The following is a 42,705-nucleotide window of genomic DNA, read 5'->3' as shown; positions in this document are numbered from 1 at the left end:
GCATGAGTCACCGAGGCCAGTGCTGGGATAACGCCGTCATGGAGCGCTTCTTCGGTGCATTGAAGTCTGAGTGGATGCCAGCAGAAGGTTACGAAACCGAAGCGCAAGCACAGTTAGACATCCAGGCTTATCTGATGCGTTACAACCTTAAGCGTCTCCACAGCTACAACGGCTATGAAACCCCGGTAGCCATGGAGAAAAAGCTCAAGGTTGCGGCATGAACCTAAACCGGTGTCCAAAATCTGTTGACCAGTTCAGCTTGCCCGCGATCGGGCGCGCAGCGCTCGTAATTCAGGCAACACCTGGTGTGCTGGCTGTACCGGCCTCATCGCTGGCAAGCCAGATCCCACAGGGTCGGTGCGTACAGTTCCATTGTGGGAGCGGGCTTGCCCGCGATCGAGCGCGAAGCGCTCGTAATTCAGGCAACACCTGGTGTGCTGGCTGTACCGGCCTCATCGCTGGCAAGCCAGCTCCCACAGGGTCGGTGCGTACAGTTCCATTGTGGGAGCGGGCTTGCCCGCGATCGAGCGCGCAGCGCTCGTAATTCAGGCAACACCTGGTGTGCTGGCTGTACCGGCCTCATCGCTGGCAAGCCAGCTCCCACAGGGTCGGTGTGTACAGTTCCATTGTGGGAGCGGGCTTGCCCCGCGATCGGGCGCGAAGCGCTCGCAGTTCAGGCGTTACTGAACGTTGTTCAGCTTGACCACATCACCCGACACCCGGGTGGTGTAACCGGTCAGTACCCAGGCCCAGAACCAGTTTTCCTGGACCTGGGTGTTGATCATCGCGTCGCCGCCCTTGGCCTTGATCGCGGCATTTTGTGCACGGACAAAGCGGCTGTTCTGACGCACCGGGATCATGCCCAGTACCAACAGGCCGGTGGCGCTCGCTTCGCTGTGGCCGATCACCGTGTACTGGTCGGCGTTGTAGTGCTGGGTTTTCATCGGGGTGCCGGTGCAACCTGCCAGGGCCAGGACGAACAGGCCGGAGGCGACAACTTTGCTCAGGTTTTTCACTGCATAACTCCATGACAATTGGCCCGGGATCCATCTCTCGAGCGGCGCGTACTGTACCGGATCAGCCAGCATGACGCTCGTCTGCTGGCGCGCGGGCTACAGCTGCGCGGCGTAAAATAATGGGTTGCGACACGCCCCGGGAGAAGCAGCCATGAAAATCGTCGTGATCGGTGGTACCGGCCTGATCGGCACCCAGCTGTGCAACAACCTGCGCGCCAACGGCCACAAGGTGCTCGCCGCCTCGCCCAAGACCGGCGTCGATACCCTCACCGGCGAAGGCCTGGAGCAGGCGTTGCAGGGTACCGATGTAGTGGTGGATGTCGCCAACTCACCGTCTTTCGAAGACGCCGCGGTGCTCGCGTTTTTCCAGACTTCAGGGCGCAACCTGCTGGCCGCTGAACAGAAGGCCGGGGTTCGTCACCATATCGCCCTGTCGGTGGTCGGCACCGAGCGCATGCAGGACAGCGGATACTTCCGCGCCAAGCTGGCCCAGGAGCAACTGATCAGGGCCTCGGGCATGCCCTATACCATCCTGCGCGCCACGCAGTTCTTCGAGTTCATGGGCGCCATTGCCTATTCCGGCGCCGACGGCAACCGCGTGCGCCTCACCGCCGCCGCATTGCAGCCGGTGGCCTCATCCGACGTGGCCCTGACATTGGCCAACCTCGCCGAGCAAGCGCCGGCCAACCGTACCCTCGAAGTCGCCGGCCCCGATCGACTGCCGCTTGCCGATTTCGTGCGCAGCTACCTGCAGCACAATCAAGATGCCCGGGAAGTGATTGCCGACCCTGCAGCCACCTATTTCGGCGCGCCGATCGACGACCGTTCACTGACCCCGGATGCCGATGCCATCGTCGGCTCGCTGCACTTTCAGACCTGGCTGAAAACCACCGCCGTGCAACGCTGACCCCGTGCACAGGGACGTGACATGCGCCCCGCGAAAGCCAGGAGCGCATCGCCGGAGTTTTTACCCGCGCCACACCGGCCACAGGTCGCGGTTCAGCGCCCAGTGACCTTGCCCGGCCAGCACGCGCACACCACCGACCCAGCGCTCGGGGGCCTGTTGGTCAAGCCAGTTGGCCTGGCCCGCCAGCACCCGCTCGCCCAAAGGGGTGAGGCTCAAAGGTCGACGCGGCCATTCCAGCTCGGCCTGCGCTTCGATGAGCAGCGGCGTGGGCGAATCGATCAGCGGCCGCAGCAGGGCATGGAACATCATGTCACCCAGATAGGGCAGCGGCTCGCGCTTGCCCATCAGTTCGGCAAATACCCGGCCGAACGGCACCTGGCCGAACTCGCTGATGATCTGCAGCGCCAGGCGTTCGCTGAGCGACAGGCCATCCTCCACGCCCGGCAGTTCCTGCAACTGGCGCAACAGCGCAGCGGCGAGCAAGGGCAGGGCCAGGTCCTGGCGATGGGCCAACTGCGCCCAGGCGTGTGGCGACGGTGCGCTATAAGCAGCCCAGGCCTCGCGCGCCAGTTGCAGCATTGGCACATCCACTGCCCGGCGCTGCGGCCACAACCAGGCCAGCACATCGGGGGCCAATTGGCCGATGCCGATAAAGCGCTCGACCCCGGGCATGCGGTCGATCTCGATCAGTTCCAGGCGCTGCGGCGGGTTGTGCAAGCCGGCCAGCACGCGGATCAGGAACAGCTGGTCATAGGCATCCGCCTCGCACCAGAGCACCGCGCCGGGGCAGCCGTCGAGCCGGGCCAGGTCGGCGTATTCGTCCTCCATCTTGCGCTGCACCTCAGGATGCTCCAGGCCATAGGCCTGGCTGATGTAGTCGCAGCGCAGGGCGCGGTAAGGCGCTGCCGGCACATCACGCACCGGGCCCATGACCAGGGGGTCGCTGAGCATGTGAAAGGCGCCGGTGAACCCGGCCAGGCGCAAGCCGTGGCTGATGTCGTTGCCGCAGCGCCAATGCTGGGTAGCGGCTTCGTCATCGGCGATGAATTGCGGGTGGCGGGCGGCAAAGTCGATGGCGTCGATATGCGCCTTGAGCTTGGGCCAGCTGGCAAAGCCCAGGTCGCGGGCGATCAGCCACTGGGCATCGGCCAGGCGTGGTGAGGCAGGGCTGAGTTGTGCCAGCTGTGCGGGCGCGGCACCCGAGCGCAGGCGCTGGAGCAGCTCCTTGGCGCGCTTGCGTTGTTGTTCGAGGTTGATGCGCCCGTCATGGGACGGCGACGACAGTCGAGCGGACATACGAACTCCTTGTGCGAGCCTTGTCCGCTGTCAGGCCGGGAGTCGTAGACAAGAATGTGGGGTGTACAGCCTGGGCGCAGCCCTTTCCGCGGACGGGTGGCGTGGATGACGCCGGTTGCGACTATAGGCCCGGCGCCCGGCAAAAGACAATCGTCAGCTCCAGGCTGACGGCCAGCGCTCCTGTAGCAGATCGCTGAACACCTTCAGGCGCGGCGAATGCTGGCGTGACGGTGGATACACCAACGCCAGTTCACGACAGCGGCCGGCGAATGGCTCCAGCACCGGTATCAGGCGCCCGTCGGCCAGGGCCTGGCGGGCGACGAAATCCATCACCTGGACAATGCCGAAACCCTGCAACGCCGCATCGATCAGCGGGTCGCCGACATCGAACAGCATTTGCCCGCTGACCTGCAGATCGACCAGCCGACCGTGCTGCACGAACTGCCAGTCAACCCGGCGCCCGAGGTAGGGGTTATGCACCACCAGGCAGTTGTGCCGGGCCAGGTCTTCGAGGGTCTGCGGCACTCCGTGGCGGGCAAGGTAGGCGGGGGCGGCGACGGTCACCCAGTGCATCGGCGCCAGGGGCCGGGCCACCAGGCGCACATCGCTCAACGGGCCGATGCGCACGGCGGCGTCGAAGCCTTCTTCGGTCAGATCGACCAGGCGGTCGGTCATGGTCGCGTCCACCACCAGCTCGGGATGGCGCTGGGTCAGCTCACCCAGCAGCGGCAGGATGACGATGCGGCCAAAGGCCGACGGCAGGCTCAGGCGCAGGGTGCCGCTGGGTTCGCCGCGGCGGTCAAGCAGCAGTTGCTCGGCCTCCTCGAACCCGGCCAGCAACGGGGCGCAACGCTCGCGCAACAGCAGGCCGTCGGCGGTCAGGCTGACGCTGCGGGTGTTGCGGTGCAGCAGCTTGACCCCCAGTTGTTCCTCCAGGCGGCGAATCGCCCGCGACAGTCCGGACTGGGTCAAGCCGGTGCTGGCGGCCGCAGCGGTGAAGCTGCGCAGCTCGGCGACCTTGAGCAGCAGGGCAACGGTGTTCAGATCCATGATTAAAGTCATTACTGAAAGGACTGGCAGCGTATTTATCATGCCTGGCGCATGAATGACACTGGCGCCTTCTTGCCAAGGATGCCCGCATGTCGATTCCAATCCCGCGCCACCCCGCATTGATGCTGCTGTTGCTGGCCTGCGCCCAGCTGATCATTGCCCTGGACTACACCATCGTCTTCGTCGCCTTGCCGACCATTGGCGAACACCTGGCCATCGGCCCGCGCCAGCTCCAGTGGATCATCAGTGCTTTCGGCGTGGCCTTTGGCGGTTGCCTGCTGCTCGGCGGCCGCGCCGCAGACCTGCTGGGCCGGCGGCGTCTGTATCGGCTCGGCCAGGCCTTGTTCGCCATCGCCTCGCTGGCCGGCGGCCTCACCGACCAGGCTGAAGTGCTGGTTCTGGCGCGGGCGCTGCAAGGGCTGGCGGGCGCCTTGCTGTTCCCCGCCACCCTGGCGCTGATCAACAGCCAGTACGCCGAAGGGGCGCCGCGTACCCGCGCCCTGGCCATCTGGAGCGCCGCCTCGGCAGCAGGCCTGGCCCTCGGTGCCTTGCTCGGCGGGGTCCTCACCCAGTGGCTAGGCTGGCAGGCGGTGTTCCTGGTCAACGTGCCGCTGGCGGGGGCCTGTGCCTGGGCCGCCGGGTACTGGATTCCAGCCGATCCAGCACCGGCGCAAGGCCGCTCGTTCGACCTGGCCGGCGCCCTCACCATCACCCTGGGTGGCAGCCTGCTGGTGCTGGCGCTGATCGAAGGGCCGAGCTGGGGCTGGCAACGGCCACTGTTCTGGACAGTGCTGGCGGCTGCACTCATCTGCCTGGCGGTGTTCGTGGTGATCGAAACCCGCAGCCGCGATCCCTTGATGCCGCTGCGCCTGTTGCGCACCCCGGGCTTGCGCGCGGCCATGGGTTTGACCGCAGTGTTCATGGCCAGCTTCAGTGTGCAGTACTACTTCCTGGCCCTGTACTTCCAGCAGATCTACGGCTACAGCGTGCTTGCCAGTGGCCTGGCGTTTTTGCCGGCGACGCTGGTGTGCACCCTGGGCATTGGCATAGCCGAACAGGCGTTGGCCCGCCTGGGTTTGCGCAGCACTTTAATCATCGGCTTGCTGGCCGGTGGCGTGGGTATTCTCTGGCTTGGCTGGATGTTGCCCGGCGATGGCGCTTTCGTTCGCCTGTTGGCGCCGATTGCCTTGCTCAGCATCGGCCAGGGCATGACCTGGACCGCCATGTGGGTGTGCGCCGGGCAGGGCGTTGCAGCCGGCGAACAAGGCGTGGCTTCGGGCATGGCCTCCACCGTCCAGCAGATCGGTGGGGCATTGGGCCTGGCGCTGCTGGTGGGGCTGGCCAACCAGGGCCTCGATGGCTTGAGCGGGGCCGCCTGGCAGCAAGGGTATGCGCTGGGCCTGCAGCGGGCAGTACTGGTCAGCGGCGGGATCGCCCTGTTCGGCGTGCTGATTGCCCTGGCGCTGCCCGGCAAGCTGCGAGGCACCTCGGTAGTGGCTGAAACTACCGCTGGTTCGCCTCCCTGAACACACGGCACACTGGCGCTCCGACACTGCCTCACGGAACGAGCCGATGACCCTGCATATTCGCCCCGCCACGCCTGCCGACGCCACTGCCATCAGCGCGGTGATCATCCAGTCCTTGCAGCAAAGCAACGCCGCCGACTACTCGGCGGCGCTGATTGCCCAGGTCGAGCAGAGCTTTACTCCGGAACGGATATTGGCCTTGCTCGAGCAACGCCAGGTGCTGGTAGCGGTGCTCGACCAACAGGTGGTCGCCACCGCCAGCCTGCAAGGCAATGTGGTGCGCAGCGTGTTTGTGGTGCCAGGGTTGCAGGGCACCGGCGTTGGCCGTGCGCTGATGCAGGCGATTGAAGATCTGGCCCGGCAAACGGGGCAGGCGCTGTTGCGAGTGCCGTCATCGATTACCGCAGAGGCGTTCTATGCCCGGTTGGGCTATGCCAAGGTCCGCGAGGTGATGGAGGGGGAGGAGCGGGTCATTGTCATGGAACGCGTTTTCTAGGCTGCTGAATGTATGGCGCAATAGCGGTATTCGCAGCCGTTTGCACCCCTGGTGCAGCACTTCTGGCCCGTCAGTTTTGCCACAGCCCGATCGCCAGAGACATGAGCGTAAAAGCGCGAAGGGCAGTGCGCTCAACGACGCGCAGCGGCAATCTGCCTGAGGTTTGCACAGATACATTTGTGGGAGCTGGCTTGCCAGCGATGAGGCCAGTGCAGTCAGCACATGAAGTGTTGTCTGGATTACGATCGCTGCGCGCTCGATCGCGGGCAAGACCCGCTCCCACAGGATTGGCGCAGTACCTGTAGGAGCGGGCTTGCCCCGCGATGAGGCCATCCCGGACGGCATAGCACTTGACAGCCCACCCCCATCTCGTTTCCAATCCGCACCCTCAGATCCACCCCTCATTATTTAGGTGAAGCCAGTGCCCCACGCCAACCAACACGCCTGATGCCGACGACGGACGTTTAAGCCTGTTGGTGCCTGCCTGCGCACGCACTTTCACCTGCCCGCTGTCGTCGGTTTTCCCCCTTTTGGAGAAGACCCATGACACTCGATATCCGCGAGCTCGCGCAGCTCGACCTGTACAAGTACCCGCGCACCCCGCACCTGCAAAGTTCTCGCCTGCAAGCCGGCGATAGCGACCATGATCAGTTGCCCTACAGCCGTCTGAACGGTCAGTACCTGGTGGTCGAGGAAAAGCTCGACGGCGCCAATGCCGCGATCAGTTTTTCCGCCGCCGGCGAGCTGCTGTTGCAGTCGCGTGGCCATTACCTGGCCGGTGGCAGCCGCGAGCGTCAGTTCAGCCAGTTCAAGCAATGGGCGGCCTGTCACGAAGACTGGCTGCTCGAGCACCTGGAAGACCGCTACGTGCTGTTTGGCGAGGTGATGAGCAAGCGCCACAGCGTGTTCTACGACCAGTTGCCGCACCTGTTCTTCGAGTTCGATATCTGGGACCGCGCGGAGCAGGTGTTCCTCTCTACGGCGCGGCGCCAGCAGTTGCTCGCGGGTGGTCCGGTGCTGTCGGTGCCGGTGCTGTTCGAAGGCATCGCACCGCCACGGCTGAAGGACCTGCTGGCCCTGGTCGGCCATTCGCAGGCCAAGTCCCGGCGCTGGAAGGACGCCTTCGCCGAAGTCATCGCCCGTCAGCAACTGGACTTTGCCAAGGCCTGGAACCAGGGCGACCGCTCCGACCTGATGGAGGGCCTGTACCTGAAAATCGAAACCGCCGAGCACACCACCGGGCGGATCAAATGGGTGCGCCACGACTTCGTCCAGGCCATCCTCGAAGCTGATGAACACCACCTGCGCCAGCCGTACATCCCCAACCTGCTGGCCGCCGGTGTCGACCTGTATGCGCCCGAGCCCCAGGTCACCTGGGCCAGCCTGCAGGCCGCCGAACAAGGAGTTGAATGATATGGACATGAACACATTGCAAGGGCTGATGCCCAGCCCCGGCCGCGCGGTCGACTACCCGGCGCTGCTGGAGGCGATTCCGTCGCTGCGCGCCTTGGCGGCAACCCCCCAGGACCCGGTCTTCCACCAGGAAGGCGACGTCTGGACCCACACCATGATGGTGGTCGATGCCTTGCTCGCCGACCCGGTATACCAACGCGCCAACCCCGAGCAGCAGTTCGTGCTGTTCTACGCCGCAGTCCTGCACGACATCGCCAAGCCGTCGTGCACGGTGATCGATGAAATCACCGGCAAGATCGGCCAGCCCGGGCACTCACGCCGGGGAGCAGTGGATGCGCGAATCCTGCTGTGGCAGGCCGGTGTGCCGTTTGAGCTGCGCGAAACCATCTGCCGGATCATCAACGTGCACCAGTTGCCGTTCTTTGCCCTGGCCGGGGACAAGAGCGGGCGTTCGGCCGAGCAGATTCTCCATCGCCTGTCGTGGGAGGTGCCGGTGTGGATGCTCTGCGCAGTGGCCAGCGCCGACATGCAGGGCCGCGGCTTTGCCGGCAAGCAGGGGGTACTCGACGACATCGAAGTGTTCCGCCTGCTGGCCGAGGACGAGGGCTGCCTGGATCAACCCAAGGCCTTTGCCGACGACTACACCCGGCGCAGTTACTTTCGCGGGGCCTCGGTGCTGCCGCAGTACAGCCTGTACCGCGAAGTGCGGGGCTCGCAGGTGATCATGCTGGCGGGGCTGCCGGCCAGCGGCAAGGACACCTGGGTCAACGAGCATGCGCCCAAGCTTGCCGTGGTGTCGTTCGACGATGCCCGCCAGGAACTGGGCCTGAGCCACGGTGACAAGGGGCCGGTGGCGCAATACGCGATCGACAAGGCCAAGGCCTTGCTGCGCCGCCGCGAACCTTTCGTGTGGAACAGCACGCACCTGTCGCAGCAGATGCGCAAGAAGACCCTCGACCTGCTCTACAGCTATGACGCCGACGTGCAACTGGTGTACCTGGAACAAAGCGAGCGCGAGCTGATGCGTCGCAATGCCCGCCGGGACACCACGCTGCGCAACAAGGACATCGAACGCATGTATTTTCGCTGGGAAGTGCCGACGCCGGTGGAGGCGGATCGGGTCGAGTATCAGGTGTGAGGCAGCGGGCATCACTGCCCGCTGACGGTTCGGACTCAGGTGTTGTCCTTGATGGTCTTGCTGCTGCCGTTGCTCTTCACCGAAGCGATGCCCGCGTCGCGCGACTGCGTCGATGCGTACATCTGGCTAGTGCCGATGACCTGGTGATTGGCGGCCTTGAGGTTGAAGTGGAACTTGCCATTGCTGGCCTCTTTTTTCTCGTAGCGCTCGTCCACGCCACTGTTGGCCTGGACCGAGGCGATGCCGCTTTCGGCTGAGCCTTTGGCCTTGTACAACTCGCTGGTAAGAATGATTTCGCCATTACCCGCCTTGAGGACAAAGCGGTACTGACCGTCACTGCTGGTGTTCAACTCGAACCAACCTGCCATGGGAACTCCTTATTTCGCAGATAAGCCTGGGTAGGCTGCGGGCGTACTTGTCCGCAGTGACGACTCAGTATGGTGGGCTTTGTGCGCTTGTCCAACGGCGCTAAGATCAACGCCGCGCTGCCGCCGCTGTTGCAGGCCTTCAAGGCATACCGGTAACCCGCTTCAGGTACTGGACTCTGGCTTGCGTCTGCTTCAGCAGGCAATGGGTATGGATTGTAGCGAAGCCACTGCCGCCAACGGACTCGTACGTCTCTAACTCACAACTGGCATCACGAAAGGCAATCCAGGCGCGCTGGGCTTTTTTCAGCGCCAGGTCCTGGGTGGGTTGTCCGGGCGCCGAACCCTCCGCCTTGAAGCGTGCGACCAAGGCCTGATAGAGCTCATTCAATTGCCGATCGGATTTTTTCAACGACTGCTGCATGCATTCAAGCATCTGCGTTTCGGTGTTGGCGCCAGGGCACAGGTTGCTTGCCTGAACCGTGCTAGTCAGCGCCATGAATGCGCCGATGCAGGGGTAGATCAAACGATACATGGGGCGTCCTTGCTTTGATGTTTTACGGGTCACTGGTGTTGCGGCCATGAATCGCCAATCACCAGCCAGCAGGCCTTGGACTGCACATGCACATGTTTTTGTCGGGTGGGTTCGAAAGGTGTGTCCAGGGTGCCCAGCGCAACACTGATCCAGTCTGGATAATCGCCACTGGCATTGGCCCAGAACAAACTCGTCCCGCAGGCTGAACAAAAGCTGCGGCTGACGGTTGGCGATGACTTGAACACCCGCAATAGACGTTGCGGATCGCTGCAGCTCAAGGCCGAAGCAGGCACACTGCCATAGGTGGCAAAGGCTGCGCCATGGGCCTTGCGGCACTGGCTGCAATGGCAATGGGTGACGGCCTTGATCTGGGTGTCGATATGATAGCTGACGGCGCCGCACAGGCAGCTGCCGTGATAATCAATGGTCGTCAGCGCAGATTTGTCGTTGTTCATCCTTGGAGCCCGGTAGAATCTCGCCCGCGATCATAAACCAAGGACAGGAACACCACGATGCGTGAGCGAAAATCAGCCCGGCTTTTGGTCATCAGCCCCTCCCGAAGCGTATTGCTGTTTCGCTTCGTCCATCGCAATGGCGCGCTGGCCGGCGACGATTACTGGGCAACCCCGGGGGGCGGTGTGGAGGAGGGTGAAAGCTTCGAGCAAGCCGCGATTCGCGAGCTGCGCGAAGAAACCGGCATCCAGGTCGAGGCCGTGGGCGCGCACTTGAGCGAGCGCCGCTTCACCATGCAGTTGCCCAGCGGCGAGTGGGTCACGTCGGTTGAGCAGTACTACCTGATCCAGGCGCAGGACCAGCAACTGTGTCGCCAGGGATGGACGCCTTCGGAGGTCGAGGTAATGGCCGATCATCGCTGGTGGTCGGCCGAGGAACTGCGGCAAACCACCGACACGGTGTGGCCGGAGCGGCTGATTGAAACCCTCGAATCAGCCGGCGTGTTCAGCGCCGCGCCAGCGCATGGCTGACGCATTGCTCGTAGTAGGTCTGCTTGATGGCCGCAGGCTTGAGGCGTGACTGGCTGTTGTAGGTCTGTTCGGTGATGCCCATGGCGGTCATGCGCATCCACGGCTTGCTGAATTTACGCACTTGCAGGCGTTTGCGCGCGGCGTACAGGGTCACCCCGGAGAGCTTCGACTGCTGGGCGCCGGCGGCAATGTCCGAACCCCAACTGCACATGGAGCGGTCATTGTTGCCCAGGGCCTTGGCCTGGGCACCGAGCGGGAGTGCGACAAGAAAAAACGCTGCCAGGGTCAATCCATAAGCCCGCATAGCACCTACCTAACTCGCTGAAAAGAAAGCGAGTTTGCCTACGAAGCGGGTAGCAGGGGGCCAGCAATTTGCCTTATTTGCGCCTGAATTTCACAGCAGTTGTGTTTGTGATTTGCGGCCCAGCAACAGGCCTTCTGCGGCAACGGCGAAGGTGTTTCCCTGCAGCCAGAAGGCGTCGTGCACCTGGCTCATGAGGTAGCAGGCGCCCCGGCTGTCGACAAACAGCGCGCCATGGCCGTGGTGCACATCGCCGATGCACACCAGGGTGGTATTCAGTTTGTGTTGCATCGCCACGATGACTTTTTCGTCGTGCAGGCCGGGCTTGGGCCTGAACTCGATGTCGCCGGCGGCGCATTCTTCACCGGCGCCGCAGTGGCCGACGCACAGGCCATTGAACGCCCTGAGCAAGTCGTTGGCGGGGTGGCCTTTGGGCCCGATGTCCGCCTCTGGGGCAGTCACTTGGGCAGGCCAGCCGGCAGCCACGAACAGCGGGCGGATGGTTTCAGGTAGGTCTATGGGCATGTCTGCTCTCTGGTCGAATCCGTGCGAGAGGCTACATTAACACGGCAGTCGTCATTGATCCTTGAGGAGGGCGAGCCATGAGCAATGAGACTTTACCCGCTGCAGCCCACATCGCTGGCAAGCCAGCTCCCACAGGGTCGATGTACACAGGTTCATTGTGGGAGCTGGCTTGCCAGCGATCCAGCGCGCAGCGCTGGCAACATCAGGCTTGACCTCTACTTAGGTCGAGGTTTGATACTCGCCGCTCCCACCATTCGGAGCAGCACCATGACCGCAGCTTTCCACCTGTCCAACCCCGAAGGCCTCTACGACCCCAGTGCCAATGCCTACTCCCATGTCGCCGAGGTCGCCGCCAATGCCCGGCTGCTGTACATCGCCGGGCAGGGCGGGGAAGACCTCGAGGGCCGGCTGTCGAGCGATTTTGCCGAACAGGCGCGCCAGGCCCTGGCCAACCTGCAGATCGCCCTGGCGTCAAAAGGCGCAACCCTGGCCGATGTGTTCAAGCTGACCCTGCTGATCGTCGATCACGACGAAAGCAAGTTGCGCCTGTGGGGCGCCGAAGCCCAGCGCGCCTGGGGCGCCAACATGACCCCGACCTGCACGCTGATCCCGGTGCCGCGCCTGGCCCTGGATGGCATGCAGATCGAAATCGACGCGGTCGCCGCGCTGCCGGCCAGGTAACGCGTTTTAGCGATGGCATTGGCCCCGGCTTTTGTAAACAATAGCGCCCGCAAAACGCGCTGTTCGTTCACTTATCGAGATACCAATGCCGTCGATTTTTCCGCTGTATGAGGTCCTGTCATGAGCGACCTCACTGTCGAGCTCTTGCAAACCGGCCCCGAGCAGGCCGAGCTGATTCGCAACCTCTACCAGTTCTACGCCTACGAGTCTTCGGACTGGGAACAGGAAGACGTCGAGGTCGATGGCCGTTTCTATGTGCACGACGAGCACCTGCAACGCTACTGGCAAGAGCCGCAATGGAGCGCCAACCTGATCCTGGTCGACGGCTACATCGCCGGCTTTTTGCTGATCGAACGCAGCGAGCTGCCCGACCTCGATGCCCTGGAGCTGGCCGACCTGTTCATCCTCAAGCGCTACCGGCGCAAGGGCATCGGCAGCGCCCTGGCCAGCCAGGTGCTGGCGAGCGGGCAGAACCAGTGGCTGGTGCGCTATTACGACCAGGACGAAACCGCTCACGCCTTCTGGCGCACGGTGCTCGACAACCTGCCGCGCCCGGTGCGTTCGATCGAACTGGACGACGAGCCGGAGTTGGTTAACTTCCTGGTGACGCGGGCGTTGCACTGAGCTGGCACGAACGTTTCATGGCGAGATCAGACACAGCGAACGGCGCGCTCAGGCAAATCCGCCGTCAAGCAGCACAGGTAAGGTGACGCCAGCAGTCAATGCCATGCGTTCCGATCACAAGAGAATAAATATAATGATCAGCCTGGGCTCCAAGGATTCGAGCGGTCAGTTGGCGCAGGGTTTCAAGCCACGCCATGTCACCATGCTTTCCATCGCCGGCATCATTGGCGCCGGCCTGTTCGTCGGCTCCGGGCATGCAATTGCCGCCGCCGGGCCCGCGGCAATCCTGGCCTATGTGCTGTCGGGCCTGCTGGTGATCCTGGTGATGCGCATGCTCGGCGAGATGGCCGTGGCCAACCCCGACACCGGTTCGTTTTCGACCTACGCCGACCAGGCCATCGGGCCCTGGGCCGGTTTTACCATCGGCTGGATGTACTGGTGGTTCTGGGTGCTGGTGATCCCCATCGAAGCCCTGGCCGCCGGGCATGTGCTGAACACCTGGATGCCCATGGTCGATGCCTGGCTGTTTGCCCTGTTGTCGATCATCGCCCTGGCCGCGACCAATCTGTTCAGCGTGTCCAAGTACGGTGAGTTCGAGTTCTGGTTCGCCATGTTCAAGGTCGTGGCAATCATCGCCTTCATCTCCCTTGGCGCTGCGGTGCTGATGGGCTGGGTGCCGGAACGCGAGGTCAGCGGCCTGGGCCATTTGCTCGAAACCCATGGCGGCTTTGCGCCCAACGGCGTGTCGGCGGTGGTCGGTGCCTTCATTACCGTGATGTTCAGCTTTATCGGCACCGAGGCGGTGACCATCGCCGCCGCCGAATCCCAGAGCCCGGCGAAGAACATCGCCAGGGCCACCCGCTCGGTGATCTGGCGCATCGGCGTGTTCTACCTGCTGTCGATTGCCGTGATCATTTCCATCGTGCCCTGGAACGACCCGCAGCTGGCCTCGGTGGGCTCTTACCAGCGGGCCCTGGAACTGATGAACATTCCCCACGCCAAGCTGATGATGGATGTGGTGGTGCTGGTGGCGGTGGCCAGCTGCATGAACTCCTCGATCTACATTGCCTCGCGCATGCTGTTTTCCCTCGGCAAGCGCGGTGAGGCGCCCCGGCAGGTCAAGCTGACCTCGGCGGTCGGCGTGCCGCGCGCCGCGGTCATCGCCAGCACCGTGCTGGGCGCAGTGATCACCGTGGTCAGCTACTTTGCCCCGGCCGGCCTGTTCCAGTTCCTGCTCGCCAGCTCCGGTGCCATTGCCTTGCTGGTGTACCTGGTGATTGCCGTGTCGCAGTTGCGCATGCGCCGGATGCTGCTCAAGCAGAAGGTCGAGCTGACGTTTCGCATGTGGTTGTTCCCCTGGCTGACCTACCTGGTCATCGCCTTCATCAGCGCCGCCCTTGGGGTCATGCTGGTGACCCCGGAGCACCGCGCCGAGGTCACCACCACCATCGGCCTGGCGCTGGTGATTTCCTTCATCGGCATCATCACCACCCGCCAGCATGGCCAGCCGGCCAAGGTGCCGTCGGTGGGCTGACGCGTTTATCGCGGCGCAAGTCGAGGCGCCGCACCGCCGCTCCCACGGCTGCGTGGCGGGATATCCAGGGTTGCCAGTGGATTGGTAAGCCGCTGTGGTGTTTCGCCGGTCAACTGGCACAGCAGCTCGATCAGCGCATCGCCATCCACCGTTCCCCGGTCTCGCAGCAGTTCGGCGACCGTGCGCAACGCAGGCCAGTAGTGGCGCACTAGGTTGTGGCAGCGCATCAGTGCAATCGACTCGGCATCAAGCACTTGGCGCGGAGGGAGCAGGGCGATCAGCTCGCAGGCCCGGCGCCGGTCACCGGCACCGCTGGTGGTGAGAAAGCGATTATCCGGACCGTGCCGGTAAACCGCTTCGGCCACGGGGCCGGCGAAGCAGTTGAGCAGATCGCGTTCGATCAGCTCGATCATCGACGGCAGGTACTCGGCGATGCCCGGCGGCTCGAAGGCGGGCAGAGGCACCAGGTAGTCCGCTTCGACCAGGCCCTTGACCGGCTGCAGGTTGCCGCGCAAATCGACCATCGGCCCGATCAGCGCTTCGGCCCGGGTGCGCACCGTCACCCGCCTGATCGCCAGGCCGTTCCACCAGAAGGCCAGGGCATGGCCGGCTTCGTGGAAGGCGGTGCGACGCGGACGGCTGTGCATGATCTGAACCTCAGGGGGAGGCGGCTACACCTACGATCTGCTCCATCCCTGGGGTTGGTATAAGAGATTATGGCTATCAGCGGGTAATACTGCGTCTATTTGCTGACTACCGGGGCCGGGACTAGCCTTTATGATGCGCTGGCATGTGCCGGCCGGACCTGATGTGGAGATAACTAAAACGCTGGACTCAAAGGTAGCTCACCCATGTCTACTGAATCGAAATGCCCGTTCAGTCATGCCGCTGGCGGTGGTACGACGAACCGCGACTGGTGGCCGAACCAACTGAACCTGAAGATCCTGCACCAGCACTCGCCGCAGTCCGATCCCCAAGGCGATGGCTTCAACTATGCCGAAGCATTCAAAAGCCTGAACTTTCAAGCCCTCAAGCAAGACCTGCAAGCGCTGATGACCGATTCCCAGGACTGGTGGCCGGCGGATTTCGGCCATTACGGGCCGCTGTTCATCCGCATGGCCTGGCACAGCGCCGGCACTTACCGCACCGGTGATGGGCGGGGTGGCGCAGGTTCCGGTCAACAACGTTTCGCCCCGCTCAACAGTTGGCCCGACAACGTCAGCCTGGACAAGGCCCGGCGGCTGCTGTGGCCAATCAAGCAGAAGTATGGCCGGAGCATTTCCTGGGCCGACCTGATCGTGCTCACCGGCAACGTGGCGCTGGAATCCATGGGCTTCAAGACCTTCGGCTTTTCCGGCGGTCGCCCGGATGTCTGGGAGCCGGATGAAGACGTGTACTGGGGCTCGGAAAACAAGTGGCTGGGTGGCGATACCCGTTACGGCAAGGGCCCTCAGCCGATGCAGGAGCCTGGCGAAGGCACCCTGGTGGCCGAGCCCGAGCAGCATGGCAACGAAGAAAGCCGCACCGACCAGGGGCGCAACCTGGAAACCCCGCTGGCCGCAGTGCAAATGGGCCTGATCTACGTGAACCCGGAAGGCCCGGAAGGCAACCCCGACCCGGTCGCCGCCGCCAAGGACATCCGCGAAACCTTCGCGCGCATGGCCATGAACGATGAAGAAACCGTGGCGCTGATCGCTGGCGGCCATGCCTTCGGCAAAACCCATGGCGCCGGCCCCGCCGACAACGTCGGCCCCGAGCCTGAAGCCGCCGGCCTGGAAGAACAGGGCCTGGGCTGGCGCAACAGCTTTGGTAGCGGCAAGGGCGCCGACACCATCACCAGCGGCCTGGAAGTGACCTGGACCACCACGCCGACCCGCTGGAGCAACAATTACCTCGAAAACCTCTTCGGCTTCGAATGGGAACTGACCAAGAGCCCGGCCGGGGCCAATCAGTGGACGCCGAAAAACGGCGCCGGCGCCGGGATCATTCCCGATGCCCACGACCCGGCCAAACGCCGCAACCCGACCATGCTCACCACTGACCTGTCGCTGCGCTTCGACCCGATCTACGAGAAGATCTCCCGGCGCTTCCTGGAAAACCCCGAGCAATTGAGCGACGCCTTCGCCCGTGCCTGGTTCAAGCTGATCCACCGCGACATGGGGCCGCTGTCGCGCTATCTGGGCCCGGAAATGCCCAGCGAAGAGCTGCTCTGGCAAGACCCGATCCCGGAGGTCAATCACCCCCTGGTCGACGACAGCGACGTTACCGCACTGAAGGCCAAGCTACTGGCCTCGGGGCTGTCGGTGGCCGATCTGGTGTCTACCGCCTGGGCGGCGGCGTCGACCTTCCGCGGCTCCGACAAGCGCGGTGGCGCCAACGGTGGGCGCCTGCGCCTGGCGCCGCAGAAGTTCTGGCAAGCCAACCAGTCCGAGCAACTGGCCAAGGTGCTGAGCACCCTGGAAGGCATCCAGAACGACTTCAACGGTGCCCAGGGCGGTGGCAAGAAAATCTCCCTGGCCGACCTGATCGTGCTGGCGGGCAGTGCGGCGGTTGAACAGGCCGCGAAAAACGCCGGGGTCAACATTGCCGTGCCGTTTACCCCAGGGCGAATGGATGCCTCCCAGGAGCAGACCGACGTCGAGTCGTTCGGCTTCCTGGAGCCGGTTGCCGATGGTTTCCGTAACTACCTGAAGAACAGCTATCGGGTACCAGCCGAGGCCCTGTTGATCGACAAGGCGCAACTGCTGACCCTGAGCGCCCCGGAAATGACCGTGCTGGTGGGCGGCCTGCGGGTGCTGGGGGCCAATGGCGGGCAGAGCAAGCACGGCGTCTTCACCCAACAGCCGGGCACGCTGAGCAACGACTTCTTCGTCAACTTGCTGGACATGGGCGTGGAGTGGAAACCGGTATCGGCGGCCAACGAGGCGTTCGAAGGGCGTGACCGCAAGACCGGTGCGGTGAAGTGGACCGGCACCCGGGTTGACCTGGTGTTTGGCTCCAACTCGCAGCTGCGGGCGCTGTCGGAGTTCTATGCCAGCGCCGACGCCAAGGAGCAGTTCGTCACGGATTTCGTTGCTGCGTGGACGAAAGTGATGAACCTGGATCGGTTTGACCTCAAGTGAGTTGAGGCGGGGAGGGGCACCGCTCCCACAGGTATAGCGCCGAACCTGTGGGAGCTGGCCTTGCCAGCGATCGAGCGCGCAGCGGTCGTAATCCAGACACCACCTGATGTGCTGGCTGTACCGGCCTCATCGCTGGCAAGGCCAGCTCCCACAGCGGTCGCAATCCAGGCGACACAGGCACAAGCGTTCTAGCGCTGCGCCAGCCAGTAGTCATGCAACGCCCGCGCCGCCGGGGCAATCGCCACTACCCGCTGACGGTGCAAGGTCACGTCCAGATCCGCCGGCAGCTCGAATTCATCCTGCTCGGCCCACCCGGTAATCACCTGCAACGCCTGCGCCTGTGGCGCCGGTAGCGCAGGCCAGTTGGCGATGGCCATGCCGCGCAGGTAACCAAAGCACCATTCCTCCGCCAGCGGCAGTGGCTGGCCCAGGTGTTCAGTCTGCTCCAGACGAGGCGCAAACGCCTGTGGCGCCTCAACCAGCTGGTTCGCCAGGCTGTTCAAATGACGGGCACACAGTTCGACAAAGCGCTGGCACTCCTGCGCGCTTTGCCATTCCGGGTTCTGGCCACCCCAGATGGCCGGGAACCACTCGCTGATGTCCACCTGCACCGGGCTCGAAACCAGCGCGGTGAAATAACCGTCGAGCTCCGAGGCGTTGAGCACCGAATGGTCATCGCCGTACCTCTGCAAGGTAGCTTCGAGGAACTCGAAGTCGGCGGCGGCAAGTGGCAGGTCGTGCATGGGAATCTCCTTGGCAGGTCAGGCGCGCAGGCAAAAGGCGGGGAGGATGGCGCTTTGTGCCACTTTTATCCAGCCCCAGCTCATCGCTGGCCTCGCCCAGGGCCGCTCGCATCAGTTGGCTGCCCACCGCCAGGACCAGGCGGTGGCCGACGGTTTTAGCCTGGGCATCGTACGGTCTGCAGGTCCAACTGCCACGCCGCCGTCCACAACGCCGTTTATTCACCCATGGGCGTCAGCTGGCTCAACTGCTCGGCGCTGGGAAAACCGAGGGTGCGAAAGCGTGGTGGATAGAGCTCGCCGTCTTTAGTCAGCAGCTCGCCCAGCAGCGACTCGACCTCATACCAGGCAACCACCCGGGTGTGTGCCGAACCGTTTGCCTGAGGCTGGACCAGGATCACCCGGTCGGTTTTCGGCAACGAGGTGAACACGCCCTCGGTCCAGGCCGCTATCGAAAAGCTGCCGCCGGGGTGGTCGGCATCGCTGTAGAGCCTGTGGGTGGCGACGAAGATGTCCTCCGGATGGGCTTCGTGGATCTTGTCGAGAAACTCTTTCTGCGAGCTATAGATGCCGTGGCGCAACAGGCGCTGCAAGTCGCCGAGGCGCGCTTGCAGGTGCGCATCCTGCACCTGGAACGGGACGATCCGGCGGTCGTGATAGGTGTAGATCTGGCTGGACTGCGCACGGCCGTTCTCCAGCGCGTGGAAGCTCAGCTCGACCATCTGGCGCAAGCCTTCGTCATCTTTGTCACCAGTGACCATCAACACATCACGACTGGGCATCATGAACACCGGCTGGCCCAAAACCGGCGCGCGCTGCAGCACGTCGGGCAGCAGCACCCGGCTGGTGTCGTAGCCGTCCTTCCAGGCGCCCTGGTACAAACCGGGCAGGATCGGTTCGAAGGCATCGGGGCTGGCGTCGCGCAGGTTGTCGAGAGCGATTGCCAATGCTTGCTCAAGGGTAATGCCCCAATCCTTTGGCGGGCCCATGGTCTGGGTCGAGGTGGTGTCGGGGTGATCGACTGCCAGCAAGGTCGCGCAATCCTCCGAGAGCGGTTGCCAGGCCAGCGGGCAGGGCGAGTCCCAGCCTTCGCTTCGCACATGGTGCAGGCGGATCTCTTCGAGCATGGCCAGGTTGCGGATCACCGGCCGCAGCAGCGGGCGAACCTGCTCCAGGGTCTGTGCTGCACTGGTGTTGCGGGTGTCGATCAGGGCGCGCAGGTAACTGTTGAGCACGTCGGCTTTGCGCGATTTGTCGGCGTTCAGGTAGTCGCGGTAGGCGTTGTGCAGGTTGAAGTAGCCGCTGTCGCCGTAGTGCAGGCGAAATTCATCTGCCAGGTACTCGAGAGGCTCGCCATAACCACCTGTGCGAGCGGCCTTGATGAAGGTCCGGGCAAACTCATCCTCGGTAGGTGTGCGCTTGAAGAGCCTGTCGAAAAGTGCCCTGAACATGTGCGAAATCCTCCGTGAGCGTGAACTGTGCATGATGCTTGTTGCGTCGGGAGGGGTAAAGCTGAACATGCCGAACTCTGGTGGCTTAAACCTTACGCCATTGCAGGGTTGAATACTGGCGCAAGCAAAATGCACTTACTGGCATTTAGCTATTACTTGTGGCACGCTTGTGTTCGGTGATTACGGTCGTGCTGTTGCATTGGAATACTCCGCGTTTGAACAATGGTTCCAGATTTGCCCGTGGGTCGTGATTTGATTGTTGTTGGATGTTGGAGCCTGTGTGCGTTTAATTCCCAAGCGTTTTTTGATTCTGGCTTTTCTCGGGACGGCCATCCTTACGTTTGTCCTGAGTCGCGGTTGTGCCCAAGGTTGGTGGTTGCCGTGTTTTTCAAGTTATCTGTGTGGCGCGAATCAGTTTTTTATCGAAGAGGCGTTGGATGCGAAGGTCGCCGCGATAATACTTAATATCTGCATGTTGCCAGGGTTGGTCATTACTGCGTTGCTGTATGGCATTAACAAGCGGGACCCGAAACATTTTGCGCAGTGTCGAGCTGTATTGCGGGCTAATAAGGACTTTTCATTCGGCATGCTCTTTCCGCTGAGCAAAGCAAAAGTGTTGGGTAAGGCCACCTATGCGTTGCTTTCTCTCTTCTGGCTCTTTGAGTGGTTGTCGGCCAAGGCCGGGACGGCCGTGACAGGTGTTGTACTTGGCGTCGCATTGGACTTGCATTTCTTTGGAAGCAAGGACTACGCCTTGGTGCTCGGGTGTTTTGGTATTGCTTATGTGGTCGCTCTTCTGCCTCAGTATGTCTATTGGCGTGCTACTCGTTGAACCGTACGGTCTTCTGACGCGAAGTCACCCCGCTAGATCGCGCTTGGGCTGATTGTGCAGCCTCGCACTTGGCTCAATGCACCGCTGCCCACTGGGCCCCCGTTCCTCTGTGGGCATTTTTGGTGCTAAATAGGCCGCTCAGGTAATTCGTCCAGACCCTGCCGCGTCATGCCGTGCAATGAGAACAACTATGACAACCCATCTTGAAATTCGTGAAGTCCCTGTGCTCCAGACCCCTTGTGATGGAAGCCTTCATCCAGTCACCCATCAACAGTCGGCGGTAGCAGCATGATCGAAGTCACAGAGGTTTCCATTGCCCAGCTGCGCGCTGCGCTCGAGTCCGGCCAGACCACCGCGGTTGAACTGGTCCAGGCCTATCTGGCGCGCATCGACGCCTACGACGGCCCGAATACCGCCACCAAGCTCAACGCCGTGGTGGTGCGCAACCTCGAAGCCCTGAAAGAAGCACAAGCTAGCGACGAACGCCGCGCCAAGGGCCAGACCCTCGGCCCGCTCGACGGCATTCCTTACACCGCCAAGGACAGCTACCTGGTCAAGGGCCTGACTGCCGCCTCCGGCAGCCCGGCCTTCGCTGACCTTGTGGCCTACCGCGACGCCTTCACCGTTGAACGCCTGCGCGCTGCCGGCGCCATCTGCCTGGGCAAGACCAATATGCCGCCGATGGCCAACGGCGGCATGCAGCGCGGTGTCTATGGCCGCGCCGAAAGCCCGTACAACGCCGATTACCTGACCGCACCGTTCGCCTCCGGCTCGTCCAACGGTGCCGGTACCGCCACCGCCGCCAGCTTCGCGGCCTTCGGCCTGGCGGAAGAGACCTGGTCGAGCGGCCGCGGCCCGGCCTCGAACAACGGCCTGTGCGCCTACACGCCGTCGCGCGGGGTGATCTCGGTGCGCGGCAACTGGCCGCTGACGCCGACCATGGACGTGGTGGTGCCCTTTGCCCGGACCATGGCCGATCTGCTGGAAGTGCTCGACATCGTCGTCGCCGAAGACCCGGACAAACGCGGCGACCTGTGGCGCCTGCAGCCCTGGGTGCCAATCCCCAGCGTCGACTCGGTGCGCCCGGCGTCCTATCACGAGCTGGCGGCCGATGCCGAAGCGCTCAAGGGCAAGCGTTTCGGCGTGCCGCGCATGTACATCAACGCCGACCCTGAAGCCGGCACCAGCGAAGCCCCCGGCATCGGTGGCCCGACCGGGCAGCGGATCAACACCCGGCCATCGGTGATCGCCCTGTGGGAGCAGGCGCGCAAGGCGCTGGAAGCGGCCGGCGCCGAAGTGATCGAAGTCGACTTCCCGCTGGTGTCCAACTGCGAGGGCGACCGCCCGGGCGCGCCGACCGTGTTCAACCGCGGCCTGGTGTCCAAGGAATTCCTCCACCATGAACTATGGGACCTGACCGCCTGGGCCTTCGATGATTTCCTCCAGGCCAACGGCGACCCCAAACTCAACCGCCTGGTCGACGTCGACGGGCCGAAGATTTTCCCGCATGATCCGGGCACGCTGCCCAACCGCGAAGGCGACCTGGCCGCTGGTATGGACGAGTACGTGCGCATGGCCGAGCGCGGCATCACCCCGTGGGACCAGATCAGCACCGTGCCGGATGGCCTGCGCGGCCTGGAACAGACCCGCCGCATTGACCTTGAAGACTGGATGGATGCGCTCAAGCTCGACGTGGTGATCTTCCCGACCGTCGCCGACGTTGGCCCGGCCAACGCCGATGTCGACCCGGCGTCCGCCGACATTGCCTGGAGCAACGGCGTGTGGGTGGCCAACGGCAACCTGGCGATCCGTCACCTGGGCGTGCCGACGGTGACCGTGCCGATGGGCGTGATGGCCGATATCGGCATGCCGGTGGGCTTGACCTTTGCCGGTCGCGCCTACGACGATTCGTCGTTGCTGCGCCTGGCGGCTGCATTCGAGTCGACCGGGTCCAAGCGCCTGGTGCCACCGCGTACGCCAGCGCTGGCCAGCGGCAAGTAACAAAAAGGGGCGGGCGACCGCCCTTTTTATTTCCCCAGACACGAGATACCCATGGCTAACCAAGACATCAGCTTCATCCCCGACCCGGACGCCGACTCGATCTCCTCCGACGTTGCCGGTTTCGGTGGCATCCTGGTCTCGACCCAGATCCCCACCCGTGCCGACGGCAGCCTGGAACTGGGTGACATCACTGCCCAGAGCGAGTGCACCCTGCAGGCGCTGAAAGTCGCCCTGGAGCGCGCCGGCAGCTCCATGGACCGGGTATTGCACCTGACCATCTACCTCACCGACATGGCCGAGCGGGCTGCTTTCAACGAGGTGTACCAGCGCTTCTTCGCCAAGCCCTGGCCGGTACGCGCCGCGGTTGGCGTGGCTTCGCTGGCGGTGGAAGGCATGCGTGTGGAAGTGACGGCGATGGCGGCCAAGGCCTGAGTTGTTGCGGTGGCTGGGCTGGCCTCATCGCGGGTCAAGCCCGCTCCTACAGGTCTTGCGCCCGCCGAACCTGTGGGAGCTGGCTTGCCAGCGATTGGCCTACACAGGCCACCGGGCAGGCTACGGGTGCCGATCGGGCGTTTCGCCGCTACAATGCGCGCCTCGACCGTGACAGCCTGACTAAAAAAACATGTCCCTGCCCAAGCATCACCTGGAATTGCTCAGCCCCGCCCGCGATGTCGCCATCGCCCGCGAGGCCATCCTGCATGGCGCCGACGCCGTGTACCTCGGCGGCCCGAGCTTTGGCGCCCGCCATAACGCCTGCAACGAAGTCAGCGATATCGCCCAACTGGTGGAATTCGCCCGTCGCTACCACGCCCGGGTGTTCACCACCATCAACACCATCCTCCACGACAACGAGCTGGAGCCGGCGCGCAAGCTGATCCACGAACTGTACGATGCCGGCGTCGACGCGCTGATCGTCCAGGACCTGGGGGTGATGGAACTGGACATCCCGCCGATCGAGCTGCACGCCAGCACCCAGACCGACATCCGTACCCTGGCCCGGGCCAAGTTCCTCGACCAGGCCGGCTTTTCCCAGCTGGTGCTGGCCCGTGAGCTGAACCTGCAGGAAATCCGTGCCATCGCCGACGAAACCGAAGCGGCGATCGAGTTCTTCATCCACGGCGCGCTGTGCGTGGCCTTCTCCGGCCAGTGCAACATCTCCCACGCCCAGACCGGCCGCAGCGCCAACCGTGGCGACTGCTCCCAGGCCTGCCGTCTGCCGTACACCCTCAAGGACGAAAAGGGCGGGGTGATCGCCTACGAAAAGCACCTGCTGTCGATGAAGGACAACAACCAGAGCGCCAACATTCGCGCCCTGGTCGAAGCCGGCGTGCGCTCGTTCAAGATCGAAGGGCGCTACAAGGACATGGGCTATGTGAAGAACATCACCGCCTACTACCGCCAGCGCCTGGACGCCGTGCTCGAAGACCGCCCGGACCTGGCCCGCGCCTCCAGCGGGCGCACCGCGCACTTCTTCCTGCCCGACCCGGACAAGACCTTCCACCGCGGCAGCACCGACTACTTTGTCAGCGAGCGCAAGATCGACATCGGCGCCTTCGACTCGCCGACCTTCACCGGCCTGCCGGTGGGCGTGGTCGAGAAAGTCGGCAAGCGCGACCTGCAGGTGGTCACCCATGAGCCGCTGTCCAACGGCGACGGCCTCAATGTGCTGGTCAAGCGCGAAGTGGTGGGGTTCCGTGCCAACATCGCCGAGGCCAAAGGCGAGTTCGATGAAGACGGCGAGAAGCGCTACCGCTACCGCGTCGAACCCAACGAGATGCCCAAGGGCATGCACCAGCTGCGGCCCAACCATCCGCTGAGCCGCAACCTCGACCACAACTGGCAGCAGGCCCTGCAGAAGACTTCGGCCGAGCGCCGTATCGGCCTGGCTTGGGTCGCCAAGCTGGACGAACAGCGTCTGGCCCTGACCGCCACCAGCGAGGAGGGCATCAGTGCCAGCGTCGCCCTGGACGGCCCGTTCGGCCTGGCCAACAAGCCGGAGCAGGCGCTGGAGCAACTGCGCGACCTGCTCGGCCAGCTGGGGACCACCGAGTATCACGCCACCGCCGTTCAGCTCGATGCACCGCAGGCGTACTTCATCCCCAATTCGCAGCTCAAGGCGCTGCGCCGCGAGGTCATCGAAGCACTGACTGCAGCGCGTATCCAGGCCCACCCGCGTGGCGGCCGCAAGGCCGAGACCAACCCGCCGCCGGTGTACCCGGAGTCGCACCTGTCGTTCCTGGCCAACGTCTACAACCAGAAGGCCCGCGACTTCTATCACCGTCACGGGGTCAAGCTGATCGACGCCGCCTACGAGGCCCACGAAGAGGCGGGCGAAGTGCCGGTGATGATCACCAAGCACTGCCTGCGTTTCTCCTTCAACCTGTGCCCCAAGCAGGCCAAGGGCGTCACCGGCGTGCGCACCAAGGTGGCGCCGATGCAGCTGATTCACGGCGATGAAGTGCTGACCCTGAAGTTCGACTGCAAGCCGTGCGAGATGCACGTGATCGGCAAGATGAAAGGCCACATTCTTGGCCTGCCGCAACCGGGCAGCGTGCAGCAGGTGGTCGGGCATATCAGCCCTGAAGACCTGCTCAAGACCATCCCCCGCGCACCGCACTGAGTGAGGCATCGCGGGGCCTGTGGGAGCGGGCTTGCCCCGCGATCGTCCTAAGGTGCTGGCTGCCCTGGCAACGCCGCATGCGCCTTTAGCTCTTCCTCGATGAAGGCCGCGATCATCGCCCGATAAACCCGCTCGACCACGTCACCGGGCGCGCCAGATTCCGTGGCCAGGGCGCGCACTTTGGTGATCACCTGCTCGACCCGCGCCGGGGCGCGGACGTCGTCGCGGGTTTTCTTGAACGCCGCCGCCTGGTTGACCAGGTTGCCGCGCCGGGCGAGCAGGGCGACCAGTTCGCGGTCGATGCGATCAATGTGCTCGCGAACTTCTTCAATCGATGTGCAGCGTACGTCCATGTGAACCCCTTCCCGTTGACAGCGTGGCAGTGGCCGGCTGATTTCCAGTAGTATGCCTGAACGGACTCTGGCCCCTGAAGTGTGGGGCCGACAGCCAGGAAGGTATCGTGACTCTACAACTGCAAATCCAGCACATTTTCAGCGGCCTGGCCTTCGCCAGGCCGCTTTTCTATACCTACCCGCAAGGCCTGCGCTTCGAGCTGGCCGAAGGCGGTAGCGACATCGAACGGTTTCTGCTGGCGGTCAGCAAGGCAACCACGGTGTGCCGCGACCTGTTTGCCGGCGAGCAATCGATGGTGGTGTGCCTGCGCGTGCACTCCAACGGTAACGGTTTTGCCCATCGCGACGTGTTGCGCGACCTGCGTGCCGCCGGTATTCGCATCCCCGCCCAGCGCTCGCTGTGGAGCCAGCGGCTGGACCCGGACGACTGGTTCGAAGAGCACCAGCCCGAGTACTGGCTGCACCTCGCCTTCGAGGCGCCACTGTCGCTGCTGCAACCGGTGCTCTGGTGCGCATTGGCCGATAATCCGGGGACCATTCGCCCGAGCCCTTGCTGCGGTGTCTACCTGTTCAACCTCAACCAGCGGCTGATGGCCTTGCCCTATGACGATCGGGGCATGGATGTGGTGGGCCCCAACCACGACGTGCTCTCGCTGTTGTACCGCCAGCACCAGCCGTGGCTGCTGGACTACGACCGCGAGCGCATGGACGCGACTTTCGCCACCGTCCTGCATTGACTCACTGCAGCGACTCGATTTTCCAGCGCCAGGTGCCCAGCGGGTTGTCTTCTCGGGTACGGACGAACACGCCATAGTCGCTCAGGTAGCTGTAGCCTTCGACCCAACGGTTGCCGCGTGGGCTCTGCCAGGTGCAGGTCAACGGCTTGGCGCTGCCCTGCAGGGCCGGGTGCAAGGTGCTGGCCGGTCGCGCCTTGCCGACCTGGCAGTGGGTGGTGCGGGTAATGCTCGCGGTTTGCCCGGCATAGCTGATGGTGTAGCTCAGTTGCGCATGGGCGGGCAGGGTTTGCCAGGCGCCGGTGAATGACAGCGCGGTCAAGCTGTCGCTGGCGTCCTGTTCCTGCCCGGTCATGATGTCGATACCGCGTGCGGCCAGATCGAACAGGCCGCGAAAGCTCAGTTGCAGCTGTTGCGCTATCGTCGGGTCCACGGCCTGTAGCAACAACTGGCCGGAGCGAATGTCGTTGCTGAGGAACACCTGGCGCGGCCTGTCGACGGTAGCGTTCCCGTCGGTCAGCTTCGCCTCGTAGCGATAGTCCAGCCTGTGCAGGGGCAGGCGTGGCGCCGGCAGCTCCAGGGCGGCGATGGCCGCAAGCACTTCAGGCCTGGCCCTGGGCGGCAGGAACGGCGGCGGCAACGGCGTACGGGCTTTGAGCGGCGCAAGCTTGGCAAGCTCGGCCGGCGGTTGGCAGGCGGCGTTGAACAACTGCTGATAGTACAGCGGGGCCTGCCGGTAGAACGCGCTGAAGGGCTGCGACTTGAGCCGGGTGCTGTCTACGCGGTTGTCGTTGTCGAGGAAGAACTGGCTTTGCCGGCTGATGAGCTGGCGCTCGCAATAAAACGCCAGGTGCTCGCGGCTGTGCAGGGCCATCACCGCGTGGCCGTATTGCATCGGATAGCGGTGGCGCTGGATGCCGGTCCAGGCGTAGGTAATGCCGCCCTCATGCTGCAGGCTGTTTAGGTCGATCAGCAGCCAGTCCTGATCCGCGTCCAGGTTCAGGGCTCGCCAGTCGGGGGCCTGACGCTGGTGCATGGGCAGGTGGCCGTCGCCTGTCGGCTCGGTCTCGCCACCTGCTGGGATGAGACTGCAAGCGGCCAGCGTGAACACACCGAGGCCCGCAGCAAGCGGCTTGAGGACGAAGCGGGCGAAGGCATCCATGCGCATGAGCTCTAGGGTCAAAGCGCGGAGTGTACCGAATGCCTGCGCCAAGCTGTATGCCTGGCGCTATCCCTCGGTACGCCAGATCTGTGGCCAATGGGCGGTATCGACACTGTCGCACCAGCTCATCCGGCTGAATGCCTTGAGCTGCATCACCGCGCCGTCATAGCGCCAGGTTGCATTGGCGCCGCAGTAGCGCCCTCCCGGCTGCAACTGGGTCAGCTCGCCGCGGGCCGGGTCGAACTTGAAAAAGCCATACATCTCGCCGCCCAGTACATCATGTTTGGGGACCGAGATGTGCAGCGCGGTGGGTTGATAGGGCGCTGTTCGCAAGGCGCGGTAGTAGCTGTACATGCAGCCCTGGGTCCCACAGCCGTAACGCAGGCCTACCAGCACATGGGTCGCGTCCAGCGGCGAGACCTCGGCTTCGGCTTGCCAGTTGTCATGCTCGGGTTCGCTCCACTCAAGCCGGGTGATGGCAATGACTGCGTCAGCGATGGCTTGTTGCTCGGCGTCGCTCAAGCCTGGCGCCGGGGTGAAGGGGGCAAGCATGGGCGTCGGCGGTGCTGGCGGCAGTTGACTGTCTGGCCGCGTGCCGGGGTTTACAAAGGCGCTGGGGTGACCGATGCGTCCTTGCACTGAGTCGATAAACAGCAATGAGGCACTCAGGCCCTGCAACGATACCGGGTGCTGGCCGTTGGTAGTGTCCAAGGTCAGGGTCTGGCCGTTGCGCAGTTGGCGCAGCAACCTAACGGCGACGTCACCTTTTGCGTGATAACGCATCTGCCCCTGCGAGCCTGGCCGAAACCCTGCTGGCGCCGGGCCGCCGTCGACCAGCAGCCTGGCGCCCAGGTCGACACTGGCGTCGGTGAACAGGGTCAAGGCGGTGGCACCTTCGGCCCCGGCTTCGCGCACAAGCTCAAGGCCCGCGCCCTGGTCGACGCTACGTGAAACGGCGGTACAGCGCAGGGTGTTGTCGCAGCCCACGACCCATTCCTTGAACTGCTTGAGCACCGGCTCCGGTTCGGGCGCGGCCAGGGTCAGGGCGGGCAGGAGCATCAAGGGCAGCCAGTTCCATCTTGCGTCAACCATTGGGTTTCAATCCTGCGGGGTAAGCGAACGTGCGTTTTGGCCGCGCATCATCGCAGAAGCCTGGCCAACTTCAAGCCGTTGCCGATGAGAACTCCGAGGCTGGCGTACTATCCAACGGGTATGACACGGGAGGTAACTGCAATGAACAGCCATGACCGCGACAAGCCCGCCAACGAGACGGACAAGCCTGCTGAAGACAACGACCCTGCCAACCGGCCGATCACCCCGACCACCCATCGTACCCAGGCAGACGCCGCCGAAGAGCTCAGCCGCAAGATCGCCGAGATTGAACGCAAGGTGGCTGATGGCAATTAACTATCATCCTTGTATATAGAACGAAGGGCCGCAATGGCCCTTCGCTTACTTCAAACTCATATAATCGCTGAGTTTATTTGCACATGGTGTAACTGCCCTGATGGGCGCCGCCTTTGTACAAGTCAAAGCGGTAACCGGCGCCAGCGCCGAAGTTGTAGGAACCACCGGTCAGTGTCCAGGAGCCTGCGCTGACGGAAAATCCGCCGCTTACCTGGTCTACTTCCTGATCGTCCAGCACCCGCAGGGCGGCTGGCGTGGCGGTGGTCATGTCGATGTTTTGGGCATGGGTCATGAGATAGTTACCTCGTTGATACAGTGGGTTCGTCCTAGGTTGATCCCCCCCAGGAGAGGGCCTGGGCGCAACGTATTACTCATTTTAAAAATGAGAGGCCGATCACAGTTTTAATTACAGTTGTTCGCTGTTTCGATCCCCGGACAAGTTAGTGATGCCCCGGATCAAAGTGCAATAGTACAAGTGTGCTAGTGCCTGCGGATTAAACCGCCGTTATGCTGCTACGGACTCAGCTGAATGGTCTGTTCAGTGTTATTAACGTTATCCGCCGGGTCATGGATTGGCATGTTATTCAGGAGCGAAGCCGTGCATGCACGGCGTGACAAGGAGTTGGGCAGTGTGCTGCTGGTGGCGCCCGTGCCCCTGCGCTGGGCGGCACTTGCTGCGCTGCTGTTCAGCGTGTTGTTGATTGTGTTTCTGGCCTGCGCCACCTATACCCGCCGCGCCACCGTGACCGGCGTGCTGGTGCCCCAGGGTGGCCTGATCAAGGTATTTGCGCCACAGCCGGGAGTTGTCCAAGACCTTGCCGCAGCCGAGGGGCAGACCGTTGCCGCGGGCGCTACGCTGATGGCGCTGGGCAGTGACCTGTACGCCGAGGCCGGTGGTGCGCACGTCGCCATCAGCCGCTTGATCAAGCGCCGTAACGACAGCCTGACAGACGAAATCGCTACCACCCGCGCGCTGCACCTGCAGGAGCTGGAGGGCAAGCGCCGACGCCTGGCGGTGCTGGAAAGCGAGCAGCAGAAAATCGTCACGCAAATGGACATCAGCCGCCAGCGCCTGGGGCTGGCCCAGGGTATTGCCGCGCGCTATGCCGACCTGCAACGTCAGGACTATGTGTCCCGCGACCAGTTGCAGGAAAAGCAGGATGCCGTGCTGGAAGTGCGCCTGCGTAGCGAGGAACTGAGCCGTTCGTTGTTGTCGTTGCGTAACGATATCGCGACCTTGCGCGCCGAACTTGCCGAGTTGCCGTTCAACCAGGGCAAGCAACTGGCCGAGCTTGAGCGGCGCTTGTCGGAGAGCCAGGGCAGCCTGCTGGAAAGCGAAGTCAAACGCCAGGTGGTGATTACCGCGCCGGCCAGTGGTGAGGTGACGGCCGTTGGCGTGGTCAATGGCACCCGCGCCGACAGCAACCGGCCGTTGCTGAGCATCGTGCCCACGGATGCCCAGCTGTATGCCGAACTCTATGTGCCCAGCCGTGCGGCGGGCTTCGTACGTGCCGGCGATGCGGTGCTGCTGCGCTATCAGGCCTATCCCTACCAGCACTTCGGCCTGGCCCGCGGCACGGTAGCGTCGGTGTCACGCAGCGCGCTGCCGGCCGATGAAATCATGAGCGTGGGCGGCGTCTCCGAGCAGCAGCGCGAGCTGGGCCCGATGTACCGGGTCAGGGTCACCCTCGAACAACAAGACATGCGCGGGCGCGGGCTGAACGAGCGCTTGCGTTCGGGCATGCAACTGGACGCAGACATCCTGCAGGAAAACATGCCCCTCTACGAGTGGCTGCTTGAACCCCTGCGCGGCATAGGGAAACGCCTTTGAACATTCGCCAACCGCTGGCTTTCGGCATCGGCCGCAAGCTGCCCATGGTGCTCCAGGCCGAAGCCGCCGAGTGCGGCCAGGCCTGTCTGGCGATGATCGCCGGCTTCCACGGCCAGCGCCACGACCTGTTCTCGCTGCGCCAGAAACTGTCGCCGTCGATGAAGGGCGCAACCCTCAAGCAGTTGATGGCCATGGCCAGCCAGTTGGGCCTGGCCAGCCGGCCGTTGCGTCTGGAGTTGCAAGCGCTGGGGCAATTGCGCTTGCCCTGTGTGCTGCACTGGAACTTCAACCACTTCGTGGTGCTCAAGGAGGTCGGCCCGCGCGGGGTGACCCTGCACGATCCGGGGCGCGGCGTTTGCCAACTGTCGTTCGATGAAGTCTCGGCAGCCTTCACCGGCGTGGCCCTGGAGTTGTGGCCACAGAGCGATTTCCAGCCGGGGCCGGCCAACCCGCCGCTGCGGTTGCGTCAGTTGCTGGGCCGGGTGCAAGGCTTTGGCGGGGTACTGAGCCATGTGCTGTTGCTGGCGGCGGCGCTGGAGCTGTGCATGGTGCTCAGCCCGTTTTTTTTGCAAACGGTGATCGACAAGGTGCTGGTCAGCGCCGACCTGGACCTGCTGGCGGTGCTGGCGATCGGCTTCGGCCTGTTGCTGGTAATGCAGCAAACCCTGGCGCTGGGCCGTTCCTGGGCATTGATGTACCTGGGCACCATGCTCAGCGCGCAATGGCAGATCAACGTCTTCAGCCACCTGGTGCGCTTACCCGTGGCCTTCTTCGAGCGCCGCCACCTGGGCGATATCGTCTCGCGCTTTGGCTCGTTGAAATCGATCCAGCACACCCTGACCACCTCGTTTGTCGAAGCCCTGCTCGACGGCCTGATGACCCTGGTGACCCTCGGCCTGATGTTCGCCTACAGCCCGCCGTTGGCACTGATCGCGCTGCTGGCCATGGTTGTCTATGCGCTGGCCCGCTGGGCCTGGTTCGGCCCGTTGCGCCGCGCCAGCGAAGAGCAACTGGTGCATGCCGCCCGGCAGCAGAGCTACTTTCTGGAAAGCATGCGCGGGGTGCGCACCATCAAGTTGTTCGGCCATCAGGAGCAACGCGCCAGCGCCTGGGGCAGCCTGTTGGTCGAGGAAATCAACGCCGGTTTGCGCCCGCAAAAGCTGGAGCTGGCCTACCGTGCCTTCAATGGCCTGCTGTTCGGCCTGGTGACCGTGCTGGTGATCTGGCTCGGCGCCAGGCTGGTGCTCGATGGCCAGTTCAGCGCCGGCATGCTGATTGCCTTCAACGCCTACAAGGAGCAGTTCAACAGCCGTGTGGCCGGGCTGATCGACAAGCTGGTGGATGTGCTGATGCTGCGCCTGCATGGCGAGCGCCTGGCCGATATCCTCCTGCAGGTGCCCGAGCCCAGGCAGTCCCCGTCCGTTGACGACAATGACGCCGTCGACAGCGTGCCGAGCCTGGAAGTGCGCCAGCTCAAGTTCCGTTATTCCGAGCACGAGCCCTATGTGCTCGATGACGTGTCGGTGCGTATCGAAGCCGGGGACTCGCTGGCGATTGTCGGCCCTTCGGGTGGCGGCAAGACCACCTTGCTCAACGTCATGCTCGGCATTCTGGCCCCCAGCAGCGGCAGCGTGCTGCTCGACGGTGTTGCCATCGATAGCCATAACCTGGAGCGGCTGCGACGGGTCAGCGCCACGGTGCTGCAGGATGACGTGCTGTTTGCCGGCTCGATTGCCGACAACATCAGTTTTTTCAGCGCCGAGGCCGACCCGCGCTGGGTCGAGCAGTGCGCGCGCATGGCGGCGGTGCATGACGACATCGCGCAGATGCCCATGGCCTACAACACCCTGGTGGGCGACATGGGCACGGTGCTGTCGGGTGGGCAGAAGCAACGCATCCTGCTGGCCCGGGCGCTGTACCGGCGGCCCAAGCTGCTGTTTCTCGACGAGGCCACCAGCCACCTCGACATCGCCAGGGAGGCGGCGGTCAACCATGCCCTGCAAGCGCTGAACATCACCCGCATCATTGTCGCCCATCGCCCCGATACCATTCGCTCGGCACGCCGGGTGCTGGCGCTGGACAACGGCCGAGTGGTCTATGACGGGCCGCTGATCGAGGCGGATGAGCAGGCGCCAGCCGAGCCAGGTGAAGTTGCCCGTGGTGCGGCGTCTTCGTCATGAACCACCACCTGCTGAGGTTGTGTCTGGCTGCCTTGCTGGCAGTCTGGAGGGTCGCGCCGGGCATGGCCGCCGAACCCCTCGATGCCTGCCCGGGCAGGTTAAGCCCGGCAGAGCCGCTGGCGTTGTCCAGTGCCGTGGCCATCGCCCTGTGCGCCGATCCTGAAGTGCGTGAAGCCTGGCTGTCGCAACTGAGCAGCCAGGCCAGCCTCGATGCCGAGTACTCGGCCTACTGGCCGACCGTGCAAGCCCAGGCCAGCAGCGGACGAGCAAGCCGCAAGACGCGCTTTGACAACTTTCCCGAAGCCGACTCGACCTTGAACACCCGCACCAACAGCTATGGCCTGAATCTGAGCTGGGTGCTGTATGACTTTGGCCTGCGGGCGGCGAAAGTCGAGGGCGCCCGCCAGTTGTTGAACGCTGCCAGCAGCAGTCGCGTGGAGAAAATCCAGGCCACGGTGCTCGACACCAGCAAAGCCTTCTACCAGGTCCAGGCCAACGCCGCGTTGCTCGAGGCCAAGCGCAGCGCCGAATCCCTGGCGGCCAACAGCCTCAAGGCGGCCACGGCCAAGTACCAGGCCGGGGCCGGCGAGCAGACCGATCGCCTGCAAGCCCAGGCCACCCATGACCAGGCGCAGCTTGAACGGGTGCTGGCCGAGGGTGAGTACGCTGCGGCCCAGGGCGCCCTGGCCAGTGCCCTCGGGCTGTCACCCTCGGCACCGCTGACGCTCAGCGCCATGAACGAGCCGGCGGGGCAGGAGGGCGAGTTCATGGCCAGTGTCGATGCCCTGATGGCGCAGGCCAAGGCCCAGCATCCGGCCATCGAAAAGGCCCGCGCGGATTGGTTCGCCACGCGCGCCAAGGCGGATGAAGCGCGTGCCGAAGGGCGCCCGAAGGTGTCGCTGTTCAGCAGCTACCAGCAGGAGGACACGCCGATCGACCAGGTGTCGACGCGTCAGCAGATCGAGACCTGGAGCGTGGGTGTACAGATCACCGTGCCGATCTTCGACGGCTTCCTCAGCCGTCGTCGTGCCCGCGCCGCCGACTACGAAGCCGGCGCCCGCGAGCAGGCGCTGGAGCAGACCGAACGCAGCGTCGCTCTCAACGTCTGGAAAAGCCGCCAGGCCCTGGATGCGCGCACCCGCGCCCTGGCGCTCAGCCGCAGCTTCGTCGCCAGTGCCGGGCAATCCCATCAGGTCGCGTTGGGGCGCTACAAGGCCGGGGTGGGCAGCATTATCGAACTGCTCAGGGCGCAGAATGAACTGGCCATCGCCGAGCAGCGGCGAGTGGAGTCGCTGGTCAACTGGTACACCGCCAGGTTGCAACTGGCGGCGGACCTGGGGCGGTTGAATGGCGCGTTATGAACCCATCGCTAGCAGTAACGCCCTTGGGCCGCATCCAGCGCATTGAGCAAGTGCTCTTCGGCGATTGTGTATTGCTCCAGATCGTCTGCAGGCAGCGCCTCCGGCGCCTGGCCCTCGTCGCTTTCAACCAGCAGCAGGGGCAGCTGCTTTTGCCGGAAGAAGGCGAGGATGTCGCGAATGTCCTGATCGCGCTGGACATGATCATTGCCATAGAGTTCGGCGCTGAAGAAAAAGCCCTGGGTGCCGCTGGCCAGCAGTTGGCGTGCGCCGCTGATCGACATCTTCAAGCGTTGATGCAGAAATTTGGCGATTTCCAGGTCACTGCAGGGTGAGGCGCAGGCAATGCTGATTCGGCTCATGCTGTAAAAATCCTCACGTATGTCCACTGTCTTCCTGACTAGACTCAACCTGCCATTCACCAACCGTGGAGAACCAGGATGAGCCATAAAACAACCCTCTGCCTCTGGTACGACGGCACCGCGCTGGAGGCTGCGACCTTTTACGCCAAGACCTTCCCCGACAGCAAGGTCGGTGCGGTGCACCGGGCGCCGGGCGACTTTCCCTCAGGCAAGGAGGGGGATGTGCTGACCGTGGAGTTTACCGTGTTGGGCATCCCCTGCGTGGGGTTGAACGGCGGGCCGATGTTCCAGCATAACGAGGCGTTCTCGTTCCAGGTCGCGACTGAAGACCAGGCCGAAACTGATCGCTTGTGGAATGCCATTGTCGGCAACGGCGGCCAGGAAAGCGCCTGCGGCTGGTGCAAGGACAAGTGGGGGCTGTCGTGGCAGATCTCGCCACGGGTGCTGGTCGAGGCGGTGACCAGCCCAGACCGCGCCGCGGCCAAGCGCGCCTTCGAGGCGATGATGGGGATGCGCAAGATTGATATTGCGGTGATTGAGGCGGCGGTCAGGGGTTGAACTGTGGGAGCTGGCTTGCCAGCGATCGAGCGCGCAGCGGTCGTAGTCCGGTCAGCACTTGATGTATTGACTGGACCGGCCTCATCGCTGGCAAGCCAGCTCCCACAGGGATCCTGTTGCAGCTAACCGCTGTGCCCTTAAAAACCCAGGGTCGCTGACACCAGGTAGGTCCGCGGCGTCGACAGGGTCAACCCCGCTTCGCTGTCATCCGAGGCACCCGCCGAAGCCCAGTAGCGGTCGTCCAGCACGTTCTCGACACTGGCGCGCAGGGTGATGTCCTTGTCATCGACCTTGAAGGCATAGCGCGCACCGAGGTCGTAGCGCTCCCAGCCGTCGATCTGCTTGCTGTTGGCCTGGTCCAGGTATTGCGAGCTGGAATGCAGGCCACGAGCCGTCAGGGTCAGGCCGGCGAGGGCAGGCACGTCATACTCGGCGCCCAGGCTGACGTTGTACTCCGGTGTTGCCGGGGCGCGGTTGCCGTCGAAGCTGCCGCCGACGGTGTCGGTCAGTTCGCTGTCGATGTACATCACCCCACCCAGCAAGCGAAAGCCCTTGAGCGGCTCGCCAAACACGTTGAGCTCGACGCCCTTGTTCTCGCGCTTGCCGTTGGGCCCGAACACCCGGGTAGTGGCGTTGGTCTCGTAGGCCGGCTGCTTGATGCGAAAGGCGCTGGCGGTCAGGGCGAAGCTGCCCAGGTCATACTTGGCGCCGACTTCCACCTGGCGGCTGATGAACGGCGCAAAGATCTGGTCTTCGTTGATCGAAGTCGACGGGGCGATCTTGCCCTGGCTCAGGCCTTCCATGTAGTTGGCATACAGCGAGAGCTGGTCGGTGAGTTTGAACAGGATGCCGCCCGAGGGCGAGAGCTTCTCTTCATCATAGGCAGTGTCGCCCTTGATGCCGTCGCTCCAGTCATCGACCTGGACCCGCTGCCAGCGCGCGCCCAGGGTCAGCAACAGGCGCTGGTCGAAAAAGCCCAAGGTGTCGGACAACGCCACGCCGCTGAAGCGGTTCTCGGTATAGACCTTGGGGTCCGAGCGCAGCAGGGTGCCGGGGGTGGGGGTAGGGCGCGGGTTGTAGAGGTTGCTCGGGCCGGCCGCATAACGCCCACCGCCGTTCTCGAAGTCCATGTAGAAATAGTTGGCCGCCAGGTTGACCTCGTGGCTCACCGGGCCGGTTTCGAACCAGTTGCGCAGGCCGGCGGTGGCGGTGCGCACGTTTTCGTCGCGGGTGAAGTCGCGCGGCTGGACGCTGAAGTCGCCGGCATCGTTGGAGACCGGCACGTTATGGCGGAGGAAGTCGTGGTTGCTCTTGCGCGCGCCGACCGCGCCGTAGGCCATCAGCGAGTCGTTGATGTCGTATTCGGCGTTCACTGTGCCGAAGGTATCGTTGGTGCGCGCCTTGCTCCAGGCCTGGGCGTAGTTGCGCCGCACCTCCTCGGCATCCGGCACCTTGGCATTGGCGCCAACGATCACCCGCTCCTGGGGCGCATCGGTGTTGCGCTCGGTATGGCCGATATCGGTGGACAGGCGCAGCCGCTCGCCACGAAAGTCCAGGCCGAGCACGGCCATCTCGCGGTCGACGCTCTGCTGGTCCCACTCGGTGTCGCCAGCTTGCTTGACGCCATTGAAGCGCAGGCCGAACTTGCCGTCCTCACCAAAGCGCCGGCCGATGTCCACGGCGCCGCCGAGCTGGCTGTCTGAGGCGTAGCTGCCGGTGAGCTCGGTGATCGGTTTGTCGCTGGCGCGCTTGGGCACCACGTTGATGCCGCCGCCGACGCTGCCGCGTGGCGAGATGCCGTTGATCAGTTGGCTGGGGCCTTTGATGATGTCGACGCGGTCGGCCATTTCCATGTCGATGGAATAGGTCGGCAGGATGCCATACAGGCCGTTGTAGGCCACATCGCTGTTGAACAGGCTGAAGCCGCGAATGGTGAATTGCTCGAAGCGCCCACCGGCGGGGTTGGTGGCGCGCACCGACGGGTCGCTGGCGATCAGGTCGCCGAGGGTCCGCGCCTGCTGGCCCTTGATCGCCTCGCTGGTATAGGTGGTCATGCTGAAGGGCGTTTCCATGAAGTCCCGCGAGCCCAGCAAACCTTGCGAACCACGGCGGGCGACCTGGCCACCGGCATAGCGCTGGCCATCGTCGTCAGCACCGTTATGGGCCCCGAGGATGCTGGTCGGGGCGATTTCCACGGCGTCGCCACTTTGCGGGGCAGGCACCAGGGTGTAGGCGCCCGCAGCCAACGGTTGCAGTTGCAGGCCAGAGCCCTGCAGCAGCCGGGCAAAACCTTCATCCACACTGAAACTGCCATTCAGACCGGCACTGCGCCGGCCATTGACCAGGCCCGGGTCCACCGACAGGCTGACCCCGGCCTGGGCGGCGAAACGGGTCAGCGCCGCGCCCAGTTCGCCAGCCGGTACCTGGTAGCTGCGGGTGGCGCTGTCGGCCAGCGCCGCTAGCGGGGCCAACGACGCCAGGCCGAGCATCAGGCACAGGGTAGGGGACGAAAACGAAGACGCCAGGCGCGTTCGGTGGCGTGTCAGTGCGGGCATTGTTGCGCTCTCTTTTAGGTTCACATGCCCTTGATGACAAGCGAGCGAACAAAAGGGGACAGAGGTTTGCGCAAATAATGCCACGCATGACGAGGGCGGGTCTGATCGCGGTTCAGGCCGGGACGTACGGGGCGTAGTCCAGGTAACCCTTGGCGCCGCCACCGTAGTAGGTGTCGCGATCCGGCGCGGTCAACGGCCAGCCGTTTTTCAGACGGGCAACCAGGTCGGGGTTGGCGATGAACGGCTGGCCAAAGCCCGCCAGGTCGATCAAGCCTGCGTCCACCAGGTCCTGGGCACGCTCCAGGGTCATGTCCCCGGCCAGGATCAGCGCGGTCTGGCCCAGTTGCGCCTTGCACTGCGCCAGCAGCTCACGCAGTGCCTGCTCCTGGGCCACCGCGCCTTCGCTGGCGAGGAAGAAGTGGGTCTGGTCCATCACATGCACATAGGCGATGCCGCGTTGACCCATGCCGGCGCAGAGGGCCGAGTAGGTCTCGTCGATTTGCGCGTAGATCGGCATGTCGAACAGCTGGCCGTACGGCGAGATGCGGATGCCGACCTTGTCGGCGCCGATGCGCCTGACGACGGCATCGACCACTTCAAAAACGAAGCGCAGGCGGTTTTCCAGGGTGTCTGCGGCGTAACGGTCGCTGCGGTCGTTGACCAGCGGGTTGAGGAACTGCTCGATCAAGTAACCGTTGGCGCCGTGGATTTCCACGCCGTCGAAGCCTGCGGCAATGGCGTTGGCGGCGGCCTGGGCGAAGTCTTCGACTACCCGGCCGACTTCTTCAGTGCTCAGCGGGCGCGGTGTCGAAGTCGGGACAAAGCCGGGCTCGCCGCTGTCGGTGTAGCCGAAGGCAATCGCGCCCTGGGCGACCTTGCTGGTGGCGCTGACCGGGGCCTGGCCATCGCGCTGGATCGAGGTGTGCGACACCCGGCCGACATGCCACAGCTGGGCAAAGATCTTGCCGCCGACGCTGTGCACCGAGTCGGTCACCAGCTTCCAGCCCTGGACTTGCTGCTCGGTGAAAATGCCCGGATTGAACAGGTAACCCTGGCCTTCGCGGGAAATTGGCGTGCCTTCGGAGACGATCAAACCGGCGGTGCCGCGTTGGGTGTAATGCAGGGCAATCTGTTCGGTGGCGATGTCTTCGGGGGCGCGTGAGCGAGTCATCGGCGCCATGACGAAACGGTTGCTCAGTTGCAGCGAGCCGAGGTCATAAGGGGCAAACAGGTCATTCATGAGTGGGGCCTCTCGGTGGGATGGCGCCATCCTAGGATCTTGCGAAAACAGCCACAATCAAGGCAAATTGCAAAACACTATTGCTGCTACAGCAATTTATGCCCCTATACTGGGCGGATTTCCCGTCGCAGGAGCCGCCCATGCACCTCAAAGCCCACCGCTTCTTCGCCATGGTGGCGGTAACCGGCAGCTTCTCCGCCACCGCCCGGCACTTTCAGGTGCCGGCCTCATCGGTGTCGCGCTTCATCGCCGCGCTCGAGCGCGAGGTCGGGCAGCAGTTGCTGTACCGCAACACCCGTGCGGTCAAGCTGACTGACGCCGGCGAGCGCTATTACCTGCAGATTCGCGAAGTGCTGGAGCTGCTGGATGCCGCCGACGAATCGATCAGCGGCAAGACCGGCGACATTCGCGGCCTGGTGCGGATCAACGCGCCGGTGGCCTTCGCCCATTTGCACATCGTCCGGCTGCTCAATGGCTTGCATGAGCAGTACCCGGAGCTGACCGTTGAACTGACGGCCACCGATGCCTATATCGACCCGGTGCAGGAGGGCGCCGACATCACCTTCCGCGTCGGCCACCTGGAGGATTCTGGATTGATCGGGCGGCAGATCTGCACCCAGCGGTATGTGCTGTGCGCAAGCCCCGATTACCTGCACAGATATGGCCAGCCGACGTCCGCGCAGGACCTGCGCCAGCACTGCTGCCTGGTCTACAAAGGCACCGGCGGGGCGCAGCGCTGGCACTTGCGCCGCCCGGGCAGCGATACCGTTGAAGTGGTCGACGTGCACGGGCCGCTGCGCAGCAACAATGCCCAGGTGCTGGTCGAGGCGGCCCTGGCCGGGCGGGGTATCGTGTTCTTTCCGTCCTGGCTGTTCAGCAAGCACAGCTTTACCAGCAAGGCCCTGGTGCAACTGTTGCCCGACTGGGAAGGCGCCGTGGAGGCGACGCCGAGCCAGATCCACCTGCTGTCACCGGAAAACCGCCTGCGCTCGCAGAAGGTGCGGCGGGTGTGGGACTACTTTCTCGACGCCATCGGCACGCCGCCGTACTGGGATGACCTGGGCGCTTGAGTCAACCCTTGGCGCGCCAGGTCACCGGCCAATAGTCCTCGTTGATGCTGTCGCAGCGCCACATGGTCCGGCGGTCCTTGAGCTGCATGGCCGTACCGTCGTATTGCCAGATCGAGCTATCGCCGCAGTCCTTGCCCATCTCGCGGAAAATCTTCAACTGGCCGCTGACCGGGTTGAAGCTGATCTGCCCGTACAGTTCAGGGGCAACATCAGCCTCGGGGGCCGCTTTGAGCTCAAGCGGCGTCGCCTGGTAAGGCGCCGTGCGCGAGACGCGGTAGAGGCTGTGGTTGCAGCCGTCCTCGGCGCAGCCGTAACGCAGGCGCACCAGGGCGTGGGTCGGGTCCAGAGAGTAAACCTCGGCCTGGGCCTGCCAGTTTTGATGAGGCGCGGCGCTCAACTCGTCTTTGCTCAGGGCAATCATGTAGTCGCCGATGGCCTGTTGCTCGGCCTCGCTCAAGGCCGGCGCCAGGGTGAAGCGTGGCAGCTTGGGAATGGCTGGGGCCGGCGGCACCCGGCTGTCCGGCTGGTAGCCGGGGCGCACGAAGGCACTGGGGTGGCCGATGCGGCCTTGCACCGAATCCATCAGCAACAAGGCGGCACTCAAGCCCTGCAGCGATACCCGGCGTTCGCCAAAGTTGCTGTTGGAACTCAGGGTGTCGCTGTTGCGCAGCTCGCGCAGCTTCTCAACGGCGGCGTCGTTTTCCAGGTAATAGTACTCACGGCCCTTCGAGCCGTATTTCCAGGGTTCGGTGGGGCGGCCATCGAGGTGAAATTCGTAACGCAGGGCGACGTCGTCGTAGCTGATCGCGCTGAGCCGGGTGCTGCCCTTGGCACCGGCTTCGCGAACGATGTACAGGCCCATCCCCGGATTGTCGGTGCTGCCCGATACGGCGGTGCAGCGGCGGGTGTTGTCGCAGGCCACGCGCCAGTCCTGGAACACCCGGGTCAGTGGCACCGGTTCCGGTGTTGCGGCCTGGGTCAGGGCGGGTAACAGGGTAAGGGCCAGCCAGGTCCATCTTGCTGAAAACATCGTGGGTTGATCCTGCGGTGTCGATGAAGGGCGGCATGATCGCACCTTGGTGGTAGTCTGGCAGCTGTTTAGGGGCAATCAGCGCAGGAAGCCTTGTGATCTCCATCCGTCCCGTTTTACCCCATGAATGGCCAACCTACCGCGACCTGCGCCTGCAGGCATTGCAGGATTCGCCGGATGCGTTTGGCAGCACCTTCGCAGCAGAGTCGCAACGAACCGATGAAAACTGGGCGGCGCGGATTGCGGCGGTCCATGCCAGCGGCAACGACCGGGCGTTTTTCGCGGTTAATGGCGACGTGGTATGCGGGCTGGTCTGGTGCAAATTGTCCGCCGCCGAGCCGGGTGTGGCTGACATCTATCAGATGTGGGTCGACCCGGCTGCGCGCGGCCTGGGCGCTGGCGGTGCCTTGCTCAAGGCGGCATTGGACTGGGCTACCAGCGTTGCGGTGCGCCGGGTTGGCCTGGGCGTGACCCTCGCCGATAGCCCGGCGATGCGCTTGTACCAGGCCCATGGCTTTCAGCCGGTTGGCGCGCCGGAGCCACTGCGCGAGGGTTCCAGCCTGATGTCGCAGGGGATGCAGCGACAGCTGAGCGCTTAATCCTCGAAGCGCCCTGAAGGGTCGCGATCCCGTTCATAGTGGCTGCTGAGCGGGAAGGGCGGCAGCCAGGACTCGCGGCGCAGGGTCCAGCTTTCGTAGGTGGGCGTGAGCAGGTCCGGGGCATCCAGCGAGCCGAGGTTCACTTCGACTTCATCGCCTGAGCGGGCGAACACCGACGAGCCGCAACGGGGGCAAAAATAGCGCCCGGCGTAGTCACGGGTTTCGCCTTCGATGCTGAGCGCATCCTCGGGGAAGATCGCCGAAGCATGAAAAAGCGCGCCGTGGTGTTTGCGGCAGTCCAGGCAGTGACAAAGGCCGACCCGATAGGGACGTCCCGAGGCTGCAAATCGCACGTTGCCGCACAGGCAACCGCCGGTGAAGTGGTCCATGGTGCGTCTCCTGTTGTGTGTTCGTGGCTCTCACGGGCTATGGTTCGCAGATCTTGTACAACCCGACACTCATGATCATCAACACGAACCCAATAGCGATCAGCCTGCCGGAAACAAGCAAGCGACGCCGGAGCCGCCGGGGGAAGTTGCGCACTTGCACTGCGTCGAGCTGGCCTTGGCGTATATGTTTTTGTGGGTAGGCCAGTAAGCCACTGATCACTCCGACAAGCACCCAACGCGCCACTAGGCTTGATGTCCCCCAAACGCGAATCTGCTGCTCCAGCCAGGTACTGCTTTGCAGCGCTGAAAGCGACCTCGCAAAATCTCGGCCATTTGCGATGCACGCGCTTATCAAGACCCCAGTCAGCATGATGATCCACGGGCCAAGGATCAGCACCATCTGTAATCCCAGAGGCCAGGAACGAGGGTCAATACTCATAAGCCTGTCCAGTTGTAGAATAGTTCTCCAGCAAGATCACCAGATGTGTTGCCAATCATGCTTCCCACATAAGTGCCCATGCCTACCAGGACTATGCCGCAAACGGCGCCGCCGTGCGGTCCGATGCCTACGCACACCGAAGCGGCGGCCCGGCCGCCTGCGTATGCTCCAGCCAGCCCGCCTCCAAGCCCGCCGGTGAAGCTGCCGGTCTCGGTAAAGCGGATTTTCCTGCATTCTTCTGTCGCTCCAGCGCGACATGCTGCCTGCACGTTTAACCAGGAT

Annotated in this window: 45 protein-coding genes (1 of these 45 cut by a window edge); 23 read left to right on the top strand and 22 right to left on the bottom strand. The window is 63.8% G+C overall.

Annotation, left to right across the window (positions count from 1 at the left end; all coding sequences use genetic code 11):
* On the top strand, positions 1 to 221 hold a 221-nt coding region (locus tag JV241A_RS09530), incomplete at its 5' end, for an integrase core domain-containing protein (protein WP_166675676.1).
* Between the two features lie 459 nt (positions 222 to 680).
* On the opposite strand, the gene JV241A_RS09525 is transcribed toward JV241A_RS09530, so the two are convergent.
* Positions 681 to 1,016 (bottom strand): hypothetical protein, encoded by a 336-nt coding sequence (locus tag JV241A_RS09525; RefSeq protein ID WP_115087094.1) that lies wholly within the window; start codon positions 1,014 to 1,016, stop codon positions 681 to 683.
* A gap of 151 nt (positions 1,017 to 1,167) precedes the next feature.
* On the opposite strand from JV241A_RS09525, the gene JV241A_RS09520 reads away from it, so the two are divergent.
* Positions 1,168 to 1,923, top strand: a complete 756-nt coding sequence (locus JV241A_RS09520) for an SDR family oxidoreductase (RefSeq protein WP_115087093.1) — start codon at positions 1,168 to 1,170, stop codon at positions 1,921 to 1,923.
* 60 nt (positions 1,924 to 1,983) lie between these two features.
* On the opposite strand, the gene JV241A_RS09515 is transcribed toward JV241A_RS09520, so the two are convergent.
* Together JV241A_RS09515 and JV241A_RS09510 are read right to left on the bottom strand one after the other, a co-directional pair.
* The gene (locus JV241A_RS09515) at positions 1,984 to 3,219 is read right to left on the bottom strand and encodes a DUF1835 domain-containing protein (RefSeq protein ID WP_134062169.1); all 1,236 of its coding nucleotides are present in this window, start codon (positions 3,217 to 3,219) and stop codon (positions 1,984 to 1,986) included.
* 153 nt (positions 3,220 to 3,372) lie between these two features.
* Positions 3,373 to 4,269 (bottom strand): LysR family transcriptional regulator, encoded by an 897-nt coding sequence (locus tag JV241A_RS09510; RefSeq protein WP_134062167.1) that lies wholly within the window; start codon positions 4,267 to 4,269, stop codon positions 3,373 to 3,375.
* A gap of 122 nt (positions 4,270 to 4,391) precedes the next feature.
* Between JV241A_RS09510 and JV241A_RS09505 the strand changes: the two genes are divergently transcribed.
* From JV241A_RS09505 to JV241A_RS09490, 4 genes are all read left to right on the top strand, one after another.
* Positions 4,392 to 5,795 carry an MFS transporter gene (locus tag JV241A_RS09505; RefSeq protein ID WP_134062178.1) on the top strand — a complete coding sequence of 468 codons (1,404 nt, stop codon included), beginning with the start codon at positions 4,392 to 4,394 and terminating at the stop codon, positions 5,793 to 5,795.
* A gap of 46 nt (positions 5,796 to 5,841) precedes the next feature.
* Entirely contained in the window at positions 5,842 to 6,291 is a 450-nt protein-coding gene (locus tag JV241A_RS09500; protein ID WP_134062165.1) for a GNAT family N-acetyltransferase, read from the top strand.
* A gap of 543 nt (positions 6,292 to 6,834) precedes the next feature.
* The gene (locus tag JV241A_RS09495; protein ID WP_115087089.1) at positions 6,835 to 7,704 is read left to right on the top strand and encodes an RNA ligase family protein; all 870 of its coding nucleotides are present in this window, start codon (positions 6,835 to 6,837) and stop codon (positions 7,702 to 7,704) included.
* Between the two features lies 1 nt (position 7,705).
* A complete protein-coding gene (locus JV241A_RS09490; protein ID WP_134062163.1) occupies positions 7,706 to 8,842 on the top strand; it encodes an AAA family ATPase in 1,137 nt (378 codons plus the stop codon).
* 35 nt (positions 8,843 to 8,877) lie between these two features.
* Here JV241A_RS09490 and JV241A_RS09485 read toward each other — a convergent pair whose 3' ends face one another.
* From JV241A_RS09485 to JV241A_RS09475, 3 genes are all read right to left on the bottom strand, one after another.
* On the bottom strand, positions 8,878 to 9,210 hold the full coding sequence (locus tag JV241A_RS09485; protein WP_115087087.1) for a YegP family protein: 333 nt from the start codon (positions 9,208 to 9,210) through the stop codon (positions 8,878 to 8,880).
* A gap of 139 nt (positions 9,211 to 9,349) precedes the next feature.
* Positions 9,350 to 9,742, bottom strand: a complete 393-nt coding sequence (locus tag JV241A_RS09480) for a lysozyme inhibitor LprI family protein (RefSeq protein ID WP_166675675.1) — start codon at positions 9,740 to 9,742, stop codon at positions 9,350 to 9,352.
* A 29-nt stretch (positions 9,743 to 9,771) separates the two neighbouring features.
* On the bottom strand, positions 9,772 to 10,197 hold the full coding sequence (locus JV241A_RS09475; RefSeq protein ID WP_115087085.1) for a GFA family protein: 426 nt from the start codon (positions 10,195 to 10,197) through the stop codon (positions 9,772 to 9,774).
* A 57-nt stretch (positions 10,198 to 10,254) separates the two neighbouring features.
* On the opposite strand from JV241A_RS09475, the gene JV241A_RS09470 reads away from it, so the two are divergent.
* On the top strand, positions 10,255 to 10,725 hold the full coding sequence (locus JV241A_RS09470) for an NUDIX domain-containing protein (RefSeq protein WP_134062161.1): 471 nt from the start codon (positions 10,255 to 10,257) through the stop codon (positions 10,723 to 10,725).
* Here the strand turns inward: JV241A_RS09470 and JV241A_RS09465 are convergent.
* Positions 10,700 to 11,029 (bottom strand): hypothetical protein, encoded by a 330-nt coding sequence (locus tag JV241A_RS09465; protein ID WP_134062159.1) that lies wholly within the window; start codon positions 11,027 to 11,029, stop codon positions 10,700 to 10,702. The genes JV241A_RS09470 and JV241A_RS09465 overlap by 26 nt on opposite strands.
* A 90-nt stretch (positions 11,030 to 11,119) precedes the next feature.
* On the bottom strand, positions 11,120 to 11,551 hold the full coding sequence (locus JV241A_RS09460) for an SUKH-3 domain-containing protein (RefSeq protein ID WP_134062157.1): 432 nt from the start codon (positions 11,549 to 11,551) through the stop codon (positions 11,120 to 11,122).
* 267 nt (positions 11,552 to 11,818) lie between these two features.
* Between JV241A_RS09460 and JV241A_RS09455 the strand changes: the two genes are divergently transcribed.
* The 3 genes from JV241A_RS09455 to gabP all read left to right on the top strand — a co-directional run bounded on the left by JV241A_RS09455 (position 11,819) and on the right by gabP (position 14,390).
* On the top strand, positions 11,819 to 12,232 hold the full coding sequence (locus JV241A_RS09455) for a RidA family protein (RefSeq protein ID WP_115087081.1): 414 nt from the start codon (positions 11,819 to 11,821) through the stop codon (positions 12,230 to 12,232).
* A 120-nt stretch (positions 12,233 to 12,352) separates the two neighbouring features.
* Complete coding sequence (locus tag JV241A_RS09450) at positions 12,353 to 12,856, top strand: GNAT family N-acetyltransferase (RefSeq protein ID WP_134062155.1); 504 nt, start codon at positions 12,353 to 12,355, stop codon at positions 12,854 to 12,856.
* Positions 12,857 to 12,989: 133 nt separating this feature from the next.
* Entirely contained in the window at positions 12,990 to 14,390 is a 1,401-nt protein-coding gene (gene gabP / locus JV241A_RS09445) for a GABA permease (RefSeq protein ID WP_115087079.1), read from the top strand.
* 5 nt (positions 14,391 to 14,395) lie between these two features.
* Here gabP and JV241A_RS09440 read toward each other — a convergent pair whose 3' ends face one another.
* Complete coding sequence (locus tag JV241A_RS09440) at positions 14,396 to 15,037, bottom strand: hypothetical protein (RefSeq protein WP_134062153.1); 642 nt, start codon at positions 15,035 to 15,037, stop codon at positions 14,396 to 14,398.
* A 204-nt stretch (positions 15,038 to 15,241) separates the two neighbouring features.
* Here JV241A_RS09440 and katG point away from each other — a divergent pair, with 204 nt between their 5' ends.
* The gene (gene katG, locus JV241A_RS09435) at positions 15,242 to 17,512 is read left to right on the top strand and encodes a catalase/peroxidase HPI (protein WP_134062151.1); all 2,271 of its coding nucleotides are present in this window, start codon (positions 15,242 to 15,244) and stop codon (positions 17,510 to 17,512) included.
* Positions 17,513 to 17,700: 188 nt separating this feature from the next.
* Here katG and JV241A_RS09430 read toward each other — a convergent pair whose 3' ends face one another.
* On the bottom strand, positions 17,701 to 18,255 hold the full coding sequence (locus JV241A_RS09430; protein WP_134062149.1) for a UPF0149 family protein: 555 nt from the start codon (positions 18,253 to 18,255) through the stop codon (positions 17,701 to 17,703).
* Between the two features lie 215 nt (positions 18,256 to 18,470).
* Positions 18,471 to 19,703, bottom strand: coding sequence for a hypothetical protein (locus JV241A_RS09425; RefSeq protein ID WP_134062147.1), 1,233 nt, complete (start codon positions 19,701 to 19,703; stop codon positions 18,471 to 18,473).
* 280 nt (positions 19,704 to 19,983) lie between these two features.
* On the opposite strand from JV241A_RS09425, the gene JV241A_RS09420 reads away from it, so the two are divergent.
* From JV241A_RS09420 to JV241A_RS09405, 4 genes are all read left to right on the top strand, one after another.
* Positions 19,984 to 20,535 carry a hypothetical protein gene (locus tag JV241A_RS09420; protein ID WP_115087074.1) on the top strand — a complete coding sequence of 184 codons (552 nt, stop codon included), beginning with the start codon at positions 19,984 to 19,986 and terminating at the stop codon, positions 20,533 to 20,535.
* A 288-nt stretch (positions 20,536 to 20,823) separates the two neighbouring features.
* Entirely contained in the window at positions 20,824 to 22,536 is a 1,713-nt protein-coding gene (locus JV241A_RS09415) for an amidase (protein WP_134062145.1), read from the top strand.
* 51 nt (positions 22,537 to 22,587) lie between these two features.
* Positions 22,588 to 22,968, top strand: coding sequence for a RidA family protein (locus tag JV241A_RS09410; protein ID WP_115087072.1), 381 nt, complete (start codon positions 22,588 to 22,590; stop codon positions 22,966 to 22,968).
* Positions 22,969 to 23,158: 190 nt separating this feature from the next.
* Positions 23,159 to 25,156 carry a U32 family peptidase gene (locus JV241A_RS09405; RefSeq protein ID WP_115087071.1) on the top strand — a complete coding sequence of 666 codons (1,998 nt, stop codon included), beginning with the start codon at positions 23,159 to 23,161 and terminating at the stop codon, positions 25,154 to 25,156.
* Between the two features lie 47 nt (positions 25,157 to 25,203).
* On the opposite strand, the gene JV241A_RS09400 is transcribed toward JV241A_RS09405, so the two are convergent.
* Positions 25,204 to 25,509 (bottom strand): chorismate mutase, encoded by a 306-nt coding sequence (locus JV241A_RS09400; RefSeq protein WP_134062143.1) that lies wholly within the window; start codon positions 25,507 to 25,509, stop codon positions 25,204 to 25,206.
* 107 nt (positions 25,510 to 25,616) lie between these two features.
* On the opposite strand from JV241A_RS09400, the gene JV241A_RS09395 reads away from it, so the two are divergent.
* Complete coding sequence (locus JV241A_RS09395) at positions 25,617 to 26,246, top strand: DUF3885 domain-containing protein (protein ID WP_115087069.1); 630 nt, start codon at positions 25,617 to 25,619, stop codon at positions 26,244 to 26,246.
* A 1-nt stretch (position 26,247) separates the two neighbouring features.
* Here the strand turns inward: JV241A_RS09395 and JV241A_RS09390 are convergent, their stop codons facing one another.
* Both JV241A_RS09390 and JV241A_RS09385 read right to left on the bottom strand, forming a co-directional pair.
* Positions 26,248 to 27,405 (bottom strand): hypothetical protein, encoded by a 1,158-nt coding sequence (locus JV241A_RS09390; protein WP_134062141.1) that lies wholly within the window; start codon positions 27,403 to 27,405, stop codon positions 26,248 to 26,250.
* Positions 27,406 to 27,471: 66 nt separating this feature from the next.
* Positions 27,472 to 28,497 carry a DUF1176 domain-containing protein gene (locus tag JV241A_RS09385; RefSeq protein WP_134062139.1) on the bottom strand — a complete coding sequence of 342 codons (1,026 nt, stop codon included), beginning with the start codon at positions 28,495 to 28,497 and terminating at the stop codon, positions 27,472 to 27,474.
* A gap of 141 nt (positions 28,498 to 28,638) precedes the next feature.
* Here JV241A_RS09385 and JV241A_RS27435 point away from each other — a divergent pair, with 141 nt between their 5' ends.
* Positions 28,639 to 28,812: a hypothetical protein gene (locus tag JV241A_RS27435; protein WP_166675674.1), complete on the top strand. Its 174-nt coding sequence runs from the start codon at positions 28,639 to 28,641 to the stop codon at positions 28,810 to 28,812.
* 73 nt (positions 28,813 to 28,885) lie between these two features.
* Here JV241A_RS27435 and JV241A_RS09380 read toward each other — a convergent pair whose 3' ends face one another.
* A complete protein-coding gene (locus JV241A_RS09380) occupies positions 28,886 to 29,104 on the bottom strand; it encodes a hypothetical protein (protein ID WP_115087066.1) in 219 nt (72 codons plus the stop codon).
* A gap of 285 nt (positions 29,105 to 29,389) precedes the next feature.
* Between JV241A_RS09380 and JV241A_RS09375 the strand changes: the two genes are divergently transcribed.
* The 3 genes from JV241A_RS09375 to JV241A_RS09365 are packed head-to-tail and all read left to right on the top strand — an operon-like array spanning position 29,390 to position 34,184.
* On the top strand, positions 29,390 to 30,643 hold the full coding sequence (locus tag JV241A_RS09375) for an HlyD family efflux transporter periplasmic adaptor subunit (RefSeq protein WP_166675673.1): 1,254 nt from the start codon (positions 29,390 to 29,392) through the stop codon (positions 30,641 to 30,643).
* Entirely contained in the window at positions 30,640 to 32,823 is a 2,184-nt protein-coding gene (locus tag JV241A_RS09370) for a peptidase domain-containing ABC transporter (RefSeq protein ID WP_134062137.1), read from the top strand. Before JV241A_RS09375 ends, JV241A_RS09370 begins: the two co-directional genes overlap by 4 nt.
* Complete coding sequence (locus JV241A_RS09365) at positions 32,820 to 34,184, top strand: TolC family protein (protein ID WP_134062134.1); 1,365 nt, start codon at positions 32,820 to 32,822, stop codon at positions 34,182 to 34,184. Before JV241A_RS09370 ends, JV241A_RS09365 begins: the two co-directional genes overlap by 4 nt.
* An 8-nt stretch (positions 34,185 to 34,192) precedes the next feature.
* On the opposite strand, the gene JV241A_RS09360 is transcribed toward JV241A_RS09365, so the two are convergent.
* A complete protein-coding gene (locus JV241A_RS09360) occupies positions 34,193 to 34,543 on the bottom strand; it encodes a hypothetical protein (protein WP_134062132.1) in 351 nt (116 codons plus the stop codon).
* 78 nt (positions 34,544 to 34,621) lie between these two features.
* On the opposite strand from JV241A_RS09360, the gene JV241A_RS09355 reads away from it, so the two are divergent.
* A complete protein-coding gene (locus tag JV241A_RS09355) occupies positions 34,622 to 35,101 on the top strand; it encodes a VOC family protein (protein WP_134062130.1) in 480 nt (159 codons plus the stop codon).
* Positions 35,102 to 35,238: 137 nt separating this feature from the next.
* Here the strand turns inward: JV241A_RS09355 and JV241A_RS09350 are convergent, their stop codons facing one another.
* Together JV241A_RS09350 and JV241A_RS09345 are read right to left on the bottom strand one after the other, a co-directional pair.
* Positions 35,239 to 37,656, bottom strand: coding sequence for a TonB-dependent receptor (locus tag JV241A_RS09350; RefSeq protein ID WP_134062128.1), 2,418 nt, complete (start codon positions 37,654 to 37,656; stop codon positions 35,239 to 35,241).
* A 112-nt stretch (positions 37,657 to 37,768) separates the two neighbouring features.
* Positions 37,769 to 38,896, bottom strand: a complete 1,128-nt coding sequence (locus JV241A_RS09345) for an alkene reductase (protein ID WP_134062126.1) — start codon at positions 38,894 to 38,896, stop codon at positions 37,769 to 37,771.
* 140 nt (positions 38,897 to 39,036) lie between these two features.
* Between JV241A_RS09345 and JV241A_RS09340 the strand changes: the two genes are divergently transcribed.
* Positions 39,037 to 39,966, top strand: coding sequence for a LysR family transcriptional regulator (locus JV241A_RS09340; protein ID WP_010225615.1), 930 nt, complete (start codon positions 39,037 to 39,039; stop codon positions 39,964 to 39,966).
* Between the two features lies 1 nt (position 39,967).
* Here the strand turns inward: JV241A_RS09340 and JV241A_RS09335 are convergent, their stop codons facing one another.
* On the bottom strand, positions 39,968 to 40,996 hold the full coding sequence (locus tag JV241A_RS09335) for a DUF1176 domain-containing protein (RefSeq protein ID WP_134062124.1): 1,029 nt from the start codon (positions 40,994 to 40,996) through the stop codon (positions 39,968 to 39,970).
* A gap of 95 nt (positions 40,997 to 41,091) precedes the next feature.
* Here JV241A_RS09335 and JV241A_RS09330 point away from each other — a divergent pair, with 95 nt between their 5' ends.
* Entirely contained in the window at positions 41,092 to 41,595 is a 504-nt protein-coding gene (locus tag JV241A_RS09330; RefSeq protein WP_134062122.1) for a GNAT family N-acetyltransferase, read from the top strand.
* Here JV241A_RS09330 and JV241A_RS09325 read toward each other — a convergent pair.
* The 3 genes in view from JV241A_RS09325 to JV241A_RS09315 are tightly spaced (at most 37 nt apart) and all read right to left on the bottom strand, a layout consistent with a single transcriptional unit that may run on beyond the window.
* Positions 41,592 to 41,984, bottom strand: a complete 393-nt coding sequence (locus JV241A_RS09325) for a GFA family protein (RefSeq protein ID WP_134062120.1) — start codon at positions 41,982 to 41,984, stop codon at positions 41,592 to 41,594. The genes JV241A_RS09330 and JV241A_RS09325 overlap by 4 nt on opposite strands.
* A 37-nt stretch (positions 41,985 to 42,021) precedes the next feature.
* Complete coding sequence (locus JV241A_RS09320) at positions 42,022 to 42,423, bottom strand: hypothetical protein (RefSeq protein WP_115087056.1); 402 nt, start codon at positions 42,421 to 42,423, stop codon at positions 42,022 to 42,024.
* Positions 42,420 to 42,705: the final stretch of a hypothetical protein gene (locus tag JV241A_RS09315; protein WP_115087055.1), read on the bottom strand. 767 nt of this gene lie beyond the right edge of the window; 286 of the gene's 1,053 nt are visible here — the last part of the coding sequence; its start codon lies beyond the right edge, outside the window; it ends in the stop codon at positions 42,420 to 42,422. Before JV241A_RS09315 ends, JV241A_RS09320 begins: the two co-directional genes overlap by 4 nt.

Source organism: Pseudomonas sp. JV241A (assembly GCF_900275665.1).
GTDB lineage: Bacteria > Pseudomonadota > Gammaproteobacteria > Pseudomonadales > Pseudomonadaceae > Aquipseudomonas > Aquipseudomonas wadenswilerensis.
This window is presented reverse-complemented; position numbering and strand designations above follow the sequence as displayed.

Excerpts from the sequence above, each read along its gene's own strand:
- JV241A_RS09520 (WP_115087093.1), top strand. The coding sequence starts at position 1,168 with ATGAAAATCGTCGTGATCGGTGGTACCGGCCTGATCGGCACCCAGCTG.
- JV241A_RS09515 (WP_134062169.1), bottom strand. The coding sequence starts at position 3,219 with ATGTCCGCTCGACTGTCGTCGCCGTCCCATGACGGGCGCATCAACCTC.
- JV241A_RS09510 (WP_134062167.1), bottom strand. The coding sequence starts at position 4,269 with ATGGATCTGAACACCGTTGCCCTGCTGCTCAAGGTCGCCGAGCTGCGC.
- JV241A_RS09505 (WP_134062178.1), top strand. The coding sequence starts at position 4,392 with ATGCTGCTGTTGCTGGCCTGCGCCCAGCTGATCATTGCCCTGGACTAC.
- JV241A_RS09500 (WP_134062165.1), top strand. The coding sequence starts at position 5,842 with ATGACCCTGCATATTCGCCCCGCCACGCCTGCCGACGCCACTGCCATC.
- JV241A_RS09495 (WP_115087089.1), top strand. The coding sequence starts at position 6,835 with ATGACACTCGATATCCGCGAGCTCGCGCAGCTCGACCTGTACAAGTAC.
- JV241A_RS09490 (WP_134062163.1), top strand. The coding sequence starts at position 7,706 with ATGGACATGAACACATTGCAAGGGCTGATGCCCAGCCCCGGCCGCGCG.
- JV241A_RS09485 (WP_115087087.1), bottom strand. The coding sequence starts at position 9,210 with ATGGCAGGTTGGTTCGAGTTGAACACCAGCAGTGACGGTCAGTACCGC.
- JV241A_RS09480 (WP_166675675.1), bottom strand. The coding sequence starts at position 9,742 with ATGTATCGTTTGATCTACCCCTGCATCGGCGCATTCATGGCGCTGACT.
- JV241A_RS09475 (WP_115087085.1), bottom strand. The coding sequence starts at position 10,197 with ATGAACAACGACAAATCTGCGCTGACGACCATTGATTATCACGGCAGC.
- JV241A_RS09470 (WP_134062161.1), top strand. The coding sequence starts at position 10,255 with ATGCGTGAGCGAAAATCAGCCCGGCTTTTGGTCATCAGCCCCTCCCGA.
- JV241A_RS09465 (WP_134062159.1), bottom strand. The coding sequence starts at position 11,029 with ATGCGGGCTTATGGATTGACCCTGGCAGCGTTTTTTCTTGTCGCACTC.
- JV241A_RS09460 (WP_134062157.1), bottom strand. The coding sequence starts at position 11,551 with ATGCCCATAGACCTACCTGAAACCATCCGCCCGCTGTTCGTGGCTGCC.
- JV241A_RS09455 (WP_115087081.1), top strand. The coding sequence starts at position 11,819 with ATGACCGCAGCTTTCCACCTGTCCAACCCCGAAGGCCTCTACGACCCC.
- JV241A_RS09450 (WP_134062155.1), top strand. The coding sequence starts at position 12,353 with ATGAGCGACCTCACTGTCGAGCTCTTGCAAACCGGCCCCGAGCAGGCC.
- gabP (WP_115087079.1), top strand. The coding sequence starts at position 12,990 with ATGATCAGCCTGGGCTCCAAGGATTCGAGCGGTCAGTTGGCGCAGGGT.
- JV241A_RS09440 (WP_134062153.1), bottom strand. The coding sequence starts at position 15,037 with ATGCACAGCCGTCCGCGTCGCACCGCCTTCCACGAAGCCGGCCATGCC.
- katG (WP_134062151.1), top strand. The coding sequence starts at position 15,242 with ATGTCTACTGAATCGAAATGCCCGTTCAGTCATGCCGCTGGCGGTGGT.
- JV241A_RS09430 (WP_134062149.1), bottom strand. The coding sequence starts at position 18,255 with ATGCACGACCTGCCACTTGCCGCCGCCGACTTCGAGTTCCTCGAAGCT.
- JV241A_RS09425 (WP_134062147.1), bottom strand. The coding sequence starts at position 19,703 with ATGTTCAGGGCACTTTTCGACAGGCTCTTCAAGCGCACACCTACCGAG.
- JV241A_RS09415 (WP_134062145.1), top strand. The coding sequence starts at position 20,824 with ATGATCGAAGTCACAGAGGTTTCCATTGCCCAGCTGCGCGCTGCGCTC.
- JV241A_RS09410 (WP_115087072.1), top strand. The coding sequence starts at position 22,588 with ATGGCTAACCAAGACATCAGCTTCATCCCCGACCCGGACGCCGACTCG.
- JV241A_RS09405 (WP_115087071.1), top strand. The coding sequence starts at position 23,159 with ATGTCCCTGCCCAAGCATCACCTGGAATTGCTCAGCCCCGCCCGCGAT.
- JV241A_RS09400 (WP_134062143.1), bottom strand. The coding sequence starts at position 25,509 with ATGGACGTACGCTGCACATCGATTGAAGAAGTTCGCGAGCACATTGAT.
- JV241A_RS09390 (WP_134062141.1), bottom strand. The coding sequence starts at position 27,405 with ATGGATGCCTTCGCCCGCTTCGTCCTCAAGCCGCTTGCTGCGGGCCTC.
- JV241A_RS09385 (WP_134062139.1), bottom strand. The coding sequence starts at position 28,497 with ATGGTTGACGCAAGATGGAACTGGCTGCCCTTGATGCTCCTGCCCGCC.
- JV241A_RS27435 (WP_166675674.1), top strand. The coding sequence starts at position 28,639 with ATGAACAGCCATGACCGCGACAAGCCCGCCAACGAGACGGACAAGCCT.
- JV241A_RS09380 (WP_115087066.1), bottom strand. The coding sequence starts at position 29,104 with ATGACCCATGCCCAAAACATCGACATGACCACCGCCACGCCAGCCGCC.
- JV241A_RS09375 (WP_166675673.1), top strand. The coding sequence starts at position 29,390 with ATGTTATTCAGGAGCGAAGCCGTGCATGCACGGCGTGACAAGGAGTTG.
- JV241A_RS09365 (WP_134062134.1), top strand. The coding sequence starts at position 32,820 with ATGAACCACCACCTGCTGAGGTTGTGTCTGGCTGCCTTGCTGGCAGTC.
- JV241A_RS09360 (WP_134062132.1), bottom strand. The coding sequence starts at position 34,543 with ATGAGCCGAATCAGCATTGCCTGCGCCTCACCCTGCAGTGACCTGGAA.
- JV241A_RS09355 (WP_134062130.1), top strand. The coding sequence starts at position 34,622 with ATGAGCCATAAAACAACCCTCTGCCTCTGGTACGACGGCACCGCGCTG.
- JV241A_RS09350 (WP_134062128.1), bottom strand. The coding sequence starts at position 37,656 with ATGCCCGCACTGACACGCCACCGAACGCGCCTGGCGTCTTCGTTTTCG.
- JV241A_RS09345 (WP_134062126.1), bottom strand. The coding sequence starts at position 38,896 with ATGAATGACCTGTTTGCCCCTTATGACCTCGGCTCGCTGCAACTGAGC.
- JV241A_RS09340 (WP_010225615.1), top strand. The coding sequence starts at position 39,037 with ATGCACCTCAAAGCCCACCGCTTCTTCGCCATGGTGGCGGTAACCGGC.
- JV241A_RS09335 (WP_134062124.1), bottom strand. The coding sequence starts at position 40,996 with ATGTTTTCAGCAAGATGGACCTGGCTGGCCCTTACCCTGTTACCCGCC.
- JV241A_RS09325 (WP_134062120.1), bottom strand. The coding sequence starts at position 41,984 with ATGGACCACTTCACCGGCGGTTGCCTGTGCGGCAACGTGCGATTTGCA.
- JV241A_RS09320 (WP_115087056.1), bottom strand. The coding sequence starts at position 42,423 with ATGAGTATTGACCCTCGTTCCTGGCCTCTGGGATTACAGATGGTGCTG.